This window comes from Limnothrix redekei LRLZ20PSL1 (genome assembly GCF_043235035.1).
In the GTDB taxonomy this organism is placed as follows: Bacteria; Cyanobacteriota; Cyanobacteriia; order CACIAM-69d; family CACIAM-69d; genus CACIAM-69d.
Map to the genome: position 1 here is coordinate 1 of NZ_JAZAQF010000029.1, position 57,671 is coordinate 57,671.

Here is a 57,671-nt window from a genome sequence, read left to right on the forward strand (position 1 = left end):
TCATCGATTTTGCAGAACAGAGCTTCTAGACTGAGCATGGCGGGGTTGGGCTGAGTGTTGTTTTGGTTAATGCCTCAGCTTAACCAGCCCCGTCTTTCCTTCGCTCCCCTTATCCCGAATTCACGTTTAGATAACAAAGCTTCCGTGGCAATTTTGCTGGATTTGGCAGAACGGCTATTGGCCCAGGAGGAGCCGCCGGCCATGGATCTATATCTGGTTGCTTCCGCCAAGGAAGAGGTGGGAGCCTTAGGGGCCATGTACTTTGCGCAACAACAGAAGCTGGCGGCCCTGATTGCGTTGGAAATTGCCCCGATCGCCCCGGAATACCCGATCGCCCCGGGGCCCGTGCCGGTGTTGCTGTCCCAGGATGCCTATGGGCTGTATGACGAAGACCTGAACCGGGCGCTACAGGCGGCGGCCGAGCGATTGCACTTACCCATTCAATACGCCGTGATCAGCGGATTTGGCAGCGATGGTTCGATCGCCATGAAATTTGGCCATGTGCCCCGGGCCGCCTGCTTGGGCTTCCCCACCCAAAACACCCACGGTTACGAGATTGCCCACCTCAAGGCGATCGCCCGCTGCACGGACATTCTGATGGAATTTGTGCAGCAACCTTTTCCACCGCCAGTCGAAAAGCCAGTCGAACAGGTGAACGCGCCCTAAGACCGATCACCAAATCGCCTGAAACCTTGATTCCACCGTTGCCAGATCGTTGTAACAAGGGGCTTAAGCCCCTTGTTACAACGATGAGGGTTAAGCAATGACAACCAACCTTAAACCTGCTCTAGGTAATCATTCAGGTCAGACATCAGGCGATCGAGCGCCGTTTCCAAACTGAGCCGAATGCGATCATCCCGCACGGTCAACAGCACCTTCGCCGCAAAGGGCGATGGCCAAATATTGGGGTTACAAAACACCTCTAAAAACACCTCTCCCGCATGTTGATAGTCCAAATTGGCTTGGGGCGTGGGGCGATCGCCGGGAGTCACCTGGGTGGCAGCCTTGATTCGATCGATCAACCCCTTCAATTCCGTTTGTAATTGCCGGGCCGCGGCGGGTGCATAACCAAAAGCAACGGAGCCAGTTTCTAAATTGAGGCGGCAGGTAGGCGTAGTCATCCACAAATTTCCTAAAAATAGCCACGTCGCTCCAAACGCAGAACAGCGGGGCCAAACCATGCCCAATGTCCAAAATTCATGGCAGCGAATGATTAAGCAAATGACTAAGCTACTCACTGCCCAATCTTGAACAAGGGGGTTAAACCTTTTGTTACCACGAATGTTCTAAGGTTTTTGTCAATTCTGGTGAACGAGAGTCAAGGTAAATTGCAACAAATCTAATCAAACTAACAAATCTATAGAATTCGCAAAATCCTCAGAAATTGGGGCGATCGGGCGATTGCTCTGCATTCAACGATTGATTCAATGCTTTGGCCCCCAGCCCTCAATCCAAAGAAGTCTGGTTAGGATGGCGATTGACCAAGGTTGAAGACCCCCTTACAGCCATGTTTTCGACTGTTTCAATCTCTCAAATTTCCCAACGCCTCCTTGGGGCAGCGCTGGGTTTGGTTTGCACGTTGTCGATCGGCCCCAATGCGGTGCAGGCGAACCCATCCCCCAAGGAGCGCTACAACGAGGCAATTCGGGATGCGGCGGTGGCAGAACCCGCCGAGCAGGTTTCGGAGCTGATTCCCCTCACGCCGGATAATCCGAATTTGGTTTGGCATCCCGATCGCCAGCGATTGTTGATGGTGACCTGGAAGAGTCAAAGCTCGTTCGATCGCTTCATCAAACCCGCCACCAACAGTTCTAGCAACGAAAACCAACTGATTTGGGTCACGGCGGCTCCCCAGGTGCAACAGCTTTGTCGGCAATATCGCCAACAGAATCCCAACGCTACCGAAGCGGATCTGAAACTGCGGCTCCAGCAATATTTGGGCTTGGATCCGGCCTGGAACTATGACGTGTTTGTGGAAATGTGGGTGGATGCGCGGGATTTGTTTCGCCCCTGTGCGGATCCGGAAGTGAGCGATCGCCAGTGCCAGGCGGATTTTCCCCAATCCCTGGCGGCGGACTTGCCGAAGGTGGCGGGCATCACCCCCCGATCGGGCATTGCCAACTATCAAACCTTCTTCAAGGGGCTGTATTACCGCAGCATTCGCACCAATCTGCAACCCTTCACCGGCTTGGGCTACACCTACGATTGGGGCAACCCCAACAGCGAAGTGGGAGCCAGCGAATTTATCCTTGTGCCCGGTGCGGCCTACACAATCGAGCGGGCCGTGCCCACGGGGGATTATTGCAAACCCGAATGACGCATTTCGGGACTTGCTAGAAGCTCACAAATCATGACTAATCCTGAATAGGATGGGATGATCACGGAACCGCCTGAGGTCTCAAACCCAAAAACGAACCGGTTTGGGATGGGGGTTAGGCGGTCACCTTGCGCGATCGCCCGTTTGGCACAAGGCTTAGGATTCACAACGCAGAAGCAGGACAAACTGAACAAGCAACCGGCCGAAAAGTTGCAACCAAAATGGGCCATGGGGGGTCTAAGCCTGGGGAATCGCCATCTCAGTCTTGGTCGGGTCTATTTTGTCGGGTCTGTCGGGTCTACGGAGCAGTCTCCTGATGACCACAGCATCCTCGGAAGGTTAGGGCAGGGCAGCTTTTTGGCGATCGACTCTGGTTTTTCTGAACAATAACGGTGAGTGACATGTTTCCATGGCCCCTAAGGATCGGCTCCTTGATCTTGATCGGCGCGGGGTTGACTTGGGTGGGTCTGAAGGGCCCGATCGGGCAATCGGCCCCTTCAGATTCCCCCGCTTTGGCCCAAGCGGCCGACTCGTCCACGCTCGCGCCGGCCGGCGGTGTCACCAGCATTCCGGCTCCGGAGCGCTCGATCGATGGTCACTTGGCCCAGAGAACGGCCACCGCCCTGTTGCGCCGCCCGATCGATTGCCAACTGGGCAAAGATTGCTTTGTGATGCTCTATCCCGACCACGACCCCAGCACGGGCGAGCGGGATTCCATGTGTCGGCACTTGACCTATGACGGTCACAACGGCACAGATTTTGCAATTCCCTTCTGGACTCCGCAAACGGCTGTGCCGGTGGTGGCCACGGCGGCGGGCACGGTGTCGGCCATGCGGGATGGTGTGCCCGATCGACGGCTCACTTCCCCGGAAGCGCGATCGACCGTGGCGGGCATTGAGTGCGGCAACGGCGTAATGCTAGACCATGGCAACGGCTGGCAAACCCAGTATTGCCACATGAAACAGGGCAGCGTGCGGGTCAAAATTGGCGATCGGGTGCAGGCTGGCAATCCCCTGGGTCTGGTGGGTCTATCGGGCATGACCACCTTTCCCCATGTGCATGTGACGGTGCGCAAGGATGGCAAGGAGGTGGATCCGCTGTTGGGGGGCGATCGGATTGCGGGCTGCGCGACGGGCAACAACACCAACACGGTTTGGAATGACGGGGCGCGCAACTATGTGGCCACGGGGCTAATTCGCAGCGGCTTTGCCCCCAAGCAACCGGTGGAGGATGAGCTGTGGCGCGGCGAGTTCCAAAGCAACCAAATTCCCGGCCAGGCGGAGGCGCTTACCTTTTGGGTTCATGCCTTTGGGGTGCAAAAGGGAGATGTGGAACATTTCAAGCTCTTGGCCCCCGATGGTTCGATCGTCACGGACTATCAACGGCCGATCGACCAAGATCACAAGCAGTGGATTACCTACGTGGGCAAAGGCACTCGGCGATCGCCCCTGATGCCAGGCACTTGGACCGCTTCCTATCGGTTGATGCGGGGTAACCAAACCTTGATTCAGCTCGATCGCCAGCAGGCGGTGGTGCGCTAGGCAGCCAGCCTTGGCCGGGACGAAGCCACCTAGCTCGGAAACTGGGGCAGCAGGTTTTGAATCGTGGTCACCAACTGACGCAGGCGCACCGGTTTCGTTAAATATTCATTGGCTCCGGCCGCCAAGCAGCGATCGCGATCGCCCTCCATGGCCAGCGCCGTGAGGGCCACGATCGGCAAGTTAGCGTATTGCGCATCTTGCCGCAGTAATTGCATCGCCTCCAGGCCGTCCATTCCCGGCATTTGCACATCCATCAACACCAAATCGGGTTGTGATTGTTGCACTTGGGCGATCGCCTCTGCACCATTTCTGGCCAGAATCATCCGATATCCTTTGGCCGTTAAATAACTCACGATCGTGTTGATGTTGGCCTCTTGGTCTTCCGCCAACAAAATGCAGGGCGATCGGCCCCCATCCGTTGATTCAATTACCAGCGATGAATCCAAATTGGCCGATGATTGATCATCGCCAGCCTCCGCGATCGTTCGACCAGGGTGATAGGGCAAATCGACCGTGAAGCAACTGCCACTTCCCACCTTGCTCGTGACCCCCACCCGACCACCGTGAAGTTCCACAATTCGCTTCACCAAAGCCAACCCCAGACCCGTTCCTTCGTATTGGCGATTAAGCGCACTATCAATTTGCACAAAGGGACGAAACAGCCGATCTAACTGATCCGCTGCAATCCCAATTCCCGTATCAATGACGGAAAACCGCAGCCAAGATTGAGACGACTGCGATTCTTGAACGGCGTAATTTTCCAGGGAAACCAACAGCGTCACATGCCCATTCTCCGGCGTGAACTTCACGGCATTATTCAGCAAATTAATCAGCACTTGCCGCATTCGCCGTTCATCTAACAATGCGTGGGGCAACTGACTGGGAATTTGAGTATCTACCTGAATATGTTTCTTCAGGGCCTGTTGCTTAATGAAGGTCAAACTGGACTGGCAAAGGGGCACAATCGCCGTGGGTGCTTGATCCAACTCCAATTGCCCCGATTCAATTTTGGCCACATCCAAAATGTCATTAATCAGGGAGAGCAAATGGGAGCCGGTACGTTCGATCGTCCCCAAGGCTTTGAGCTGACTATCATTAATGGGGCCAAAAACCTGCTCCTGTAGCCCTTCGGTCATGCCCAAAATGGCATTCAAGGGCGTGCGTAATTCATGGCTCATGTTGGCCAAAAATTCATCTTTCAGGCGAGTAGCCCGAATTAATTCATCATTGGTGCGCTGTAGTTGTTCTTCGGCTTGGCGGCGCTGGCGATCGACCCGATAGCCCTCAATCAGGGTGCTACAGGTGACCAAAAATGGCTCTAGATAACCCACCATGCTCGACTCATAACCGCCGGGTCGGTTGGCAATTCCAATCATCCCCACCAATTGATTACCTTGATAGAATGGAATGCCTAAAAATGCCTGCAAGGGGGGGTGGCCGGGTGGTGTGCCGCCACTGCGGGGGTCGGTGCTGGGACTGTTGGCAATCACGGGTTTACCGGTCATGATCACAGCGCCAAAGAGCGTGTTCATGTTGGTAAATTGCATTCCCGTTTCATAGTTATCTTCATAGAACTTTTGCGTATTTGCATCCCAAGCAATGTTGGTGACGCTGTGGGATTGCAGGAAGGGAACGCCTTTAATTTTGAGAAAGCCTTCTTCGATCACGGCACTGCCATCGCCTCGAAATAGCGCTTCTCCAATGAAGCCATATTCACTTTCGGTCAGTTCTAATAAGCCATTCAGAAGGCCTTCAAAGATTGTTAGTCGATTGGCAGCCGTAATAAATTCCGTTTGGGCTTGGCTGATGGTGGAAAGCAGGAAGTTGCTATTTTTGAGGTCAATTTCTGCTCGTTTGCGCGGGGTGATGTCAAAACGAACGGCTAAAAACCGAATCGGTTTCCCTGCGCGATCGAGAAACGGCACGATCGTGCTGTCCACCCAATAGAGCCGACCATCTTTCGTGCGGTTGCAAATTTCCCCGCGCCAAATTTGCCCCGCCAAAATGGTGTCCCACAAGTCCTTAAAGAAGGAGGCGGGATGGTGGCCAGACTTCACCAGTCGATGGGTTTTCCCAATCAATTCCTCGCGACTGTAGCCGGAAACCGCGATAAATCGATCGTTGACATAGGTCATGACCCCTTGGGCATCGGTAATCACCACAATCGCGGAGGCATCGAGTGCCAACTTAAAGGCGGTCAATTCCTGAAGCAGCCGTTCTCGCTCCAGTTCTGCTTGCTTGAGGGGGGTAATGTCTTCGGCAATGCCGGCAAGGCGATACACCTCTCCTTGGGTGTTGCAAATGGGAAACGCCCGATCGCGAATCCAACGCTGTTCCCCATCGGGCCGCAGGATCCGATATTCTTCGTCAAATTCGCCCGCTAACTGTTTGGGAAGGGCGGTTAAGACCCGATCGTGATCCAGGGGGTGAATGCTGGTGGCCCAACTGTCGGGGGTGATGTAGAGTTCTTCGCTGGGTTTGCCCCAAATCCGCTCGTAGGCGGGGCTGACATAGATTCGATTGGTGCGATTGAGATCCAAAATCCAAAATACCGAATCAACGGCTTCGGCCAATTGGCGGAATTTTTCTTCGCTCTCGCGCAGAGCTTCTTCGGAGCGTTTGCGATCGCTGATGTCCACCACCACGCAAACGCAGCTACCGGTTTCGGGCGCAATCATAGCCACGCCAATCAGCACCCACACCCAATGGCCATTCCGATGCACGTAGGCCTTTTCCCAAGGGGCGATCGCCTCGTGTTGCCGCAGGTGTTCAATGGCCGCGATGTCTTGCGCTCGATATTCGGACGGTGTGAGTTCGGCCCAGTTTAAGCGCCCGGCTTGCAGGTCCAGGCGATCGTAGCCCAGCATTTCCAAGAAGCAATCGTTGGCATCAACAATCAGCCCCTCAAAGTTGGTGAAGATGGTTCCCACCACGTTGGAGTCAAATACACGGCGGAATTTCTCTTCGCTTTGCCGCAGGGCCGCTTCGGCCTGTTTGCGATCGCTGATGTCATAGTTCACGCCGATCATGCTTTGGGGCTGGCCTTGGGCATCACAAAGCAGCTCGCCATAGGCCTTGATGTGGCGGACTGTGCCATCGGCAAGCATGACCCGAAACTCGGTGTCGTAACGGGCTTCACCGCGTGTGGCGGCATGGAGTAACTGTTCGGTGGCCGGTCGATCGTCCGGATGGACGGAACTGGCCCAAATGTCGTAGGGCAAGCGCTGATTTTGGCCAGGTTCCACGGGCGCAACCCCATACAGGCTGTACATCCGCTCATCCCAAACCAGGGTGTTGGCTCGAATATTCCATTGCCAACAGCCGATCGCGCCGGATTCCAGGGCAAGGGTGAGCCGTTGGGACAGGCCGGCCAATTGGCGTTCGGCATTTTTGCGATCGCGAATATCCCGAAAGATGCCTTGCACCAGTTGAGTTTGGCCCACTTGCACGATCGAGCCGGTAATTTCCACCGGAATCGCTTGTCCATCGGCCCGCTGAATTTGGCCATTGGTGAGCTGACAGGAACCATCCGTAATCACCGTTTGGAAGGCTTGCACCATCTCCTCCTGGCAATCGATCGGGTGCAACTGGGATTGGTGCATCTGGATCAGTTGGGCGCGGTCATAGCCAAACAGTTCCTCCGCCTTGCGATTCACTTCCAGGATTTTCCCTTGGAGGTTGGCCACCACGATCGCATCACTTGCCCCCGCCATCAGGCCACGATAGCGAGCTTCCCGTTCCTGAAGTTGGGCTTCGGCGGCCTTGCGCTCCGTCACATCCCGCACCATCACCAGGGCCGCATCCGCATCACTGCCCACAATCCGCAATTCCTCATCCAGAACCCGATCGCCCAGGATCCGCCGCTGTTCAATGACTTGCAGTTGGCCGGTTTCGATCGCCCGGTTCACCGCCTCTAAGACCGCCTCCAACTGATCAGCCGCCACCCAATCGGCCAACTGGGAGAGGGTTGGGGTTTCCGCTGCCTCCAACGGACTGCCAGTCGTCTCGGCGCGGGAACGGCCCCAGGGGTGTTGCGCCTGGGTGAGGGTGCTGTAGTCCAAACATTGGCCCCGAGGGGTCACCCGCAGCAGGCGATCGGGAATGGCCGCCACCATCGCCCGAATCTGGGCTTCGCGAATTTGCAGCGTGGTGGTTCGCTTGGCCACCTTTCGTTCCAAAGACTGATTCAAATCCCGCAGTTGCCATTCCACCTGTTTGCGATCGCTGATGTTGCGCACCAAAACCAACACCTCGTCATCGCGGTAGGGAACCACCCGCACTTCCTCAATCCGCAACACCTCATGGGTGGACAGATTTTGCTCATAAAACTGCACGGTTTTGGTGGCCAGGGCCCGCTGAATGGCTTTCATCCGCTTCTGGGCGGCCACCGGCGGCAGCAATTCCGACACATGCTTGCCGACCCAACTACTTAAATCGCCAACCCGATCGAACTCAGGGTTGGCGACAAATTCCAGAAAAATCCCTTCAGCATTCAGCCGCACTAACAAATCCGGCAGCGCACTGACTAGGGCCCGTTGGTGTGCTTCCGCTTCCCGCAAAGCGGCCTCGGCCCGGCGACGCTCTTCCAACTCCGAGGCCAAGGCAGCATGGGATGTGGCCTGCTTGAGGGCAATGCCCACCTGCACCCCCAGGGCTTGCAGCAAGTCAATTTCCACCGCCTGCCAAAGTCGCGGGCGATCGTGCTCACTGGCCACCATCAACCCCCACAGGCGATCGCCCACCAGCAAGGGCAAAATCAATTGGGCCCGCATCTGGAGACTGAGCAGCAAATCTCGATGGCAGTCCGATAACGGCGCAGTGGTGACATCCTCCAGCACCCGCACTTGGCCCCGCCGAAAGGGATCCAAAAAAGCCGACCCCAAACAGGCATCTTGAACCCGTCGCCCTAACAGAGATTGATCGCGATCGCTCGGATCCGCCAGAGCCTCCGCGATCGTTGCGCCGCTGCAATCGTCCTCAAATTGATAAACAACCACCCGCGCACAGTTCAGCAACCGTTGCACTTGCTGCACCGTCGTTTCCAAAATGGTGTGCAAATCCAGGGCATTGTGAATTTGCGTGGCCACCTCCCGCAACAGCGCTTCCCGTTCCGCCTGTTGCCGCAGTTGGGCGGTGCGCTCGGCCACCTCTCGCTCCAGTTCCTGCGCTCGGCTTTCCAGCAGCGCCAATCGTTCTTGCTCCAACTGCGACACCTGGGTTTCCAGCACCGTCGCCAAGTTGTAGATTTCCAGCGGATTCAAGGCCTGTAGCAGGCGCGTTTGGCTGAGGATGCCCAGCAATTGCCCCTGGTCATTGGTGATCACCAATCGCCGAATCCAGCGATCGGCCATCAACTGTTGCGCCTCCCACAGACTGGTGTGGGGACTGACACTAAACACCGGGCTGCTCATCACCAAATGGGCACTGGTTTGCTCCAAAGGCAACCCCAGGGCCTGAAATTGCACCATGTCTCGCTCCGTCACCAGGCCCACGGGCGGCCCACCCATCGGCTGTAGAGATGGCGCAGCGGCAAGATCGCCCTCAAGATCACCCTTAAGATCGTTCTCAAGATCGCTCTCTGATTTCGCCGCTGAATCATCGATCGCCCCGATCGCTGCTTGGGCCGGATCCACCAACACCACGCAACTCACCTGGTTCTCACTCATTAATTGCGCCAATTCCAACAGAGAGGCGTGAGAGCTGGCCACCACGACCGATCGGCTCATCACTTCCTGGACTTGGCGCAACCGCAACAGGTCGATCGGGCGGGCCAACTGGCGCAAACTTTCCTGGGTAATTAGCCCCAACAGGCGATCAGCCTCATCCACCACCGGCAAGTGCCGAATTCGATGTTTCGTCAACAGATGAATGGTGGAAAACAAATCCGTAAACTCACTCTCCCGCAGCGTCACCAGTTCCCGCGTCATCACGGCGGTCACCGGGCGATCGAGCGGGCACTGCTGCGCACTCAAGCGCACCAAATCTCGCTCCGTCAAAATGCCCACCACCCGATCGTCCACCCTCACCAGCACGCAACTGGGGCGAGACCCGATCGCCGCCTTCTGTGAATCCGCCTGGGCCGCCGGCAGCCCACTCATCAGGGAAACCACATCCCAGACCGTTGCTGCCGCATCAACCACCAATGGTTGGCGGATAATAGCCGCCCTCAGTTCAGAAACCGTCAGCATAGGAAACGGAATGGACATGACAGAACTTGCTTTTGAGCGAGAAAAACCAAGCAAATCAGACTAACGTAGGCCAAAGCAGCTAAACCTGTCCTCAATTAGCCTTGAAACTCCCCCAAAACACAGCAAAAGCCCATTATTCAGCGCAAGTATTGGCTCGGGCCTGGCCAAGCCTGCGCCAGACCATCTCCCCACTGGTTCTATCGATTTGTTCTCAGCCTAAGGGAGCGATCGGGATCACAGTCGCAAACAGCATCTCCTAACAGCTAAAGTACCCCGACCAAAAACCCAGGCGATCCCAGACCACCACGATAGGCTGTCGATCAATTGACCTCACCGGAAAGTTGTGCAAGATCAACACAAGCCGCCACAGTTTACTGTCTTAACCAAGCTAGAAATGCTTTTAGATACTCTGACAGCGATTTGTGACTAAGCCATGATAGCTATTGCTTTTCCTCTAAATTTGACGTAAAACGAGCATAGCACGTGATTCTCTTAACCAAGGGTCACATCTTTATTTTATTTTTAATTCTCTCAAAAAGTCAAAAATGATACCTTGCATTGTCAAGCAGTTCCTAGAATCCATCCCAGTTAAAAACCAACCCTAAAAAGCAAAATGGTGAAATTCGATCAACAAAATTCAACAAAATCGACTCACGCGCAAATCTATAGAGTAAGCATTAATCAGCGTCCTATAGCCTAAGTAGCAGCCATTCTCAAAACCACGATTATCCTTTTCCAAAGAGCAATTCAATTCATCAATATTTATCAATTGATGAATTTTGAAATTTATAGTTGAAAATTTGTTAGAGACTCAGAAGCATCAATATCTAAAAATTCTCGATAGATTTTAGCTTTATATTCACTGCCCACCTCGTTAACTGCTTCAATTAGTGCTTGGTAAGTTCCTGCACCACCTAATAAATTCCAAAATTCATCACCAATTAAAACAATGGGATCATTTTGCATGTCAAACCACCGTTGTGGAAATGACCAGGCATAATTTTGTTTTTGACCATAGGGATTATAGGGCAGTGCGAAATAGGCACGAGTGACTGGGCAGGGTTCCATCGCATAGAGCTTAAATAGCTTTTCTTTACTAACTTTAGTTTGATCACTATTGGGCAAGGGAGCTTTCAGCTCGGCAGCCATAATTTCACTACCATCCTTGGATCTAGCCCAGAAATCACAGGTCACTGAAACTGGAATTAATTCCCCTTTTCCTTTCAGAATATAGTTAAGCTCTTGCTGCCAATTTGGCTTTTGGCGCACTTTAGCAGGATGCTTATGATCTAAAGCATTCAAGGTTTCAGAAATCCTAGCTAATCGCCCTTTGGGAATGAGACCTTGAATAGATTGCTGTAAACTGACGTTCCCAAAAGCCTGCTGTGCAACAATTAGAGCCAGTCGTTCCCAAACCTTGCCAAATGGTGTAACAAATCGTCGCTCAAAGTGTGATCCTTTAAAGATTTCATCTGGCACAAGAGCAGCGTAGAGTGGTTTTGCGGATCGATGTTCTTCAACAATGAATGGGTTTTTGACGATCGCATTATCCAAAACACGATCCATCATTTGTTGGATTTCCTGTTGAATCGCAGCTTTGAGTAGCGAATTTTCCATAATCATTCCAGTGTTGCTAGTTTTCGGTCAGCGCAAAAAGCAAGATCAGAGACATTGCAAGATGGATTGCGCGATCGCAGCGATTACCGGCACAGAAACCGCATTGCCAAATTGTTTCTTGGCGATGCTGCTATTGGGATGCAGAATAAAGTTTTCTGGGAATCCCTGTAGCTTCGCGTAGTCCTGAGCCGTGAGCGATCGAAACTGGCCGGGGTAATAAATCTCTTCCAAAAATTGTTGCTTATAGGTATTCGGTTCACAGCCGCTGAGGGCCGCTGTTGCCACAAAGTCACGGGTTCCGCTGGCTGTTAGCGTCCCGATCGCTTCAGCGGTAGGCAAGAAAATTCGTGATACCCCCTGAATGCCAGTTGAGATTTTGGAGTTTTCAAAGTCAAAGCGATCGGCTGTGACTTCTCGCAGAATTTCTTTCTGTACCAATACCGTAATTTCAGTCTGATCTAAATCTGGAATCAAACCCTGAAAATCTTCTAAGGAAAGGGGATTACCATCCTTGGGGCCATATTTCTTTTTACGACGATTTCTCAGCAGGGTCATGCAGATGAATTTTTCCCGATCGCTCGTTGGAATCAAATCCCAAGAGTGAATGGTGCTGTGGCCATCGCGCACATCACTGAACAGGAAAAAATCATTGAGTTCGTCAATTTTCTGGAATCGCCCACGGGATGCGGGAATCTTATCGCCAAAGAGCGATCGCGGTGAAAACTTTAATTTGGGTTCCGAACAAGCGGGCAAATCATCTAAAACTTCATAGAGTTTGCGGGGGCGATCGCTGGCGGCAGGAAACTGAAATTGCCCCGCACGTTCCAGATCATTACGTAGACCGACTAAAAAGAGGCGATCGCGATCTTGCGGCAATCCAAAATCATAGCTACTTAAAACAGTCCAGTAGACGTAATAGCCGCTGTCGTGGAGCTGGTGAACAATAAAATCTAGGCTATTTCGATGGCGAGGTTCCGTTAGTCCTTTGACGTTTTCAAATAAAAATGCTTTGGGTTGCGCCTGACGCACTAGCCGACAAACATCAAACCACAGGCGACCGCGCGGATCATCAAATCCCAAGGTTTTGCCTGCGATCGACCAGGCCTGACAGGGAACACCACCCACCACCAGATCGAGATCGTTGGGTAGCTGACCAACCGCAGAAACATCACCCAAATTGGGTTCGTGATCAGAAGCATTACTCAAAAAATTTTGTTCATAGGTGGCGATCGCATCGCGATCAATTTCCGCATAGGCTACACAGCAACCACCTAATTGTTCTAACGGAATCCGAAACCCACCAATCCCTGCAAACAGATCAACAAATTTGAAGGTTGTTGTGATGGCTTGCTGGTGATTGACCACTAACAAATCAAATAGATTGGTTTGGACTCCTGTAGCAACCATATCTGATAATCTCTAGCAAGCATTCAGCTTGGAATAATCGCGAATTGGGGCATAAGCAGCCTTTTAACTAACAGGGGCGCGGCTGAGTTCGACCGCATCGCGGCCGTCGAATTCTTGGAGATAGACCTTCACCTTTTCGTCCTTGGCGGTGGGCAACACTTTGCCGGTGTAGTCCGGGTGAATGGGCAGTTGGCGATGACCCCGATCGACCAAGGACAGCAACCGAATCGACTCGGGCCGGCCGTAATCCAAGGTGGCGTTTAAGGCTCCGCGAATGGTGCGGCCAGTGAAGATTACGTCATCCACCAAAACGGTGATTTTGCCCGTGAGATCGACGGGAATATCGCTGCGTTCGGGGGTGCGGGGGCCGATTTTGTCGAGGTCGTCGCGATAGAAGGTGATGTCAAGCGCGCCGACGGGAACGGTTACGCCTTCGAGCATTTCAATTTGGCGGGCCAGCAGTTTGGCCAGGGGTACGCCCCGGGTGTAGATGCCCACGAGGACGACTTTGGAGAGGTCGCCCGATCGCTCAACCACTTCGGACGCAAGCCGGTTGACGGTGCGGCGCAACTCGTCGGCGGACAAAATTTCGATCGTGGCGGCAATTTCGGGGGACATATCCGGCGCGGGCGTTGATTTATTTGTGGATTATGCACGCGATCGACCGTTTCGCGGTGGGGGCGATCGCGCGATCGCCCCCAGATCATTACGCTTCCACCTTCACGCCGCGCCAGAAGGCCACATAACCGGCGATTTTCTTGGCAGCATCCTTGGGTTCGGGATAGTACCAGGCGGCATCGGGGTTGGTTTGGCCATCCACGGCGATTGTGTAGTAGCTGGCCACACCTTTCCAGCCACAGGTGGTGTGGGTGTTGCTGGGTTGGAAATAGTCCGCCTTAATCGTGTCGGGCGGGAAATAGTGGTTTCCTTCCACGACTTCGGTGCGATCGCTCTCAGCAATCACGGTTCCGTTCCAAATTGCTTTGGCCATGAGCTTCTTGACTTGTCCTTGCGGGGTAGTTGTGTGGTCTGTTTTTAAAGATAGCGGCCCAGACGAGCACCGACCCCTAAGCGATCGATCGTAGGGGCGTACCGCCGTACGCCCGACCCCAACGGTAGACCCACGCGGCAAAAACGTACGCCGTACGCCCGACCCCAACGGTAGACCCACGCAGTCATCAAGCCGTGCCTGGCAGCAGCAACCGACAAACCAACACCGAGGCGATCGCACTGACCGCATCAGCAAACAGACCCACCGGCAAGGCATAGCGCGTCCGAATAATCGCCACACTGCCGAAATAGACCGCCAGCGTATAGAACGTGGTGTCCGATGCGCCCTGCATGGTGGAAACCAAATCCGCCAGGAAGCTGTTGGGGTTGGCTTTCACAATTTCCGACATAAACCCAAACGCGCCGCTCCCGGACAGCGGCCGAATCAGGGCCATGGGCAGCGCTTCGGCGGGCATCCCAATCAAGGCGGTGACGGGAGTGAGCAGGTTGGTCAGCAGTTCCAACGCGCCGCTGGCTCGGAACATCCCGATCGCCACGAAAATCGCCACCATAAACGGAATCACCCGCACAGCAATTTCAAAGCCTTCCTTTGCACCCTCGGTCAGGGCTTCATAGACCCGCACGCCTCGGAAGTAGCCATAGATCAAGAAGCCGCTGATAAACATCGGCAGCACCCAGTTGGAAATGGTGGTGAAGCCATCAATGCTGAACACGAAGCCGAACCCGTGGCGGATTACCTTTTGAACGATCGCCCCGAGGAAGGCCAACACCAACCCACCAAAGACCAGTTGACCGACGCGGCTGGGGGGATGCAACACGGGCGGCGGGGCGGTGTCCACGGCCGGTTCGATTGCCTCTGAATCATCAGTCGAGTTCGAGATCGGCTCGGTTGGCTCAGTCACCGGAGCTGGATCGGGCGATCGACGGGCCGCAAACTTGGCGGCAAGCACCGCGGCCGTTGTCCCGATCGCCGTGGCAATCAAGGTGGTGAGGACGATCGAGGCCGGTTGGGTCGTGCCCGCGCTGGCCCGCACGGCGATCACCTCCAACGGAATCAGCGTCACCGATGCCGTGTTAATCGCCAAAAACAAACACATGGCGTTGGTGGCCGTGCCGGGGTTGGGATTCAGGCGATCGAGTTCCTTCATCGCCTTCAGGCCCAAGGGCGTGGCCGCGTTGCCCAAGCCCAGCGCGTTGGCCGCCAAGTTCATGATCATGGCGGACATGGCGGGATGCTCCGGCGGCACGGTGGGAAACAGCCGCACCATCACGGGCCGAATTGCCCGGGCGATCGCCTGCATCAACCCAGCTTCCTCCGCCACCCGCATAATCCCCAACCACAGGGCCATGGAACCCACCAGCCCGATCGCCAGTTCCACCGCGCTGCCCGCCCCTTTGAAGGAAGCCTCCGTCAGGGGTTTCATCTTGCCGCCATAGGCCGCCACCACCGTGGCAAAGGCAATTAGAAACAGCCAAATCGGGTTCAGGGGCGAAACGTTCGTTTTCATGGGCCGGGACAACTCCACAGAAATTCCCGAGAAATCCCTTGCAGAAATAGCACGATTTGACCCAGAACATTTCGGAATTTCGTTGCTATAACCGAGGCGTAATCTGGCAACCAATCCAAAGATTATGATCAAGCGCCCCTTAGGTGTGACCATTCTGGCGGGCTTGCAGTTTTTCTATAGTGGTTTTGGGTTCTTGCTCAGTTTGTCCGTGTTGGTGATTCCCCAATGGCGGCAATTTTTAGTGGATAGCACGATCGAGAGCCTCAAACTGCAACTCCAAACCGCCGGTTCCAATTCAGATCCACAAGCCCAGGCAATGATGCTGGGGATGGTTCCGACGTTGATTTTGGTGTTTGGGGGAATTGGGGTGTTGCTCTCGCTTGTGGGGGGATTGCTGGGATATGGCCTCTGGAAGTTGAAGCAATGGGCTTGGATTTTGACGTTAATTTGGCAGATTTTGCAGGTTTTAAGTTTGGGACAGTCGCTCGTGAGTTCGATCGCCCTAGGAGCGGCTTCAGTTCCGGCCTCAACCCTGTCGCAGTTAGGGTTTCAATTGGCGATTGCCCTTTTGATTTTGTTCTACCTGTTTCGGCCTAAAGTGCGTCAGGCCTTTAAATCGCCTCAATCGTCGGCCTGATGGTGGCTGTTGCCCAGGGGCGGCGGCGCGGAACAGTTGTTTTTTTTCCAACATTCCGCTAGACAACGTTCATTGAGGCTGGAGACTTTCGATGACCCGGACGCGATCGCCCTTGGCTGTCAATTCAACGCCCCCCATAGCGGCCCCCGATCGACCCAGGCAGCAACCCTGGCGGTGGGCCCTGGGAGGGTTGGGTTTTGTGCTGGCGATCGGGCTGGCGGTGCGCTGGCTGGGGGATGGCCTTTGGTTTGGCCAGTTGGGCTATGGCTCCCTTTGGTGGATGCGGCTGGCGGTGCAGGCGGCTCTGTTTGGGGTGGGGGCGATCGGGTCGTTGGCGGTGCTGTGGGGCAATCTGTGGCTGGCGGAACAGCTCAACCGCCGGGAGTCGGTGGCCCTGGGCCCTGATCCCGATCGACCCTGGTGGGTGATGCCTCGGGCGATCGAACCGCGCGGGGAACGGCTGGTGGGCGGCCGGCTAGATTTGCTGCCGCTGCTGCTGGTGTCGGGATTGTTGGCCCTGGGGTTGGCCCTGCTGGTGGTGCATTACGGGCAAATTGGCTGGGCGGCGGGGCGAGAAGCCTTACCCACGGCGGTTCCTCGCTTGCAACCGCTGCTGTTGTGGGAACTACTGGAGCCGTTGCGATCGGGGCAATGGTGGTGGTTGGCGCTGCCGGGATTTCTTTGGGCCCTGGGGGCGATCGCGCCGGGGTGGGGCTTGCGGGCCTTGGGGGCGATCGCCGCGTTGAACTTTGCCTGGATTGGCTCCCAACATTGGGCGACGATTTTGCTGGCCGCCCACCCCAGCCGATTTCAGCAGGTGGATCCGGTGTTTGGGTTGGATGTGGGTTGGTTTGTGTTTGGCTTGCCCCTGGTGGAACTGTTGGAATTTTGGGCGATCGGGCTGTTGCTTTGGTCAGCCCTGTTGGTGGGGCTATATTACCTGCTCAGTCAGAAATCCTTGGCTCGGGGGCGATTTCCTGGCTTCACGGTGGGGGAATGGCGGCATGGCTGCGGCCTACTGGGATCGGTGTTGTTGGCAGCGGGCATCAGCGCCGGGATTGCCTGTTTTGATTTGCTCAATTCCACCCGAGGCGCTGCCTATGGAGCCGGTTTTGCGGATATTCGCGTGCAGTTGCCAGCCAACATCGGCTTGGGGTTGGTGTCCTTGGGCAGTGGGGTTTGGCTGCTGGGCTATGCCTTGACGGGGTTGCAACCTCGGCGCTGGCTGGATGGCCGGGTGGCACAACCCACGGGCGATCGCCGGCCGGATTTGCCGCCCCGATTGGTGGCAATCGGGCTGTTGTGCTACGCGATCGGGGGCATCAGTCTGGGTTTTCTGTTGCCCGAGGCGGTGCAGGGGGCAATTGTGGAACCCAACGAGCTGGAACGGGAACGGCCCTACATTGAGCGCAACATTGCCTTTACCCGATCGGCATTTGGCCTCGATCGGGTGCAAGCGGAATCCTTTGACCCCCAAGCCACCCTCAGCGCGACGGATCTGCAAACCTATGGGCCGACCCTTGACAGTGTGCGACTTTGGGATACGAATCCGCTGCTAGATACCAATCGGCAGTTACAACAAATTCGCTCCTATTACCGCTTTGCCAATGCAGACCTCGATCGGTACCAATTGCCCGATCGACCCAATCCAACCAAGGCCGTAACGGCCCGATCGACCCTCCATCCCACCATCCTCTCCATGCGGGAGTTGGACACCACCGCCCTGTCAGCCCCAGCCCAAACTTGGCTGAACCGCCATTTGGTCTACACCCACGGCTATGGCTTCACCCTCAGTCCCGCCAACCAAGTGGGAGCCGGTGGCCTACCGCTCTATTGGGTTCGGGACATTGGTTCCGGCACTGATGACACGGGCGGTGGCATCCTGCGGGCCGCCAATGAACAGGTGAGCCAGGGCATTCCCCTCGATCGGCCCCGGATCTACTTTGGTGAGCTGACCAATACCTACATCCTGGCTCCGACCGCAGCCCAAGAGTTGGACTATCCCCGAGGCAATGACAACGCCTATAACCACTACGACGGTCAAGGCGGGGTGCTACTGGGCGATCACTGGTGGAAGCGGTGGCTGTTGGCGGCCTATCTGCGCGATTGGCAATTACTGCTGACCAATAACCTCACGCCGGACACGCGCTTGCTCTGGCGGCGGAATGTGCGGGAACGGGTGCGGACGATCGCCCCCTTCTTGCAGTTCGATCGCGATCCCTACGCCGTGGCCGTGAACCTGCAATCGGCGGCGGATTCCGATGGGTTCGATCGCCGCAGCCACCTGTTTTGGATTGTGGATGGCTACACCACCAGCCGCCGTTATCCCTATTCCGAACCCAGCCGCGCCGGTTTTAATTACATTCGCAATTCCGTAAAAGCGGTGATTGATGCCTATAACGGCACGGTGCGGTTTTATGTGGCCGATGGGGATGATCCACTGATTCGCAGTTGGCAAGCGGTGTTCCCGGAACTCTTTCACCCGATCGACCAATGCCCGCCGGCCATTCGATCGCACTTCCGCTACCCGATCGATCTGTTTGCCGTGCAATCGGAAAAGCTGCTGACCTATCACATGAGCAATCCCCAGGAGTTCTATAACCGGGAGGATTTGTGGCAAATTCCCAACGAAATTTACGGCAACCAGCCCCAACCGATTCAGCCCTACTTTGCCCTGATGCAACTGCCCGGCACCAGCCAACCGGAGTTTGTGCAGTTGTTGCCCTTCAGCCCCGCCAGGCGCAGCAACCTGATTGGCTGGTTGGCGGCCCGCTCCGATGGCGATCGCTACGGCCGACTCTTGCTCTATCAATTCCCCAAGGATCGGCTGGTGTTTGGGATTGAGCAGGTGGAAGCCCGCATTAATCAGGATCCGGACATTGCACGCCAAATTAGCCTTTGGAATCGCCAGGGTTCCAAGGTGATTCAAGGGAACTTGGTCGCCATCCCGATCGGGCGGTCCATTCTCTATGTGGAGCCGCTGTATCTCGCGGCCGATGCGGGCGGCCTGCCGACCCTGATTCGGCTGGTGGTGGCCCATGGCGATCGAATTGTGATGCAACCCACCCTCGACGCGGCAATCACGGCCATGTTTGGCCAACGATCACCAGCCCCTCAGGCCGCTCCCCAATCAACCTCCTAGGAATTCAAAATCTAGGAATCAGGAATCCAAAATGCCGGACAACGAGAGTGAAAAACCTGGTAGGCAACTATCACCGCTCAAGGTGGTGGGGGATTTCAGGGTTTCCACCGGGCGATCGGGTCGGTAGATCTGGGCGATCGCCTCCGCCGGATCCAGCAACCACCCCAAACGCAACCCATTGTTGAGATATTCCTGCATCTTCGCTTGCACTTGGCCCAAGTCATCACTGGGCGACTTTAGCTCCACCACAAAATCAGGACAAAGGGGCGGATAGCTATCCTGTTCCTTGGCGCTGAGGGCTAACCAGCGATCGCGACTGACCCAAGCAACATCGGGCGATCGAATGGCTCCGTTCGGCAGTTTAAACCCCGTGGAAGAGTCAAACACCTCGCCCAAGCCCGTCTCTTCATTCCACAACACCAACCGCGCCGTGAGGCGTGAGTTGCGCTGTCCCGTTCTGCCTCCCGTGAGGGCCACGATCACTAATTCTCCTGCGGCGGTTCGTTCAAATTTGCAGTGGGGATTTTGGCGACAGATGCGGGCAAAGGTGGCATCGTCCAAGGCCAAGTCCGGCTGAAGATCGATCGCGATCGCGCTCATGGCAAGGGGCCCACCGGGGCCAACAAAGGAACGATCGGCCGCCGGGCCCCCAGGGCAACCCCAAGACAACCCGCGGCCGAAACAGACACAGCAACAAACCCTAAACCGCCAAGCCCACGGGACAGCTCACCCCCGTGCCGCCCAGGCCACAATAGCCGCCGGGATTTTTAGCCAAATATTGCTGGTGATAGTCTTCCGCGTAGTAAAACTCCGGCGCATCCAGAATTTCCGTGGTGATGTCTCCATGGCCCGCTTGGGTCAGGGCCCCTTGGTACTGTTCCTTGGAGCCGATCGCCGCCGCCTTTTGGGCTTCGTTGTAGGTATAGATGCCCGATCGATATTGGGTTCCCACATCGTTGCCCTGGCGCATCCCTTGGGTGGGGTTGTGGCTTTCCCAAAAGACCTTCAACAGTTGCTCGTAGCTCACCTGTTGCGGGTCATAGACCACCAGCACCACTTCGTTGTGGCCCGTCAGGCCCGTGCAAACTTCGTGGTAAGTGGGGTTGGGCGTGTGCCCGGCCGCATAGCCCACGGCCGTGGAAAATACGCCGGGGGTTTGCCAAAACTTGCGCTCGGCTCCCCAAAAACAACCCAACCCAAACAGGGCCGTTTCCAGACCGGCCGGGAAGGGCCCCTCGATCGGGTTGCCATTCACAAAATGCTGATTCTTGATGGGCATTTTGGTCGATCGCCCCGGTAACGCTTCTTTGGCGGTGGGCATCGTGGACTTTTGCTTTAAACCAAAAAACATGGCGAGGAGTTCCTGAACATTCATGGGCAATTTGATCGGGGTTCGATCAATCTCAAAGCAAGGCGCAATCCAATTTCAATGCAATTTCAATGCGATCGGTTCCGATTTGGGGGTGTGATCCCTGGGCCGCAACTGCTCGATCTTAAAAGGTTTTCCTAGGGCTGGGGAGGCACAGACGATTCCCGATCGCCCGCTGATGGGGCCGCGTCCCTTGATGGGTGCTTGGGCGATCGCCACGTGATCGGGCGGCGGGTTCCCATTTCCGTTGCCGCCGAAGCCAGCAAATACAACACCAACAGCCCCATCCCACCCGCCAGCCACCGCCAATCGCTGTCCGTGGTTGGGAGCGCCACCAGGACAAGCTCGATCGAGCAGCCAGCCCCGCAATTCATCCCCCAATTCATCCCAAAATCCATCCTGTCATCCATCCCCACAACAGCTCCCATACCCAGTTAAGCACCCGGTTCGGCCCCCGCTGAATTTCCGGCTGTCATCGGACGAATTATCGGTTTTCAAGCCCGCTTAAGTACGGTTTTCATCCTTGCAACTGTCTTAATTTGATTGCAATATCACTGCGCCTTTTTAGCATTTTTATTTCTTCGATTAAGCCTCAGCAGTCAGCAGCAAAAGCGATTAGGCAGTTTGGTCAGCAGTTTGGTCAGTATTTTGGCTTTCAACACAATGCCTCAGCCATTGGCTTCTAAAAATTCAGGTGTGGGAACTGCCCTTAAATGGGTCGTGCAAACCGAATCAAGCTTCTGTTTGAGCAAGTTATCTTGAGATTGTGCAGAGCAAAACGCTCCACGCAAAATTGAACCAATTCGAGCAAGATTGAACTCGATTCTTGAGATTGAAACTCAAGCAAACCCTTCTCCCAAATTGTTGATTTCAGGAGTTCGCGAGGTGGCTAAAATGACTTTGATTCGTTGGGAACCCTATCGAGAAATTGAGTCGCTCCGTCGTCGTTTTGATCGACTCTTGGATGGCGCACTGATGACTCCTTTGGCGATCGATCCGGAATTGCACCACGCACCGGCTGCGGAATTGGAAGAAACCGCTGATGCGCTATTGTTGAGACTGGAACTACCGGGCATTGATCCGAAAACCGTTGATGTGGAAGTGACAGCGGAGTCGGTTTCGATCGCTGGTGAGCGACGCTTCGAAAAAACCGTCCAAGAAAACAGCGCTTTCCGCACCGAATTTCGTTACGGCAAGTTTCAACGAGTGATTCCGTTGCCTACCCGCGTGCAAAATGCCCAAGCCACTGCCAACTACCAAAATGGCATTTTGGAACTGCGGTTGCCCAAGGTGGAAGAAGAAAAGAACAAGGTTGTGAAGCTGTCGATCGGCTAGGGTAACTGGCCCATGGTTGAAAGCGTTGTACTGCGGTTTTTCGCTTTAGCTTTGAACTTTGATCTTGAGCGATGATGTTGCACTCCCGTTTCAGTGCAATTGCTGACCTAGAAGGATGAATGAATGCAGATTCGGGGGAATCCTGCGCGGGTTCTCCCGGTTTTTTAATTCAAGCTCAAATCAAGTTCAATTTAAGTGCAATCGAAACTGAATCCAAACTCAACCAAAGCTCAATCCAAACCAAGCCTAAGTTGCAGCACGGTCAAACCAAGGTCAAATTCAAGCGAATTAAAGCACAATCAAGATCAAATCAAGATCAAATCAAGCATGAATGCCGATTAACTGTCCCTCAATCACAAACAGAGGGCAACCTTAGAATTGGCTTTAAACCTTGGCTTAAAACCTTCGTTTTAAACCGTTGCTTTCACAATCAACTTTTAACATTGGTTTAAACTCTCAAAATAATAGGGATTGATAATCCCTCGCTTTGGAAATCATGACGGGTAGGGGCCACACAATCCAGAGTGGCGCGTCTACAATCGAGGAAGCTTCTCACACAGGTCGGCGGTCTTAATTCGGGTATGGAAACAGGCGATCGAATGCGGTTATTGGCGCTCTTGGGGTTGAGCGTGGTGGCATTTTGCACGGTGGTGGGCGTGGGTAGTTTGGTTAGCCACGGATCCACCCTGGGGCTGGCCAGCGTGGAGGTGACAGACTCCGCCTGGGGCCAAGGGGCCCTGTGGCAAAATGCGGCCCAAGCCTTGGGGGGACTGACGATCGGGGTGGTGTCCATGCGGGTGCTTGATCGCTGGCGCTATCAACAACGGTTGGAGCGGTTGCAGCGAGATTTGGATCACGAAAGCCACGAACGCCAAACCCTGGAAACCAGCCAGCGAGCGCTACAACTGCAACTGGAAACCCTGGAAGAGCAGGCCACCAACCACCAACGGACGATCGAGGCGCTGAAAACCCAACTCCAAGAGCGCGATCGGCTGCTGCAAAAGGAGCGGACTGACCTGGAAGCCATTCGCACCGATGTGGAACAAACCTGGGATGAGCAAGCCGCTCTCCAAGGGGAGCTATCCCATTTACGGGATTACGTGGCGGAATTGGAAGCGGAGCTAAACACAAGCCAAAGCAACTTGGCCAGCCTGTTGCAATATCAACCCAAACCGACCGAGACGGGAGAGAACGACTCGGAAACGGACGAGTTAGTCAGTGCAGGGGCCTTTGAAACGGTGTTGGCGGCGGTGGAAACAGCGGAACAGCAATTTGGGGATGTGTTGGAAATTTGGGATTCTGCCCGATCGGCTGCGGCTGAGTCCCAGTTTGGTCGCCCCAGCGAGGTTTATCAAGCTTTACGGGCGATCGCGGAAATTGGCCGCGCCTCCCTGCTAGCGAAACGGGAAGGGCGATCGATGGGCGGTTGGCGGGAGGGTTTCCGCGCCTATGGTTTGGACTTTAAGCCCACGGAACACCAAGTCACCGGTTCTCGATACGGGAGCGATCGGGACTTTCGGCATGGGGGCCGCAAACAGCGGATGTTTAAACATCTCACCTTGGGCAAAAACAACGCAGTCCACAACTTGCAAATTTATTTTGAGCTGGACTTTGAAACCGAAAAAGTGGCGATCGGCTACTGTGGCAAACATCTCCGCAGCTACGGTTGGGCTAGCTAACTATTCGGTTTCTATCAGTCTGGGCAGTTGCTCGCGACCAGCGATACTGGCACAGGGTTGAAATCAGCACTGTTGAAGGTAGCGAGCGATCGCCCATTCGCAAAAGTGTCAAGTGTAGTACAGTTTAAGACAGCATCAAGAAAGTAAATCTCTGGATATAAGAAGTCATCTAGAGAGCTTTAAATGCATGAAGATAAGTAATTAGGTAGGACTCAAATGTCAGATTTAACAAGCACCGAAAAGAAGATACTGGAAGCATTGCTCGGTATGAGTAGTGGCTATGTATTAGATTTTTCAAACAGAAGCTTTAAAGATTTTATTTTAGATGCATTAAAAATAGATATATATGATGAGAAATATGATCACCTTAGCGGCTCAAAAGCAAATCGATTAAGGTATTTTTGGAAAACAGAGTCTAACTCTACCGTAGGAACACTAATAGAGAGTCTTTTGGAATATTGGAAGGCAAAAAAACTAATAGCCAAGCAAGTTCCTACTATTGAAGAAGAAAGCTTGTTCAGGGAATGTCAGAAAATTGTCAACAGGTTAAAAGCAGATAAATCAAAAGAATCTCATCAAAGTTCTCCTAGCTCGGAGAAATTCTTTTTATCTCAGTCTCAGCTTCTATCAGAATTTGATACATTAGCAGGATTACAGTCTACTGAAGATAGGCAGCAGCGAGGACGATTACTTGAGAATTTACTAAAGCGTGTTTTCGACCTCTATCAAATCTCAACTAGAAAAGGCTTTGTTAGGAATGAGGGAGGGGAGCAGATAGATGGTGCATTCGAGCTTAACGGCTGGTTCTATCTGGTCGAATGCAAATGGACTGAAAAGCTAACAGATATAAGGCAGCTCGATAGCCTTTATGGCAAAGTTGACCGTTCCGGTAAGCAGACCCTAGGACTATTTCTATCGATCCACGGATGGTCAGGACATGTATGTCCTCTGCTCAAGCAAAATTGTGGTAAGTCCATCATTTTGATGGATGGTTATGATTTGCGATCTGTCCTTATTGAATATAACAATTTAGATCTCAAGAAATTACTTTTGAAAAAGCTAGAGCATTTAAATTTCGAAGGAGAGCCGTTTCTTAGTGCAGCCAAGATTTTGGAGGATTCCACAAAAGAATCTGCCAAGTAGTTCTTTAGAAAAAATTGCAGGCTATATCAAGCAATAGTTATAGCCAAATTTTACTGAATAGCTGACTGCGGATACTGAATCGAGTGATACATAGCTTTTTCAGTAAAACTAGCTTGTTGTATATGATTCAGACAGTTGAATTTCGCAAACGCCGATCGCCCTAATCAAATTGCTATAAGCTATTCATCTTGGTTCCTGCAAGTTTGGGCGATCGCTGAGGTAAGCCATGTCGAATTTACAGCCGGTGTATGTGATTGGCGGTGGGCTGGCCGGCACTGAAGCGGCCTGGCAGGTGGCGCGATCGGGCGTGCCGGTGGTGTTCTATGAAATGCGGCCCGAGCGTCTCAGCCCCGCCCACCACACGGAACATTTGGCGGAATTGGTTTGTAGCAACTCCTTTGGGGCGATGTCCGCCGATCGCGCGGCCGGCTTGCTGCACGAGGAATTGCGGCGGCTCGGGTCGATCGTGATTGGCAAGGCCGATCACCATGCCGTGCCGGCCGGGGGTGCGTTGGCAGTCGATCGCGCCGAGTTTAGCCGCGACCTGACCGAAACTCTGGCGCAACATCCGCTGGTGGACTTCCGGCGCGAGGAAGTGCGGCAAATTCCCACCGATGGCGTGGTGGTGTTGGCCACGGGGCCCCTGACCAGCCCGGACTTGACCGAGGATCTGCGACAGTTCACCGGCCGGGACTACATGAGCTTTTTCGATGCGGCTAGCCCGATCGTGGTGGGCGAGTCGATCGATCGCGACGTGGCCTTCATGGCTTCCCGCTACGACAAGGGCGAGGCGGCCTATTTGAATTGCCCCATGAACCGGGAGCAATATTTGCAGTTCTATCAAGCCCTCTGTGCGGCGGAACAAGCGCCCCTGAAGGATTTCGATCGCGAAAGTGCCAAATTCTTTGAAGGCTGCCTGCCGATCGAAGAACTCGCCCAGCGCGGTGAAGACACCATGCGCTACGGCCCCCTGAAACCCGTGGGCCTGTTCGATTCCCGGCTGGGCGACGGGCGCGACCCCGCCAACCGCGACAAACGCCCCTACGCCGTGGTGCAACTGCGCCAAGAGGACAAGGCGGGGCAACTGTGGAACATGGTCGGCTTCCAAACCAACCTGCGCTGGGGCGAGCAACAGCGCGTGTTTCGGATGATTCCCGGCTTGGAAAATGCCGAATTTGTGCGGATGGGCGTGATGCACCGCAACACCTTCATCAACGCGCCAGAATTGTTGAGCGCCACTTTGCAGTTTAAGGGCCGCGCCACCCTGCTGGCGGCGGGCCAACTGATCGGCACGGAGGGCTACACGGCGGCCACGGCCGGCGGCTGGCTGGCTGGAACCAACGCAGCCCGGATTGCCCGCGGCCTGGAGCCGATCGCCCTGCCCCCCGTGACCATGAGCGGCGCACTGTTCGAGTTCATCAGTTCCGCCTCACCGAAGCATTTCCAGCCGATGCCGCCGAACTTTGGCATCCTGCCGGAGCTGCCGACCAAGATCCGCAACAAACAGGAACGCTACGGCCAATACCGCGATCGCGCCCTGGATGAACTCGATCGCTGGAAAGTGGAATCCTTGGGTGATCGACCTGCGGCTTTGGTGGGTGCAACGGTTTAAGCGATCAACATCATGCAAAAAAAGATTGGGTTCAGCAATCGCCAAACCCAATCTCAACAGTACCAACTTGTGCAATTCAGTTGTGCAGTCCACAGGATCGCAGTCAAGGGCAGCTCGGGCTATCTTTTCAGTCCCCCAGCCTCATCCCTAAATTGGCTAGGGTTCGATCGACTGGCGATCTAGTTCCGAGCTGCCATTGACAGGCCTTGCAACCTAGTTCCGGGGTGCAGCAGCCCGCAGACGACGCTGAACCATTGCCCCACCAGCCACCAAACCAAGACCCAACAGCGCGGTAGGTTCTGGCACTGAAGTGGATTCTTTTTCATATTCGTAATCAACCCGCAGCGCACCTTTAGCCAGGGTCAGCACACCGGCATTCAAGTTACCCGGGCCAAAGACACTGAACAGAGCCGAAGCGGAGAAGGTGTAGTCGATCGAACCAGCACCGATGAAGCCAGCCAAAGCTGCGGCATCAGTGATGGTTTTGGCTTGTTGATATTGACCGTTCAAAGAAGTGGAAAACTTCTGGCCCGAAGTGCCAGCAAAGTCAAAGCCCCCATCAAACGAAGGCACTGTGAAATCATGGGCACCCGTGAGGGGAATGTCAAAAATCGACGAACCACCGCTCGATTTCAGGCTCAAGTTAGCCGAAAAATCGAAGGCTACGGGCGCACCAGATGGGGCTGCGATGCCAAAGTGCTCATAGTAGGCCTTTTGCCAAAGCCCCGTATCAAAGGTCAACTTGGCCGATTTCAGGGTTCCGAGGCTAGGATCGAATTTCTGAATCGATAAGACTTGGTTGATATCTGTGAGACCGTAAAGGCCATTTCGGGCTTCTGCGTCCGTGAGGCCACCCGTAAAGCCATCAATCGCATTCAGGGTTGTAACCGTACTGGCGCTTGGCACGTAGGCATCGGAGTAGCTGATGCTGAGGGCAAGTGCGGGAGCCGCGATGGAACTCAGCGAAATGGTTGCAAGTGCAACACTGGGGGCAAACCAAGATTTCATATCTTCCACAGGAGGATGGGTATTGAGAGCAAAGTTCGACCGCGTAGCATTCCGCGTCGCTTTTATGACCCCTTATAGAATCTAACTTAGCTTTAAGATTTGGCGGAATCAAGGGGGATTTTTAAAGATTCAGCAAAGATTGATTGATGATTACTTAAATTAAAGAGTGGATGAAGAAAAAACATGCAATCGGTCTCCCAAATTGAACGATCAAGAGTTGCGTTTTTCCTGCATCCCGATGCTTAGGTTTTGGTTCAAGCTGCTGGCGCAAGAAATGATGTTGCGATCAAGTGCGGACTAAACCAGTGCTGAATCATTCCAGGGTGAGTGCAATAGGACAGCCAAGATAGGAAGTTTAGAGAAAATTGGGTATCGATCGAGTCAAACAATCACAACATTGAATATCGGGATCGAATAAATTTAATTTGATTTAATTTGATTTAATTTGATTGATTAAATATTCTCGATTGGATTTTATTGCAGTTTGATACTATTTTTTGATGTAATATTTGATGTAATATCTGATGTTATAAGTTTATAGAATTTATGAATTAATTGCGGTTTTAAACAGAGGTTTGTCATGAGTAGTTGCCAGGAGCCAAACTGCACAGAACTTTCAGCGGTGGCATTACCGGATGGATTCCCCGATCGCTTGCCCAGTCTCACGATCGAGCTGCTGTGGGACATTTTAGACGATCGACTAGAGGATGACCGGGTGAATCAACTGCTGTGGCATGGGTTGGGTTACCAATGGGATCCAAGCACCCAAGCTTGGTTGGCTCCGGCTGACTGGCAAGAGGATTATCCAGAACCACCGAACTTTATTGAAAGCCGCCCAGCCACGGTGAAGCTGACTCGATCGATTCCCGCCGAGAATAAGCAATTGCTGAAGGAATATTTGGGCTTCAAGGGCTACAAGGTGGGGGAATTAGTGCCCCGCAAAACCCGACGAGCAACGGCGGTTAATTGGCTATTGGGCTATCTGAAAGCACAGAACTTGTTGCCAGTGCAACCGCCCGATCGCCCTTCTGCTCAGGATTCAGCACGGTCGGCCAATGGCGAAGACGCATGATTCAGCCTTGAGGCGCTTCCTAGGCTTTAGGCGGCTGAGGTGGCTGGTGAGAATCGGTGTCGATCGGGCTTGCGGGCGTGTCGATCGCGGGGGAATCTTCATCCCACAGGTCGATCGGATCATCATCATCATCCGTCGCAGCATTCTCTGGGGCGGCGGGCAAATTTCCAGCGGGGCGATCGCGCTGGGGTGACTGACTTTCCTGGGTCAGGCGATCGGCGCGATCGCGCATGGTTTCTGTCAGCTCCGTGGCGCGGGTGCGGGCCGTGTCCGCCAAAGACTTGGCCCGATCGCGGGCTTCCCGGGCCAAATCCGCAAACCGACTGCGGGCCGTTTCGGCGATCGGCTTCGTCTTTTCCTGCACTTGGCGCAGGGTGGTTTGCACCGACGTTTGCACCGAATCCAAAGCCTGATCCCAAGCGGCCGTCAAAGGAACCGCCTCGGCCGCTTCGGCCGCCTGGGTCACCACCAACAGTCGCCTGGGCCCGCCGCTGATGGCCGCTCCGGCCGGCAAGCTATAGGCCACATCCGCCACACCTTCACGCCGGAAGAGGTAGCGATCGACCCGGCCCACGGCTGGATCCAACTCCAGATCCGCCACCGTGCCAATTCGATTGCCTCCGTCCGTCCAAACCTCGTGACCCACGAGGTCAAAGGCTCCCTCCGGCTGTTGCAGGCTCTCCCCTTGGGGCCCCATATCCACCAACACGCTATCCGCCCCGATCGCCACCACCTGACCCCAAGCACAGGCTCGCAACGGGCCACCCAGCGGCAACTTCAAGGACAAATTCAGCGGCAACGGCCCCGATCGAATCACAATCCCCAACACCCGGGCTGCTCGCGGGTCAACCCACAGGGCCGCCACATGGCCCAGGGTTTCCGTAGTGGCGCGATCGAGCACCAAGCGGCCTAGCAGTTGGCTTTGGCGAATAAACGATGCTGTCGCAGACATGGGAGTTATCCAAACGGCCTGAAAGTTGCGTCGATCCTAGCTGATGATCCTCGTCAATTTCTGATCAAAAATTCCTAATCAACACTGTATCAACACTGTTGCGCTTGCACCCAAGACCCTTGCATCCAAACCAGTCGCCTTGATGGCCCAGGTTTCCAAGCGTTAGTTCTAAGGCCAAGCTACAGCCATAACCCTTGGGAAATCAGAATTGCTTTGGGTTCCCTAATTGAGGTCACTGAATTTACTTAAATTTGCGATGTGATTGAGTGCTTTTTTTAATTTTTTCGATATTTTTCGATACTTCCTACCTAACTAATGTAGATGGAAAAGATTAGAAAATAAGTTAGCTTTATTCAGGGCGATTTTTTATCTTGATTTGCAAGATGAATTGGAGTTTAATTTAAATTCCAGATCACTGATTCTTTATTGCAATCAAAAAATCACATTATCATCCATCATGCAATACTTGAGTTGATACAGTTAGGATCACTTGCTACTATTTCCAGTAAGCTAAAATTCTTCTACTGAAACAGTACAGTCACTTGAAGCTATCTTTTAGTCATTAGCTGAATAAATTTGGCTGGTACTGAATTTGAATCACCAAGGGCAATTTTTTCCTGGCTCAGCACACTTACAAAACTTATAAAATCTCAGTTCCATAAGTTGATATCAATAGAATTATCAATATGAGTTCAAGCGATCGGGCAACGAACGCTGTGATATTTTTAACGCTTCAGTGGATCTACTCGATTAGTAGGTAGATAGCGTTACAGATCATCAGTCGCTGATAGTGTTAATACCAGTTGTAAGCGATTGGTTAGGCAACGGCGCGATCAAAGTTCGATCGCGCCCTGATTGTGATCGCAGTCGAAGATTGCAAACCGGTCGATCGCACAATTGCAGTCAGGTCATCCACCGTTGAGCGACTGGGATGCCACTACCCGTCCATGCCCCCAATCAAACCGACCATTCCCGGCCCAAACCGCTTCCTCAATTCCCTCAATCATTTCCCAAACCGCTAGGACAAGGGCCCCTGAACGCGCCTGAATCGCCCCGTCAGTCCCGCATGAGCCTATGAATCTTCAACAGCAACGCTGGCGAAAAATGCGGCTTCCCCGTCGGATCCAAGGCCTCTGGCAACGGATTGCGCTGCTGCGGTATGGCCCCAATCAGCCCGATCGATCCCCGACCATTAGTCTGTTTTGGGTGCTGACGGTTCCCTTTGTGGTGCAGGTGGTGGGGGCGGTGGGATTGGTGGGCTATTTGTCCTACCGCAGCGGCCAAACCTCCGTAGAAAATTTAGCCAATCGCCTGCTGGATGCTGTGGATCATCGGGTTCACGACCATGTGGATAGTCTGCTCAGTAAGCAACAACAGGCCCTGGCAGCCAACGGCCGAGCAATCCAAGGGGGCAAGCTGCCGTTGGATGACCCCACTCCTTGGCGCGAGTACCTGTGGCAACAGATGGCCACGGATCCCGGTCTGGTGGTGGCCATGTTTGCCAACGATCGGGGATTACTGGTGGGTTATGTGCGATCGGTCAACCTGGAATTGCGCCAACAAATTGAGCAGTTGACGGGCAAATCCTATCCCGTGGGTACACAGTTCCTGGCGGAAGCCAGCCCCAACCTTCCTAGCCAGCGTCTCTATTCGCGTGTCAACGACCAAGGACAACCCTTGGAACCCGCCTATCAAATCACCGATGATGTGCGGCAAACGGCCTGGTTTCAAAGGGCCCAAAGTAGTCGCCAGCCCACTTGGTCACCGGTTTACACCCATCGTGTGATTCCAATGCTGGGCATTGATGCATTGTTGCCAATTTATGATGGCGATCGCAATTTTCGGGGCGTTTTAAGCCGCACAGTTTTATTGTCGGGGTTGAATACCTTCCTCAATCAGTTACAGATTTCGCCCCGAGGTCAGGCGTTTATTGTGGATCGATCGGGCCATTTGGTGGCTACCTCAACCCTGGAATTGCCCTACATCCAGCAACCCAACCAACCCTATCCCACAAGATTATCGCTGGCCCAAAGTCGTAATTCAGAAACCAGAGCCATTGCCCAGCAACTTCAACAAAAAAATCCCCATTGGCAAACCATTCAAACGGAACAACGGTGGCGATTAACCTTTCAAAATGGCACGTTGTTTACGAAGATCACTCCCTACCAAGATGCCTATGGGTTGAATTGGCTCGTGGTCACTGCGGTTCCAGAAGCAGATTTCATTGGCGAGATTGAGGCTAATCATCGCCAAAATTTTTGGCTTTGCTTGTTGGCCTTGGCGGGATCCTTGGGAACGGGCACTTGGACGGCCAAACGCTTGAGCCGATCGCTGCGAAACCTGACAGAGGCAACCCGGGCGATCGCCGCCGGACAACATGCCAACCCCCTGCCCAAAACATGCGTTGCGGAGGTGAATCGCTTAACCCAAGCCTTTCAGCAAATGGTGGGAGCTTTGCAAGCGGCCGACCAACTCCGCCACACCTATGCCCGTGACCTGGAGCAACAGGTGGCGCAGAAAACGGCTGCCCTCACGGAAGCCCAACGGATTGCTCAGGTGGGAAGTTGGGAATTTGATGTGGCGACGGGCACAAGCACTTGGTCAGCAGAACAGTTTCGCATTTTGGGATTGGAACCCGATGCCCAGGAACCAAGCCGCCCTGACCTTTTTGATTTGCTCCCCGAGGCCGATCGCCCGCGATTTGTGGCCACGGTCACGGAGGCGATCGAGCAAGGAATTCCCTACACGATCGAACATGGCATCCAACGCCGCGACGGGTCAACCATCTATCTGATCAGTCGAGGTGAACCGATTTTTGATCAACAGGGTCAAGTGGTGAAACTGGTGGGCACCATCACCAACATCACCGATCAGAAACGGATGGAACTGGCCCTGCGCCAATCAGAATTAAAATTTGCCACCATCTTTCAAGCCGGCCCAGAAGCCGCCTGGATTGCCCAAATTAATGATGGTTATTGCCTCAATATTAATGATAATTTCACAAGAATTTTGGGCTATTCTCACATAGAAATAGTTGGCAAAAGTTGCACTGAAATAAAGCTCTGGAAAGATCCCCATGACTTAACGGAGTTTCGAAAAATTCTGAAGGAGCAAGGTTGGGTTCGCGAATTTGAAACAGAATTTCGCACCAAATCTGGCGAAATTAAAACGGTTCTGCTCTCAGCCACCATTAGTTATTTGGAAGGTCAAGATTGCCTCATTGGCATCCTTAGCGACATCAGCGATCGAAAACAAGTGGAACGGGAGTTACATCAAGCCAAAGAGGCCGCAGAAGTGGCTAACCGCGCGAAAAGTACCTTCCTGGCCAAAATGAGTCATGAACTCCGAACCCCTCTCAATATTATTCTTGGATTTACCAACATCTTGCAGCGAGAAGCAGTTTTATTGCCCACCCAGCGGGACGACTTGCAGCGAATTTATCGCAGTGGTGAACATCTTTTAAAACTCATCAACGAAATTTTAGATTTGTCCAAAATTGAAGCCGGTAAATTAACCCTCGCGCCTCAGATCATTAACCTGCGAGACTTGATGCAAAGCGTAGCCGATCTATTTTTGTTGCAAGCCCAACACAAGGGGCTGCAACTGGATTTACAACTGGCCGAACTATTGCCCACCCATGCTCTGGTTGATGGCCGAAAGCTAGAGCAAGTTTTAATTAATTTGATTAGCAATGCCCTTAAATTTACACAAACGGGCTTTATTCGAGTGCGGCTGAGTTCCCACAACAGCAGCCCAGCCCAGTTACCCTCTGTTACGGAAATTTCACCCCCAAATATTCCTGATTTTGAGGCAATTTCCTCAGAGACAACACCTATTGCTAATTCGGCTGCAGCGAATGGCTCACCAACGGCGCGATCGCCCTCCACAACCACCCAAACCACCTTACTGTTTGAGGTTCAAGATAGTGGAATTGGCATTGCCCCTGAACATTTGGAAACCATTTTTGATGATTTTGTCCAGGCAACGGATCACCAAGATACCCATAGTGGAACTGGCTTGGGCTTAGCCATTAGTCGCCAACTGGTGGAGTTAATGGGTGGAGAAATTACCGTTGAAAGTCAACTGGGCAAAGGCAGCCTGTTTCGCTTTTATATCCCCGTTTTGGTGACCCATCAGCCGATGGCTCAAACCAATACACCGATTCCCCAAATTGTGGGATTAGCGAGCGATCGCACGGACTATCGAATTCTGGTGGTGGATGATCAAACGGAAAATCGCCAGCTTTTGGTGCGGCTATTATCCTGTTTGGGTTTGCAGATTCGTGAAGCAAGAAACGGTCTGGAAGCGATCGCCCAATGGCAAGATTGGCAGCCCCATCTGATTTGGATGGATTTGCGAATGCCAGAATTGGACGGCTATGCCACAACGCGAAAAATTCGCACGCTTGAGCAACGGCGTTGGGAGAGTGAGCATCAAGCACCTTTTTCCTTAACCACCATCATTGCCATCACAGCCCAGGGGTCTGCCGATGATCCTTCATTGGCGATCACGGCCGGTTGTAATGACTATATGAGCAAGCCTTTTGCCCTCGATGAACCCTTTCAGATGATGGCGAAATATTTGCCCTTAAAATACCGTTATGCAGAACTCAGAACCGATGCGCCCGATCGCTCCGTTAGCTCCCTAGGCGCGATCAACCAGTCACCCGCCGTGGATTTATCGGTGATGCCCCAGGCTTGGGTTGCCGCTTTACACCATGCGGCCCTTACCTGTTCTGATCAAACCATTACTCAACTCTTACAACAGATTCCTAGCCCTTATTACGACCTCTGCCAAACCCTGACCCACTTAACGGAAAACTTTGCTTTTCCGGAAATTGTGCAACTGACTCAATCAGTTTTGGATAGTCGATCGAGTGGTGCAACGGGCGATCGAGAACCTTCCTCCTCTTCAATCTCATCACTAGGTTAGGGGCTAGGAGATGTCGTCGTGTTCACGGCAGGACTCGGCACAGCAGAAGGGAGAGCAGCCGGCGTAGATGGGGCTGCATTTGGTGCTTGTAACTTGTTCCGTTCCGCAGCATCATCCAGGCAAAGGGGTAATTTTTGAATGATTTCTCGAGTAGTGCCGCGCATTACTGCACTCGTGTCAATGCAGGTGGCCACTCGCCCCTGGCCAACCTGGAAGAACCACTCATATTCTGAAAGGGTTTCCGGGCGAGATTTTTGAATGCAAATAGAATATTCTTGCTCGGCTTCTGAGTCCCGTTGCTTTTCACGATACATTTGTGCCAATAGGCAATGGGAAAGACCTGTTCCTAGCTGTTGTTCAGGAAAGGATTCATCCTCTTTAATGGCACGTTTGAGAATAACTTCTGCACCAGTGTAATCCCGTTGCCACCACCGCAGCCATCCTAAGTTGCGATAGATTTGATAGCGCTGGTTGGCAGATTCCGTGGTTGATAAACCTCGCTTTTCAATGCGGTGTAGCGCCAGTTTTAAAAGGGCTTCCACTTCAGAAGTGGGTTGATTTCGAAGTAACTTGTCCGGTCGATTGGTTTTCAGCAACAAAGAAAATTGCACCCGTGCCAGACGACTGAGGGCGATCGGGTCGCCCTGATCAGCCACTTGCCGATAGGAATCTCCAGCTTCTTTGAGTTGCCCCAGGGATTCATAGACCAATCCCAACCCCAATGAGGCTTCATCATTGTTGGGCATCAGGGAAAGCGTTTTTTGATAATTCACACGGGCCTCGTCTAGCTCGCCCTGTTGATAGTGTTGATTGGCCGCGTAGTTAAACCACCGGGGCAAACCATCTTGGGCGGCCCACATGGATAAAGCCCCAAGGGTGATGGAAAAGGCGGCGATCGCCTCGCTATACCACTTACCGGGAATCGAAAACTTCGCGCAAAACTGTTTTAGGGCCTTGGTTCCTTCGGGGGTGAGCACGCCGCGCCCCAATACGGCCAGCCCGGTCACTTGGCCAGCGCTGGCGAGGGCTTCTCCTAAGCCAAATCCCCCGATCGAAAAAACCGGCAGGATGGTACTTGCGGCACTGGCAGTGGCCAAGAGGGACACAACGGACACCCCCCGCCAGAAAATTTCCCGTCGTCGGGTTGCAATTTGGGGTTTGGAGCCTTCGGCTTCGGGAAACCACCACCAGGCGTTAGGGCCGGGATCGAAGGTATCTCGCCAACGGGGCAAGGCTGCAATGGCCAGAAATTTTGAGTCTAGGGTTGCCAGGCGACGATCGAGCGCGTCGATTTCTGAAACGGTGGCGGCTTCCAGTTGCTGATGCTTTGCCAAGTCCTTGAGGATGGCTTGCAAGGTATCTCGATCGCACAGAATGTCGAGTGCTAATTCATCACGAACCGTTGGATCAAGGTCTTTTTGAGCAAATCGCTCAAGCTGTTCGGTCAGATGCGCAACTCGCTCCTGAAACGTCGGAGCATCCGAAACTGAAGCAAAGCTCAACTCACTTCTCCCCAAAACGATGACAACCCCTGAGCAACGCTGTTAAGTCTGACTTCCTGGTTGATTCCCGATCGCGAGGAGCCAGATCAAAACCAGCTAGTTTTGCCCATATTTTGCACATTGCAGCAATGTGCAAAATATGGGCATTGGCGCAAGTTAATTTAACTGAATTGGCTCGGTTAAGATGCGCCGATTCAAATGAACTGATACAGCCAATACAGCCAATACAGCCGATACAAATGAATTGTGCTGGAGACAGCGATTCGAGGAAACCGCACAATGACGCTGGCACAACAAGTCTGAAAGGGCAAATTGATCACCAACAAGCACCAACTGATCAGTTAGCTCTAGTGCAAATTGATCAGATCAGTAAGTTAGGCCTTGAATTAGGCTTTGGATTAGTCCTTAAATTTGAAATTCGGCACTAAATTGGCCATGCCTAATAAGTTGCCGTCACGAGTTGGTCTTGTTTACTCATAACGCTAGCTCATAATATTACTAATCAATCCTTAGATTAATCAATAGTTTTACGGAGTTGATCGGTCACTGGGCCACCAGTAATGACTGATCGATCGCCCATCGCGGTAAACCTCAGGGGCTTCCAGGGGGCCCAGCAGAATCGATCGCTGCACCACATCGGGTTTGCGCCGTGCCAGGCGATCGGGCACGCCCCACCCATAGACCATGTGGCCACGACCCAAAATGGTCACCACCCGATCGCCCGGCCGTTGCAGCAAACGAGCAATGCCCGCCGCCATGGTTTCGTCCCAAGCGGCCTGAGCGGCCAAAAATCGGTTAAAGCGTTCCGCGCGATCGGCACTCGCAGAACTTTGGGCGCTACTTTGGGCGCTGGCTCCGTGCTGTTGATGAATTTCGTCATAAATTTCTCGCAGCCAGGCCCGGTAACCCGCAGACCCCAGTTGCAATTCATTGGGCGGGGGCAACCATTGCCAAGCCTCAGCGGGGAGCGCATCCCAGCCCTGGCGACCAATTTGGCGAGTCACTTCCACGGGCAGGTTCAAGGCCACGACGGCCACACCCCGATCGCGCGCCCACCGCAAAATCGGTGCAATAATTTCCCAGTCGAATCCCCAGCGTTGGTCAAATTCCGTGCGATCGCGCAGGGTGGCTTCGTCAATCCGCCCCGCCAAGTAATCATCCAAGGGCGACTGGAACGGCTGTTGAAACATTTCCAGCGCAATGACCAACCGGCCGGGCTGACCCTGGCGCGAAAAGTTTTCCACCTGTTGAAAAGTCCTGTGGATAACCTCCAATTTGATCGGCACATCGGCGGATCGGTCGTGAACTTCCCCCAGATAAATCACTTGCGATCCAGCTAGGTCGGCCCAGAACCGATCAAAAACCCCCGGATCACCCGGATTGGTGATGAGGTCTTGTGCCAGTTGTGGGTTAGGCGTGGCAGGAATGGCGATCGGGGCGCTGACCGGAGCACTCGCCAAAGCGCTGGTGTCAGTCACGGACGGCGACACTACCATCGGGGCTGACATCGGGGTTGACAGCGGGGCTGATTCTGCCCAAACAGGAGCGGCCCAGCAGCAGGCGATCGCCCCAACAATCCCCAGCCATTGACCCAACTGAGGCAAAAACTGCCACCAAAGCCGCTGATTTTGGAAATTTGAGCTATCCCTTGTCAGTTGCATTTCACTGGGCTTCCTGGGACTGCTAGCAACCGCAACGGGCATGATCTTCAATATTCAGCCCACGCTAGGAAATTCCAAAGCAAGGATAAATTTCAAAGCAAGGGTAAAAGAAAGGGCAACTGAACTAGCGATTAACTAACACCAACAACACCAAGCGATTAACGCCTGCGGCCAACCTGAACCTAGCTCCGCACCTGCACCGGCATCACCAAATGGGTTGCCTTTGCGCCACCCAAGGGCGTGATCACCACCGGGCTGGTGGGCGTGTTCATTTGAAGCTGAATCTCTGTCGTGGTCAGGTTTTTCAGCGATTCCATCAAGTACTTGACGTTGAAGGCGATGTCGATGTCCTCGCCGGAAATTTGGGCCGATTCGATCGTTTCGCGACCGCTGCCCGCATCTTGCGCATCGGCTGAAATGCCTAGGCTTTGGTTCGTTGCGTCGATCGAGAACTTGACGATGTGGTTGCTCTTTTGGTCAGCAATCACCGAGATTCGATCGAGCGCCCCCAGCAACAGCTTCCGCTCCACGGTCACCTGGCGATCGAACTGACGGGGAATGAGCTGGTTATAAGCCGGGTACTGCCCTTCCAAGGTGCGGCTGGTGAGGTAATAATCTCCCCACTGCAAGGCCAACTGCCCCCGATCACAGTACAGGGCCACCGGTTCGCTCGACTGCTGCGCCGCCAAAATCCGCTCCAGCTCCCGCAGCGTCCGGCCCGGAACCGTCACCGCAAAGGGTTCCACCGTGCCCGTTTCCGTCTCCTCGTCCTCCACCATTGCCGCTCGCACCACCGCTAGCCGGTGGCCATCGGTCGCCGCAAACTCCAGGGAATCAGTCTCCACCGACAGGTGAACCCCGGTCAAAATCTGCTTCGTTTCGTCGTTGCTGGCGGCGAACAGGGAACCGCGCATCCCCTCCAACAGCGCCGCCACCGGCAGGTAAACCGCTTCGCCCGTTTCCACCACCGGCAGGGTTGTAAATTCCTCAGCGCTCATGCCCTGAATCTGGTAGCGGCTGGACTGAGCGGAAATCGCCGCTGAGCAGTCCTCATTCGCATCCAGCGACACCGTGCCGGTGGGCAGCTTGCCCACAATGTCCGCGAAAAGCTTGGCCGGCAACGTGATTTCCCCAGAATCCTCCACTTCCGCCGGGAAGCTGGTCTGGATGCCCAAGCTGAGGTCAAAGGCGGTCAAACTCACGCGCTGAGTGCCCGCATCACAGGTCAGCAGCACATTGCCCAAAACCGGGTGCGTCGGCCGTGACGGGACGGCACGGCTGACCAGGGACAGGTTGGCACTCAGGTCGCTTTGGGCGCAAAGCAGCTTCATGGCTTCTGGGGCTTGGGTTTCGGGGCTGTTCTGTGGAAAACGGCGACCGCCGCCGGGGGAAATTTGGCCCCGATGAGCAGCCCTGAGTTTAACCCAAAATCGCCGTTTTGGCCATCGGGAGCAACCCGTGACTTTGCGGCCCGATCGCCCGCTGGAAAGTCGAAGCGCGATCGCAACAATCAAAGCCTGGCTTGGGTTTTAGCCGTTTTCAAAGGGTTCGATCGCCCTCAAGCTTGCCGATCGGCTCGGCCCCAAGCGCAGCGAACTTTGAACGCTCAGATCCTGATTCTGTCTGGGTTTTAGCCGTTTTCGGATCCGTCAACCGCTGGGTTTCAAACTCAGCCCAGCTCGAACCCTGTCGTCTCCAGCCCCTAGCGGCCACTGCCTCACCGGTCGGTTGCGATTCCGGCTCGATCGACTAGGCTAAAAACTGGATCCTGAGTTCGAGAGAAACAGACCGTCTCCCCGAAGAATTTTGGCCGTTTCCAAGAAAATTTTTGGGCTGGACTATCTATTTCTTCTTCTCCTTCTTATTTTTTAAATAGATAGTAGTAGTAGGGCCCTGTGGAAATGTGGAAAACTCAAAAAAATCCTTATTCCATAAACCTTTCAGCGATCACACCCTGTGGAAAACCCTGTGGAAAAAGGGGGGGTGTTTTTCCACAGGGTATTTATACCTAGTCAAGTTTTCCACAGACACTTTTTTTTTTCCACAGAAAGAGGGGTATTTTTCCACAGGTTTTCCACAGAATAGGGGTACTTTTCCACAGGTTTTCCACAGGTTTTGCCCCGATCGGGCAGTTTTCCACAAGGGGGTCAGGTAATCACCCCTTACCTGATAAAGCACAATTTGTTATATAGTTGAAGGTTTTGAATTTTGCAATTTGCCCACAATTGATGGGCAGCTTAAATTTGGTTTTGAATAGTTGATCCAAAATCTATCAGAGCATATTTTGAATATAGTACATTAATTAACTGCGAAAGTTGCCCGATCGGGAAATGGGTCGATCGGGAAATGGGTCGAATCGAAATTCATCAAAAAATCTTGGAGGCGATCACGGTTGGGGTGATCGATTCGTGATCAATCCGTTCATTAACCCGCTGACCAACTGGTCAACCCAATACACCTGGAATGCACCTGGATCGACCCCGACAACACCGCCCATCCCATCAAGACACTGTGACAGTTGCCCAGCGCGATCGCCCTCGGCCCCAAGGGATTTAAGTGATTTAAGCGTGATCCTGAGGTCGTGCTTCTGTTAATGAGCCGTGGGCGGCTCTGAAGCGCTGGGAGCCGTGCTGGGTTTGGAAACCAGGATTTTATCAACCCGGTTGCCATCCATATCCACCACCTCAAACCGGAAGCCATTCCAGTGAAATGTGTCCGTGGCCTTGGGAATGTGGCCCAACGAAGCAATCACGAAGCCCGCCACGGTTTGGTAGCGTCCTTCCCGCTCACCAGGCAGTTCAGCCATATCCAATTCATCGCGCATCCGCTCGATCGCCAACATCCCATCCACCAGCCAGGAACCATCCTCCCGCTGCACCACCTTGGGCGTGTCTTCCTCATCCACATCGGTTAGGTCGCCCACGATCGCTTCGAGCATGTCGTTGATCGTCACCAGCCCTTGCACCACGCCGTACTCATCCACCACCAAGGCAATATGCAGACCCGTTTCGCGGAACATCTCCAAAATTCGCAACGTGCCCGTGGTTTCTGGCACAATCAACGGCTGACGCAGGCAATCCGTTAAATTCAGGGTCTGATTCATCAGGGTTTGGGCCAACAGGTCGTTCACCTGAATGAACCCAACGACCTCATCCAAACTGTCGCGACAAACGGGGAAGCGTTGGTGGTGGCTGTTGATGATTTGCTCGATCGTCTCGTGCAAAGGCGCATCCAAATCCAGCCACACCACCTCTCGGCGGGAAGTCATCACGGAGCTGACGGGGCGATCGCCCAGAGACAACACCCGCTCTACAATTTCCTGCTCGGCTTCTTCGACCGTGCCCGCTTCCGTGCCCTGTTGCAACAGCAGCTTAATTTCTTCTTCCGTCACCTGCGGCTCGCTGGAAACCGTGGTTCCGAGCGATCGCACAATTAGATCCGTGGAATGGCTCAACAAATAGACCACCGGAGCCGTAATCCGCGACAGCCACCGCATCGGTAGCGCCACATTGGCCGCAATCTGTTCCGGATTGCCCAGGGCCAGCCGCTTGGGAACCAGCTCGCCCACCACCAACGAAAGATAAGTAATGCCCGCCACGGTGATCACCACCGACAGGGCCCCGCTCATGGGAGCGAGGGGTGGCACGGCTTCCAGGATTGGCCGCAACTCCGCCGACAAAGAAGCACCCCCAAAAGTCCCCGTGAGGATGCCGATCAGGGTGATGCCAATCTGGATGGTGGATAAAAACTGGTTGGGCGATTCTGCCAGGGCCAGGGCTGCGCGAGCCGCTCGATCGCCCCGTTCCGCTCGGTTTTGCAGGCGCGTCTTGCGGGACGAGACGATCGCCATTTCCGACATTGAAAAAATCCCGTTCGCAACCGTCAAGGCCGCAACGATCGCCAGTTCGGTAAGGGCAGAACTCATACGGGACGAGACAACAACATCGGTGATGGCTTGCCGGCCGGGCAAGAAGCGGGCGATCGCCCAGAGGGGGCAAATTTACACCGTAATCCTACTACTTCTTATCCCGTCTTGCCCCGATGTGGCTTCGGCGTTGCCGCCGGCCTGGGGGCGATCGCGGCGGCTCGGGCTTGCATGGGTTCAGTTGCGATCAACCCAACTCGAACCTAGGCGATCGGTTATTGATCCGATTCTTCATCAAAAACCGGTGGCCATAGCTCGGCGATCGGGAGTTCCCAACCGGGCAACAGGTCTGGCAATTGCATCACGTCCCCATTGCCCAAAACTTGGCTGAAACCATCGGGCCGATAGAGTTCCACGATTTCCCGATCAGGGTCCACCAGCAGGGCCACCTCAGCGCCCTGCTCTAAATACATGGTGAGTTTTTCGCGCAACTTCACCACCCGATCGCTATGGGATTTAATTTCCACCACCAAGTTGGGCACAACCTCCGCAAAATATCGAACACTGCGGGGCATTCTGACCCGAGAAACATAGGACACATCTGGAGCGGTCAGGTCACTATTCGGCAAAATAAAGCCACCGCTAGAGTCAAATACCATTCCGAGCCGACGCGGATTAATCCAAACTTGCAGGAAATAGCAGAATCGTGCCCCAATCAGGCTAGAAACGATATCTGAAGGGCCCATGACAAGCACTGCTCCGTCTCGTAATTCCACCTGACAGGCTTGGCCGCGATCGACCATATAAGCCTGGATCGATTGCAAATCCGCGATCGTCATGGCCATGGGCACAGTCTCCGGGAAAACGCTTGAGGCTCGGGGCTTGATTTGATTGTAAGCATTCGATCACGGGGCGATCGCCCCTCGCCGATCGCTCAAACGAGCGATAACCGACGATTGAGCACGGCCCAACCGATCGGGGGTTGTCGTTGCTTCGCGATGGGTGGCGGTAAATCGACAAACCGTAGGGTGAGTGGGAGAACGCTTTCGGGGTGATGATTTGGCTGGTTTGTCTCCCACGCACCGGTCGATCGCCTCTCGGGATCACGAGTCGGTTTTCTTGCGGCAATGGCAGCGGTGCGTAGGGCACAAACCCTGACTGGCCGGGCGATCGTAGCGATCGATTGCCGGTTGCCGCCGGCCCATCAACCGATTTGGCAGGTCAGTTTCAGTCCCGATCGGGACTATGCGATCGCCTCAGCGGTGTTGCTCTGTTGGCCGGCCAATCCCGGTTGATGATGCCCACAAAACCCGCCGAAAATCCCACCAACTCCCGTAGGGGCGCATCGCCATGCGCCCTCCGATACGCCAGATCTGCAAGCGCAAACCGATTGGGAATTGGTGGCGATCGGTCAACCCTGGCGGAGGGCGTACGGCGGTACGCCCCTACGAAAAACCCGTTAATTGTCGGGGGCGGTAGGGTGTGTGGGAGAACGTTTTCGGGGTGATGATTTGGCTGGTTTGACTCCCACGCACCGTCGATCGCCTCTCGGGATCACGAGGTCGTTTTTCTGCGTCAATGGCAGCGGTGCGTAGGGCACAAACCCAATGATGGGTATCCGCGAACCGTTGCCCTACAGACCTGTGACGATGCGATCACTCAGAAATTTACAAGCCCGGTATTGCTATCACATCACCATGCGTTGCAACAACCGAGAATTTCGACTGACTCGATCGACCTGCCGAGAATTGTTGCTGTATGCGATTCGTCGCTGTCAGAGCATTTTTGGCTTCAAGCTCTATGCCCTCTGCATCATGAGCAACCACATTCATTACCTGATTGAACCCAAAGCACCCACAGACTTGCCGAAGATTATGCACTGGCTGAATTGGTACACCGCCATGTGCTTTAACCGGTTGCTGAAGCGTACCGGCCACTTTTGGGAAAAGCGCTACCACAGCACCGGATTTCCTGTGGCCGATCGCCGTCGTGCTCTCAACACCCTGCGATACATCCACGCCAACCCCAAGGCGGCGGGCATCCAAGCGGGCTTTTTCTATGACTTCAGCAACTACGGCATTTATGACCGACTGGGCCATGACGGCCTTAGCCAGTGGCATCCGGCTTTTTTGAGCTTGGGGGCTACCCTCGAACTCTGTGCTGCTGCCTATCGCAAATTTTGTAAACACTATCGCCCTAAGGCCAAACCCGAAAGCCGCAACCATTGGGGTTCCAAGCTGCTGGCGAACTTGCGGGCCCGAGGCAAGCCTAACCCCAAGCACAGCCCCGGTCAGCGATCGCTGTGGCAGGACTGGGACTGTCCGAGTGATGAAATTCGTGACGTTGCACAACGATTTGTGTTGGCCAATTGCTACGACCCAGCGACGACCCAACTGCAATGGGGCCTCGACTCAGAGCCGCCCGATCCCGAAACGTAGGGCAGCGATCGTCACAAACCAGACAGCAAAGGAGGTTCAAACGGTGCCAGGTAACGGATCGCTGAAAGGCAGGAAAATCATGGATAATTAACGCCTTTACAAATCGCAAAAAATCCCTAGGACTGTGGCCTGCTACAGTTCACAAGTCTCGATGCGAGAGAAGAGAACCACCCATCCTCCCAAAGCCCCCGGGGAAACCGCCAATACCGGGGAAATTCTCCTTTAGGTGAGAGACGGGGATTCATCTTTAGTTCGTTGCGGCTCTTCCAGTCGTCATTCTCTCGCCATCTCACTCGCGTGCCAAAGTCCTCCCAAATCTTATCACCCGGATACTTGCCATCCAGCTTGGCTCCACAGGCGACGTAGATCTCCTTTTGCACCGAAAAGCCAAATTGGCCCTGGCTGTGTTTCACCCACAAGCGATCAATGGCCAACAACTCCTCGCAGGGAAAGTTCAATAGCTCCTCACTCGTGAACCAATCCCCTTCTTCCTTGCCCACCGTCGTGATCATCAGCCGATAGGTTTCGTCGTCGGCCCCTTTCCAGTTACCCGCAATCATCAGGGCTTCTAGTTTGGCGTAGCGGGCATGGGTAGCGGCTGGTTTCAACCGCTCCAAGGTTTCCAGCTCCGCAGCAGATAAGCGTTGACGATCGATCAGCGGCCAGCTTTCAGCAAACAATTGCGGGGCCTGTTGCGCCGTCAGCTCCATAAAGCTGAGGGGATGCTTCAGCAGTTCGACATAGAGCAACAGAGTCGGTTTCCAGGTTTCCAACCCAAGGCGATCAGTAATTAAGCTTTCGTCGCGTCGCCGCACCAGTTCCGAAGCAGTTAGGAATTCCTGGAAGCCCAAATGGGCAAATTCATAGACCTCATCATGCTTCACCAGCAGCTCGCTAACATCCACCATTTGCGCCAAGAAATCCGCTGCATTCACATCAAAATTACGCTCAGTGAAAGCAGCTTGCATGATGCCCAATAAGTCGTCTTTTTCAATTTGTTTGTGAGCCGATTCTCGGGCATCCGCCGTGGCCCGTAGCATCATCTCCAGCGCCACTCGCTGCAACACTTCGCGCCGCTGATCGATCGAATCCAACAACAACTCAATATTGCGGGCTTGGGGTCGCCAACCAAGCTGAATTTCACAAATTTCTCGATAGAGTTGCGATCTCCGACTGGGCAGATCGGCACTTTGCTTGATGCTATGAAAGCGACAAATCATGTTCAGCATCAACGGATTACGCGGCAAGCGGCCCAAGTCCTCGGGACGCGCGGTGATTGCCTGCCATAGGCGATCGGCATCTCGCTCTGCAAACAATCGCTGATCGCGGGTGGGGCGATCGCCCTGACAAGCTCGACTGAGATACCACTGATGAATAAAGAGTTGTTGTTGGTGGAGTTCAAATTCTTCAACAACATAGGTTTCGGGTTTGTCGCGAAAATCTTCGGTGTAGGCCCGGGGACGCGAGGTGATGATGAACACCGCATCGGGATACTGCCGCATTTGGTCGCTTAACCATTGGCTGACCACGGGGCGATCGCCTGCTGGCACTTCATCAAACCCATCAAACATCACCAATGCTGTACCTTGGTTCAGCAAATTGGCGGCCCAACTGGGGGGCGGATTGAGTGCTTTGCCGCCGGGCAATCCTGGCAAGTGGTAATGGGTCAGCAAGTCTGGCAAGTTGGGCGGATTTTCTTTGGTTAATTCCCGCCGACAATCCTTCAGAAACAACAAAAATGGGATGAGTTTAGGCGCACCTTTTTGGCGATAGGTTCCCTTGCCATAAACATAGGCCACATGTTTGAGCAAGGTAGTTTTGCCCGAGCCGCCCAAGGCCCGCAGCGCTAAGTGGCGGTTCGCCGCGCCGCGATCGACCCGCTTGAGCAAATCCCAAATTTCGCCTTTACCCGGTGAGCGATCGTTTGCGTTCTGTGACCATCGCTCGGGGCGATCGCCCGTCACCATGTAAACCGGTGTGAGATTCAGCGGCACAAAGACCTTTTCCAGTTCCGGGCGAAACAGCATTGATCGCTCACCCCGATCCAAGCCCACGGGAATATCTTGTTGGCAATCTTGGGCTTGCCGCTTCAGATATTGGGCCTCAAAGTCGGACAGTTGCCATTTCAGGGTTTCATTGAGCGCATCGAGCCACGCCACCAATGCGCTGGCATCCTTTTTGGCGCGATCGGCGTAGATTTCCGATAGTTGCTCAATGAAGTTTTTGCTATAGATACCCCACACGGCCGTGACCAGTGTTACCCCAGCAGTCACTACCGCCTGTGTCCATTCCTGCTTCAGCAAAAACCCCCCAAACAGCCAGCCGCTCCCACCCAGCGGCATCCACTGAATCAAGGGCTGCACGATTTGCCGCTGCACAAAGCGCCGTTCTGAGGTGGGGCGGCCCTTCGCTTCCGGTGTGGCCGACTTCGATTCTTGGGCTTTTTCGTCCTGCTTGGGTTCCGGCTGAGGCGCAGCAGATTCGTTCGGCATCACGAGTGAGAGAGGCGAGACTTAAGCCAATTATGCCGAATCACGGATTTTGATGAGAGACAGGCGATCGGGAAGGCTTGTGAGCGGCGAAGTGGCTGCGGTGTGCAGAAAGTTGCCCTACTGCCCGGATTCGTGGCGTTCGTAGGCGGTGACGATCCGTTGAACCAGCGGATGGCGCACCACATCGGCGCGGGTCAGTTCACAAAAGGCGATCCCTTCAACATTTTTGAGAATCCGTTGGGCGATCGCCATGCCCGAGGTTTGGTGCTCCGGCAAGTCGGTTTGGGTAATGTCGCCAGTCACGACCATGCGCGATCGAAACCCCAGCCGCGTCAACACCATCTTCATTTGGGCCGGCGTGGTGTTTTGGGCCTCATCCAAAATCACAAAGGCATTGTTCAGGGTGCGACCGCGCATATAAGCCAACGGAGCCACTTCCACAATGCCCCGCTCCATCAGGTTGGCCACCTTTTCCGGGTCGATCAGTTCGTATAGCGCGTCGTAGAGCGGGCGCAGATACGGATCAATTTTTTGTTGCAGGTCGCCGGGCAGGAACCCCAGCCGCTCGCCCGCTTCCACGGCGGGACGGGTGAGGATCAGGCGCTCAAATTCGCCGGCCAGCAACGCTTGCACAGCAATCAGGGCAGCGAGGAAGGTTTTGCCCGTGCCCGCCGGGCCGGTGCAGAAGATCAGGTCGTGATTGCGGATGGCTTTGATGTAGCGCTGTTGGCGAAAGGTTTTGGCGCGGATGTTGTCGCCGCGTCGGGTGCGGGCGATCGAGTCCTGGTGCAAGTCCGCCAGCTCACCGAGCCGATCGGTTTCGATCGCCCGTTTCGCCGTCAGCACATCCGCTTCATCAATCCGCTGCCCGGCGCTCCAATAGATTTCTAAGGCCTTGACGACTTGTTGGCACAGGGCGATCGCCTTGTCGGGCCCAGTGATCACCAACTCTTGGCCGCGCATCACCAGGGTTGTGCCCGTGTGCTTGGCCAGGGCCTTGAGGGTTTCCTCGCGATGGCCCGCCAGGGTGACGGCGCTGGTGCTGCTGCCCAGGTCGATCGACAGGGGAGACACCGCTACCGCCCTCGGTTGGGTCGATCGGGTCGCGATCGCCGTCGGTCACCCCCGCGATCGCCCCGGCCCCGGCCGTTGCCGTCCTCTGAGGGGCCCTCGCCCAAGCTGTAGCCGCCATACACGTCCAAAAAGGCCGCGCGACCTTCATGGTGGGCCGCCAAGTCCAAAACCGTGCGGATTGATTGGATGGTTTTGCCGCTGCGCCCAAACACCCGTCCCCGATCGGCCGGGTCAAAGGCCACCCGCAGCCAAACGTTGTTGCCCGTATGCTCGCAGTCAATCCGCAAAGCATCGGGCACTTCCAGCAACGGTTCAATCAGGTATTGCACAAGCCCCTCGTAGTCGATCGAGGGGCTTGGATTCGTCGAAGTTGTCAAGCGGAACTCCGGCTACTCGAAAATGATTAGGGGCAAAGCCACCGGGGCGATGAACGCGATTCAGTGGGGCGATCGCCCGAGCCTTGCCAAACAACAGGGGCAGGCTGCCGGCCAGTCGGGAAGGGAGAGGAATCTCGACAGACCAGAAAACTGCACCTCCAACCCACTAGGCGTTAGCGGCCTTCAGTTGCTCAAAAATGTTGGCCTTTTCAAAGATGCTGCGCACGGTGTCGGTGGGTTGAGCACCAGACTTCAGACGCTCGATGATCCGAGGCACTTCCAAGCGCGTTTCGTTCGTGCGGGGATTATAGAAACCCAGTTCTTCCAGGGCGCGACCATCGCGGCGCGAGGTACTTTGCATCACCACGATGCGATAGCTGACTTCGCGTTTTTTGCCGAGGCGCTTGAGGCGAATCTTAACCATGGGGGCTGTTGCAACCGAATCGAGTGTAACGACTGTCGTTTTTGGGAGCAAACGACAAAAGACAAAACTTGATTCTACGCGCTGAAGCCAGATCGAGGCTAGGGGGTGGCCAGGATTTTTTCGGCGATCGCGGCTGCGGGTCTCTCTATAATCAAATGCGGCAATGAATTTTGCGGCAATTAATGCGGCATTAAATTTTGCTCATTTGCGGCCATTTGCGGCAATGAATTCGGTGCAGCAGTCACGCAATGCAGCGGTCAATGATGGCGATCCACAGCAGTCGCCATTCGGCCATAGTTGCCTTGCCCATCAGCGCCCATGGGTGACCACCCGTGCCACTGGTGACGATCCACGCCGACCCACGGCCAGGCCCTGGCGACCATCCTGGCCCTTAGCATCCAACTTTTGAGATCACTCTACCCAAGATTTACGCAATTCCCTATGAGCAGCGCCACCAGCAACAAGGGCAACGACAAGGCCATCGTCAAGGACTATTTCAACACCACTGGTTTCGATCGCTGGCGGCGCATCTATGGCGACGGCGACGTGAACAAGGTGCAACGCGACATCCGCGAAGGGCATCAACGCACGGTGGACACGGTGGTCTATTGGCTGAAGCAAGGGAGCAAACTGGCGGGCCAAACCATCTGTGATGCGGGTTGCGGCGTGGGTTCCCTGAGTGTGCCGTTGGCGGAGTTAGGGGCGATCGTTTCGGGTAGTGATATTTCCGAGGCGATGATCGGTGAGGCCAAGGAGCGCGCGGCCAAGCTGAACTTGGGCGATCGCCTGAGTTTTGAAGTGAAGGATCTTGAGGCGATCGAGGGTTCCTACGACACCGTGATTTGTTTGGATGTGTTGATTCACTATCCCGACCAAGACATTGAAAAAATGATTGGGCATTTGGCCAGCCTTGCCCAGTCGAAGCTAATCCTCAGCTTTGCGCCCAAGAGTCCGGTTTATGTGCTGTTGAAAAAAATTGGCGAGCTGTTCCCCGGCCCCAGCAAAACCACGCGCGCCTATTTGCACCCGGTGCGGGATGTGGTGCGGATTTTGCGGGCCAATGGGTTTGAGGTTAATCGGCGGGAGTTCATTGGCTCCCAGTTCTATTTCTCGCAAATTCTGGAGGCGGTCCGCCCACAGGAATAGGCGCGAGCAATCCGTGGGGCAACAAAATTCAGCGCGGCTCGATCGGGATGTAATTCACCAGTTACATCCCACCCAGTGGTGTTCCAGCCGCTCAACCCCACCAACTACAACCCAGCAACCCGATCGCAAATCGGAGTGGGGCAAGGGGCTGAGGGCTTGTTGTCATTTCCATCACCGTAGGGGTTGGATCTCCCAACCCTAGCCCGGGCGATCGCCACAACCCTGTCCACCTCTGGGAACACCCAAGGATCACGGGAACTGGGCGGGGAGACCCCGCCCCTACGACTAATTGGTTTGAAGAACGAGGTCAGCGGGTTTCAGGCGATTTGACGACAGGCCCTAAGCCCCTTGTTACGACGACCGTGGGTGACGACTGCGGGCATGGAAAATTAACCATCTCTCACTGATTCCAAATTGCAAACTTTTTGCTAAAAACTGATCGCTCACCCACAAAATGCTTCACGGCCCTTTTAGGTGGAAATTCCCTAGAAAAGCTTAAGAAAACCAAAACTTTTAACAGAGATAAACAGAATTGAAGTTTCATCAAAAGTAGGTAAAACAATATTAAGTAGAACACCAATCCCAATTTTGATCAGATCCCAACATTGCATTGACCCAGATCACAGATTTTTAGCTTCACCTTTGTCATGACGACCCGATCGAGTCAGTCATAGTTTCCGTCTGAACAGTTGCAGGCCGCCGCTTCTCTTGAGAGAAGAGTTTGCCGAAATGCCGGCTGAGTTTTGAGTGGGACTCACTTGGTATCAGAGGTAACCAATTAGGGATCGCGTCATTCGGAGGAACCGATGTCTTTAAATTGAAAGGAATTGTTGCTAAATTCCCCCGATCCCCGATCGGCTATTCCATAATGCTAATAACGAGAATGAATTAACCCCTCGATTCCATGATTGGTTTTGATCACCCTTATCTCCTGCTCTCAAAACCAGTTGCATCGCCTCTGAAATTGCTTTTTAAGGCATTCTTCCGCTGAGGTTTGTGGTCGGTTGGCCGCCGGCCATTCACTGAATTTGTTGAAGTTATTGACAGTTCTATCTGCGAGGTCGTGAGGAGTCGAAAACGACGGAAATGCTCGAGAACAGCCCTTTCAGCCCTCTACCGCTTGAACTGGGCTAATTGAATTGGGCTAATGGATATCGCGCTCAAATGGATTCCGTCGTTTTTTGAGTTTTCTTGGTCAACAGGATGACTCGGCTCATATCTGTGTTGTTTTTCGTTGTTTTTCGTTTCCAATCGCGTTTTTTTATCACTGGATGTGAAGGATCGATCGCCCGGCTTCGGTGCTCCCGCCGCAAATCTTCCTTGCCTTGGGGGGGCGATCGCGCCTTCAGCCCATCCGCCGTTTAGACAAGCCCGTCGATGCCTCGGTTTAGTTCCTCAAATTTTTGCCAGATGGTGACCACAATGCTGACCGTAGAAACGATTTACTGCCCCAACTGTGGTTCGCGTGCAGAGCGTCATCGAATTCGCACGAGCAACGTGATTCGCACCCAGTGCCATGCCTGTGACTATTTGATGGTGACTTGCTCGCTCACGGCTCGGGTGTTGGAAGCCTACGCGCCGGGCATTGCGATCGCCCAACGATCGGCTTGAGTTTTTGCCCAATTCATCATTCGCCCAATTCATTCAGCCCAGAACTGGGTGGATTGGGCTGGTGAATCGGGATGGTTCATCCAGTGCCTTAATTCAGCGCCTTAATTCAGCTCATTAATCCAGTCGGCGGGTGTTGCCGCTGCGAACCCAGCCCTCGGGGCCGCTTTCGCCCAGGCGCACCCGCTGCCAACGCCGATCGGGACTGTCTCCCAAGACAATGACCCGATCGTTGTAGTCCACACTGCCCAGCCTTGCGCCCGATCGATTGGGAGCTGATCGCAACACCAGCCCGATCGGTTGGGTCACCCGGGCCCGATAAGCACCGGGCGGCAAGGGCGGCGGCGGCGGCAAGGACGGGGCCGGGGCAACCACGCTGCTAGGCGGTGGGGGCGGGGTCACCGCTGCGCCGGGTTTGGGATCGTTGGCAAAGCTGGGGCGGGGCGGGGCCGTGGCAATTTGGGTGACGATGTAGCGAACGGCAATCACCCCTCCGGCAGCCAAAAAGGCGATCGCGATCGCGATGCCACTAATGAGGCTGACCAGCCCGCGCAATAGTTTCCACAGCCAACGCACGATCGTTTGCGACTCCCGATGAGGATCAACCACCAACCTGTCCAAAATATTTCGCTAACCGATCTAGCCCAGAGACTTCGCCAAGAGATCTAGCCAGCCGATCTAGCCAGCCGATCTAGCCCAGAGATTTCGCCAAGAGATCTAGCCAGCCGATCTAGCCAGATATTTAGCCAGGATATCCTGCGATTCAGCCCGTATTTTCCCCTAGAACCCGTTCTGTTCAGGGCGAAAATTCAGCCAATTCGGCTAATTCAGTACGTTCAGCCCATCCAGACCGCTCGATCGATCCAGAATTAGCCCGAGAAGGAAGACAAGCCGCCTAAGGTGGTCGATCGGGATGCTAACCGCGCTTTGCCCGCAGCCGCCCATTGCTGAAGCGCTTCGATCTGCTCGCGGGCCGTGCGAGCCAGGGGCACAATTTGGCTAACGGCGGCCACGATGTCATCGGTGGTGAAATCGCGGTTTTCGCTGAAGCCAATGTGCATTGCTTCCACGATCGACTGTTCAATTTCGGCTCCGGAAAAGTCCGGCGTTTCATAGGCCAGGCGATCGAGGTCGTAGGTCTTGAGATTGTGGGGGCGCAGTCGGCTTAAATGCACCTCAAAAATTTCGCGGCGCTCCGGCTGGCTGGGCAATCCCACAAAAAAGATTTCGTCAAATCGCCCTTTTCGCAACAGTTCTGGCGGCAAGGACTGGATATCGTTCGCCGTCGCCACCACAAAAACCGGCGATTGCTTTTCCGCCATCCAGGTGACAAACGTGCCAAAAACCCGCGAGGCTGTGCCGCCGTCGCCCTTGCTGCCCAATCCGGCAAAGGCCTTGTCAATTTCATCGATCCACAGAATGCAGGGGGCCAAGGCTTCCGCGAGCTGAATGGTTTGGCGAGTGCGGGATTCAGACTCACCCACCAAGCCGCCAAACAAACGTCCCACATCCAACCGCAGCAAGGGCAAGTGCCAATGGTGGGCGATCGCCTTGGCCGTTAAGGATTTGCCAGTGCCTTGAATCCCCACCAACAACAGACCCCGGGGATGGGGCAGGCCATATTGGCGGGCCCGCTCCGAAAATGCGCCCCCACGCCGCAGCAGCCAGGCTTTCAGGTTGTCTAGCCCGCCAATGTCGGACATTTGTTCCGTGGCGGGGCAAAAGTCCAAAATTTGGGTTTGGCGGATCGATTGGCGCTTTTCTTCCAGGATCAGATCCATGGTTTCGGGGGGGAGGTTGCCGTTTTGGGCGATCGCCCGGCCCAACACCCGCCGCACCCGATCGAGCGAGAGGCCTTGGCTCGATCGCACCAAGTCTTCTAAGTCTCGCCCTTCCAAGGTTTGGCCCGTGGCGGTCGCTATCCGTTGCACCTCCTGGCGCAGTTCATCGGCGGCGGGCAGGGGAAATTCCAACACCGTCAGCACTTCGCTGAGGTCTTCGGGAATTTGTACCTGCGGGGAAAGGAGCACAATATTTTTGGGTTGGGCCTTGAGCGATCGCGCCAAGTTACGCAATTTGCGGGCGATCGCAATATCATCCAAAAATCGATGAAAATCTCGCAAAATAAAGACCCCCGCCGCTGAATCGGGGAATTTCTCTAAAAATTCCAGCGCTTGCAGCGGATTGCGCTTAGCTGCTCCTAAATCGTTGGGACTGCCGCTGTAGCCTTCCACAAAATCCCAAACATAAACCCCGCGATTGCCTTGGCTTTGGGCACATTGGGCGATCGCCTTTTCCACCCGCTCCTCTTCGGCGGTGGGGATATAAATCAGCGGATAACGGGCCCGCAGCAGCAGCGAAAATTCCTGAAAAAAATTCATATGAATGACCGAATCACCAGCGGCCGAGTCCGAAATACTGAAACTGGCTCTAGTAGCGCGGCTGCCTTAATTCATTGGGTCGAAGTTGCGGAGTCAATCACAGTAACAAAGGGCTTAAGCCCCTTGTTGCCTCACGATCAGGTAACGGTAACAGTCGAGTTGACCGATCAGAATAAGCCTGTCGCGCTACTAGGGCTTAGAAACGGCTTCTCTGCCCGCAATTCAGCATACCGCCTCTATTGTTGAAGCTTGTGTTGTGTTGAAGCTTGTGTTGTGGCCTTGACAGGAGGCCCAATCCTGAGGCTGGTTTTGACATCCTCCCCAGCCTGAAGGCGTGGGGATTCTGCCCCTAATCGACGTTAGCGGATTGTGGGGGACAAGGAACCTCAGCCCCTTGTTACGACGACCGGGGCATAGAAAATCAACCGTTTTCGCATGATTCCAGGAAATGACAACAGACCCTATGGTAATGGGGATGGGGATTGCCCCAACTGTTGTTCTAATTCGGCAATGCGATCGCGCAGGGGAGCCAACATAGATTCCACTTCTGCTTCGGAATAGCGGATCGGAATATGTTGCGGGCAGTTCTCGCTATGGGCTTCTACGTGAAACAAAATTGCCCGCTCAATTTTGGCAGGATAGCCAGGAATTTGGAGCTGTTCAATCCAAGGCGAATCTCCCTCGACAAACTCCGCTTGCCCCCAAATTTTTACCCGTTTTCGATGGCGATAATCCATTAAAAACAGGAAGGCTTTAGCATTGCTGCTGAGGTTGCCCACGGTGATGTATTGCACATTGCCCGCAAAGTCTGCGAACCCGAGGGTTTTCTCGTCTAATACTTTGAGAAAACCCGGTGGCCCGCCTCGAAATTGGATGTAGGGATAGCCATTGGAGCCAACGGTTCCTAAATAGAATCCCTCAAGGCTGGCGATGAAGTTAGCCAATTGGGGGGCGATCGAATCGTTATCGGGCCCGTTGGCAATGTAGCGTTCGTAGGTTTCCCGGGAGCCGCGATCGGTCTGGGCTGCTTGGACTTCCGGCGTGAAGGCGATTTCACCAAATTTGCGAGGCATAGACCGATCTCCTAATGGGCGATCGAGGGGGTGATTTTAGGCGTGGGCCAAGGCTTCAATGCTACGCATGCCCACAAAGCCGGGCAATTGCTTGACCCGATCGATCCAAGCCAGCACGTGGGGATAGGGGGCGAGGTCAATCTGGCCATCGGGAGCCAATGCCACATAGGGAAACACGGCCACATCGGCGATCGTGGGGCGATCGAACTCCAACCACTGGCGATCGCTCAGGTGGCGATCGAGTTGGCTCAGGATGAATTCAGCTTTTTGGTTGGCGCGATCGAGGTCGATCGTTTTGGCATTAAACAAATGGTAGAGCCGCGCTGACTCGGGCCCTTGGCGCACCTCGCCCGCTGTGGTAGACAGCCAACGCACCACCTGCGCCAGGGCCACCGGCTCCAGCGGCAACCAGCGATCGCCCCCATACTGCCGCGCCAAATAGGTCAAAATCGCCTGGGCATCGGACAAAACCGTTGCGCCATCGACCAAGGTCGGCACTTGCCCAAAGGGATTCAGCGCCAAAAACGGCGGCTGTTTGTGCTCGCCTTGGAGCAAATCGACCTTAATCCACTCGAATTTCAACCCCAACAGGGACAGCAACAGTTTGACCTTATAGCTGTTGCCAGACAGTTCGTGACCATATAGCTGAATCATGGATTTTGGCTCCGTTGGAGATGGGATGGCGTTGGATGAAGCGTTTGGAGGATCAGTGGCTGAAGCGATCGGGGACTGAGGGCAATTGATCGTGCTAGGCAAGCCGTTGCGATCGCGTGGGTCTTGACGGCAGAAAAAAACTGTACCGGTCGTTCGGTCTAAATTAACTGTACCGAGCGTTCGGTATGATGTCAATCGGCTTAACAAAATCGCCCCCTTCCATCACCAGCCACGTTCCCAGCACCATCCCTGTCATGCCCAAGGAAACCTATATCCCCTGCCTGTTTCAGCTCTTTCGGCAATATGGCTACGATGGCGCAACCCTGGCCAAAATCTCGGAAGCCACGGGACTCGGCAAGGCCAGCCTCTATCACCATTTCCCCGGCGGTAAGGAGGAAATGGTGGAAACCGTGCTGAAATCGATCGAATCCTGGTTCGATCGCCATGTATTGCAACTGCTGGCGGGCCCGGGCGATGCGCTCAGTCGGTTGCAGGCCATGGGCGATCGCCTCAGCGAAATGTACGGGGGCGGTCAACAGCCATGCCTGTTTGCGATTTTGCTGTTGGGTTCGGCACGCGATTTGTTTCACGATCGCGTGCGCGGATTATTGCAAATGTGGATCGATGCGATCGCCCGCGTTTTGGTCGATGAGGGGATGGAAACGGTGATCGCCCGGCAGCGGGGTGAAGATGTAGTGATTGCGATTCAAGGAGCGCTGATTTTGTCGCAGGGGTTGGGCGATCTCAGCTCGTTTCAACGCACCATTCAACAGTTGCCCCACATTGCCCTACGAACGGATTAATCGGGTTGTAATTATTTCCATGCGAAGAGGGTCAATCCGATTTGGCAACCGTTGAATTTACTCAAACTGGCTATCACCTAGTCCACGATTAGTCCGTCTCGAATTTGAATTTTGCGCTGGGTGCGATCGGCGATCGCTAAATCGTGGGTAATCAGCACAATAGCAATTTGTTGCTGATGTAATTGGTCAAATAAATTCATCACCTCTTGGGTGGTTTGGCTGTCCAGGGCACCGGTTGGCTCGTCGGCTAACAGTAGAGATGGCTGATTGATCAACGCTCGGGCGATCGCCACCCGTTGTTGTTGCCCCCCCGACAGTTGATTGGGCCGATTATGGAGTCGATCGCCCAGCCCCACACTCACCAAGGCGGCTTCGGCACGGGCCCGGCGATCGGCTTTGGGAAGGCCAGCATAGACGGCCGGCAGCATCACATTTTCCAGGGCTGTGGCACGGGGCAACAAATTAAATTGCTGAAAAACAAAGCCAATGCGTTGATTGCGAATGTAGGCTAATTCTGTCGAATTCAGCGCAGTTAAGTTGCGATTTTCGAAGGTGTAGGTTCCTTCAGTGGGGCGATCGAGGCAACCAATAATATTCATCAGGGTTGATTTACCCGAACCCGAACTCCCCACGATCGCTAAGTAGTCATTGGCGGGAATATCCAAATCAATGCCCTTCAAAATAGGCACGTTGGTTTCACCCAGTTGATAGGTTTTGGTGATGTTTTGAAGAGTAATCATGTGGTTTGACCTCACTCGCTGCGGAGGGCGGTAATTGGGTCGAGGCGGGCCGCATTACGAGCAGGAATCACCCCCGCAGCCAAGCCCACCAGCGTGGACAGCCCAAACCCGATCACCACAGCACCCCCCGAAATCACCAAGGCAAATTGAAAAGCCGTAGCCGCCACCACGGTGACACCAATGCCCAACACAATGCCGATCGTGCCGCCTAGGACAGAAATGGTGACGGATTCGACTAAAAACTGACTGAGAATGGCGCGATCGGTTGCCCCAATCGCTTTGCGAACGCCAATTTCGCGGGTTCGTTCTACTACTGAAACCAACATAATATTGGCGATGCCGATGCCACCTACCACCAAAGAAATCGCCGCAACGGCCACAATGGTGGTGGTGAGTAATCCCAAAATGGTGGTCAAGGTTTTGAGGATATCGGCCTGGTTGGTGACGCGAAAATCATCATCGGCGGGCGACATGATTTTGTGGCGCAATCGCAAAATATTGGTGACTTGAAATCTCAGGGTTTCTAACTGCGATTCATGCTGACTTTTAATAAAAATGCCATTCACAGAAATGCCTGTGAGCGCATTCTTCCCGATCGTGCGGGCTGACATGGTGGTCAGAGGAATATAAACCGCATCATCGCGATCCTGTGGTCCCTGGGAACCCTTAGCTTCCATCACACCGATCACTTTATATAGTTCACCGCGAATGCGAATTTTTTGGCCAATGGGATCGATATCCGCTGGAAACAAACTCCGCTGCACCGTGGGGCCAATCACTACCACCGAGGCTGTTTCATCGAGTTCCGATTGACGGAAAAAACGTCCCACTTGCGGATAGGTATTGCGCGCATCCGGAAAGCTCAAATCCGCGCCATAGGCCGTGGTGGAGGTGTTGGTCTGGTTGTAAACCACCTGCACGGGCCGTTGTAAATAGGCTGCAACGACGGTGGCTGAGGGCGCT

45 protein-coding genes and 1 pseudogene (1 of these 46 running past the window's edge) are annotated in these 57,671 nt (G+C 54.2%); 19 read left to right on the forward strand and 27 right to left on the reverse strand.

The window, feature by feature from the left end; all coding sequences use genetic code 11:
- Positions 1-111: 111 nt before the first annotated feature.
- Positions 112-666: pseudogene (locus tag VPK24_RS05715) on the forward strand (M20/M25/M40 family metallo-hydrolase); the annotation flags it as partial.
- Between the two features lie 110 nt (positions 667-776).
- On the opposite strand, the gene VPK24_RS05720 reads toward VPK24_RS05715, so the two are convergent.
- Positions 777-1,121, reverse strand: coding sequence for a hypothetical protein (locus VPK24_RS05720; protein WP_099534925.1), 345 nt, complete (start codon positions 1,119-1,121; stop codon positions 777-779).
- Positions 1,122-1,507: 386 nt separating this feature from the next.
- Between VPK24_RS05720 and VPK24_RS05725 the strand changes: the two genes are divergently transcribed.
- Together VPK24_RS05725 and VPK24_RS05730 are read left to right on the forward strand one after the other, a co-directional pair.
- Positions 1,508-2,317, forward strand: coding sequence for a hypothetical protein (locus tag VPK24_RS05725; protein ID WP_393011214.1), 810 nt, complete (start codon positions 1,508-1,510; stop codon positions 2,315-2,317).
- 401 nt (positions 2,318-2,718) lie between these two features.
- Positions 2,719-3,858, forward strand: a complete 1,140-nt coding sequence (locus VPK24_RS05730) for a M23 family metallopeptidase (protein WP_393011377.1) — start codon at positions 2,719-2,721, stop codon at positions 3,856-3,858.
- Between the two features lie 29 nt (positions 3,859-3,887).
- Here the strand turns inward: VPK24_RS05730 and VPK24_RS05735 are convergent, their stop codons facing one another.
- The 6 genes from VPK24_RS05735 to VPK24_RS05760 form a co-directional block, all read right to left on the reverse strand.
- Positions 3,888-10,046 carry a PAS domain S-box protein gene (locus tag VPK24_RS05735; protein WP_393011216.1) on the reverse strand — a complete coding sequence of 2,053 codons (6,159 nt, stop codon included), beginning with the start codon at positions 10,044-10,046 and terminating at the stop codon, positions 3,888-3,890.
- A 786-nt stretch (positions 10,047-10,832) separates the two neighbouring features.
- The gene (locus tag VPK24_RS05740) at positions 10,833-11,663 is read right to left on the reverse strand and encodes a TdeIII family type II restriction endonuclease (protein WP_393011218.1); all 831 of its coding nucleotides are present in this window, start codon (positions 11,661-11,663) and stop codon (positions 10,833-10,835) included.
- A 45-nt stretch (positions 11,664-11,708) separates the two neighbouring features.
- Entirely contained in the window at positions 11,709-13,070 is a 1,362-nt protein-coding gene (locus tag VPK24_RS05745) for a DNA cytosine methyltransferase (protein WP_393011220.1), read from the reverse strand.
- Between the two features lie 63 nt (positions 13,071-13,133).
- The gene (pyrR, locus tag VPK24_RS05750) at positions 13,134-13,688 is read right to left on the reverse strand and encodes a bifunctional pyr operon transcriptional regulator/uracil phosphoribosyltransferase PyrR (RefSeq protein WP_393011222.1); all 555 of its coding nucleotides are present in this window, start codon (positions 13,686-13,688) and stop codon (positions 13,134-13,136) included.
- 88 nt (positions 13,689-13,776) lie between these two features.
- Positions 13,777-14,061: a DUF427 domain-containing protein gene (locus VPK24_RS05755; RefSeq protein ID WP_393011224.1), complete on the reverse strand. Its 285-nt coding sequence runs from the start codon at positions 14,059-14,061 to the stop codon at positions 13,777-13,779.
- Positions 14,062-14,248: 187 nt separating this feature from the next.
- Positions 14,249-15,589, reverse strand: coding sequence for a nucleoside recognition domain-containing protein (locus tag VPK24_RS05760; RefSeq protein WP_393011226.1), 1,341 nt, complete (start codon positions 15,587-15,589; stop codon positions 14,249-14,251).
- A 145-nt stretch (positions 15,590-15,734) separates the two neighbouring features.
- On the opposite strand from VPK24_RS05760, the gene VPK24_RS05765 reads away from it, so the two are divergent.
- Positions 15,735-16,226 carry a hypothetical protein gene (locus VPK24_RS05765; protein WP_393011228.1) on the forward strand — a complete coding sequence of 164 codons (492 nt, stop codon included), beginning with the start codon at positions 15,735-15,737 and terminating at the stop codon, positions 16,224-16,226.
- 91 nt (positions 16,227-16,317) lie between these two features.
- Positions 16,318-19,368: a UPF0182 family protein gene (locus VPK24_RS05770; protein ID WP_393011230.1), complete on the forward strand. Its 3,051-nt coding sequence runs from the start codon at positions 16,318-16,320 to the stop codon at positions 19,366-19,368.
- A gap of 18 nt (positions 19,369-19,386) precedes the next feature.
- Here the strand turns inward: VPK24_RS05770 and VPK24_RS05775 are convergent, their stop codons facing one another.
- The 3 genes from VPK24_RS05775 to VPK24_RS05785 form a co-directional block, all read right to left on the reverse strand.
- On the reverse strand, positions 19,387-19,968 hold the full coding sequence (locus VPK24_RS05775; RefSeq protein WP_393011232.1) for a Uma2 family endonuclease: 582 nt from the start codon (positions 19,966-19,968) through the stop codon (positions 19,387-19,389).
- A gap of 100 nt (positions 19,969-20,068) precedes the next feature.
- Positions 20,069-20,719 carry a peptide-methionine (S)-S-oxide reductase MsrA gene (gene msrA / locus VPK24_RS05780; RefSeq protein WP_099534929.1) on the reverse strand — a complete coding sequence of 217 codons (651 nt, stop codon included), beginning with the start codon at positions 20,717-20,719 and terminating at the stop codon, positions 20,069-20,071.
- A 155-nt stretch (positions 20,720-20,874) separates the two neighbouring features.
- A complete protein-coding gene (locus VPK24_RS05785; protein WP_393011234.1) occupies positions 20,875-21,147 on the reverse strand; it encodes a hypothetical protein in 273 nt (90 codons plus the stop codon).
- Positions 21,148-21,631: 484 nt separating this feature from the next.
- Between VPK24_RS05785 and VPK24_RS05790 the strand changes: the two genes are divergently transcribed.
- From VPK24_RS05790 to trmFO, 5 genes are all read left to right on the forward strand, one after another.
- Positions 21,632-22,072 (forward strand): Hsp20/alpha crystallin family protein, encoded by a 441-nt coding sequence (locus VPK24_RS05790; protein ID WP_393011379.1) that lies wholly within the window; start codon positions 21,632-21,634, stop codon positions 22,070-22,072.
- Between the two features lie 119 nt (positions 22,073-22,191).
- Entirely contained in the window at positions 22,192-22,524 is a 333-nt protein-coding gene (locus tag VPK24_RS05795; protein ID WP_393011236.1) for a hypothetical protein, read from the forward strand.
- A gap of 129 nt (positions 22,525-22,653) precedes the next feature.
- Positions 22,654-23,751, forward strand: a complete 1,098-nt coding sequence (locus VPK24_RS05800) for a hypothetical protein (RefSeq protein WP_393011238.1) — start codon at positions 22,654-22,656, stop codon at positions 23,749-23,751.
- Between the two features lie 216 nt (positions 23,752-23,967).
- On the forward strand, positions 23,968-24,894 hold the full coding sequence (locus VPK24_RS05805) for a hypothetical protein (RefSeq protein WP_393011240.1): 927 nt from the start codon (positions 23,968-23,970) through the stop codon (positions 24,892-24,894).
- A 226-nt stretch (positions 24,895-25,120) separates the two neighbouring features.
- Entirely contained in the window at positions 25,121-26,506 is a 1,386-nt protein-coding gene (trmFO, locus tag VPK24_RS05810) for an FADH(2)-oxidizing methylenetetrahydrofolate--tRNA-(uracil(54)-C(5))-methyltransferase TrmFO (RefSeq protein ID WP_393011242.1), read from the forward strand.
- Positions 26,507-26,719: 213 nt separating this feature from the next.
- Here trmFO and VPK24_RS05815 read toward each other — a convergent pair whose 3' ends face one another.
- On the reverse strand, positions 26,720-27,514 hold the full coding sequence (locus VPK24_RS05815; protein WP_393011381.1) for a choice-of-anchor E domain-containing protein: 795 nt from the start codon (positions 27,512-27,514) through the stop codon (positions 26,720-26,722).
- Positions 27,515-28,166: 652 nt separating this feature from the next.
- On the opposite strand from VPK24_RS05815, the gene VPK24_RS05820 reads away from it, so the two are divergent.
- Positions 28,167-28,586 carry a DUF1823 family protein gene (locus VPK24_RS05820; RefSeq protein ID WP_393011383.1) on the forward strand — a complete coding sequence of 140 codons (420 nt, stop codon included), beginning with the start codon at positions 28,167-28,169 and terminating at the stop codon, positions 28,584-28,586.
- A 19-nt stretch (positions 28,587-28,605) separates the two neighbouring features.
- Here VPK24_RS05820 and VPK24_RS05825 read toward each other — a convergent pair whose 3' ends face one another.
- Positions 28,606-29,538: a hypothetical protein gene (locus tag VPK24_RS05825; protein WP_393011244.1), complete on the reverse strand. Its 933-nt coding sequence runs from the start codon at positions 29,536-29,538 to the stop codon at positions 28,606-28,608.
- Positions 29,539-30,612: 1,074 nt separating this feature from the next.
- On the opposite strand from VPK24_RS05825, the gene VPK24_RS05830 reads away from it, so the two are divergent.
- Complete coding sequence (locus tag VPK24_RS05830) at positions 30,613-34,470, forward strand: ATP-binding protein (RefSeq protein ID WP_393011246.1); 3,858 nt, start codon at positions 30,613-30,615, stop codon at positions 34,468-34,470.
- Here VPK24_RS05830 and VPK24_RS05835 read toward each other — a convergent pair.
- The 3 genes from VPK24_RS05835 to dnaN all read right to left on the reverse strand — a co-directional run bounded on the left by VPK24_RS05835 (position 34,467) and on the right by dnaN (position 38,964).
- Positions 34,467-35,972, reverse strand: coding sequence for a tetratricopeptide repeat protein (locus VPK24_RS05835; protein ID WP_393011248.1), 1,506 nt, complete (start codon positions 35,970-35,972; stop codon positions 34,467-34,469). The genes VPK24_RS05830 and VPK24_RS05835 overlap by 4 nt on opposite strands.
- A 527-nt stretch (positions 35,973-36,499) precedes the next feature.
- Complete coding sequence (locus tag VPK24_RS05840) at positions 36,500-37,633, reverse strand: ChaN family lipoprotein (RefSeq protein WP_393011250.1); 1,134 nt, start codon at positions 37,631-37,633, stop codon at positions 36,500-36,502.
- A 182-nt stretch (positions 37,634-37,815) separates the two neighbouring features.
- Positions 37,816-38,964, reverse strand: a complete 1,149-nt coding sequence (dnaN, locus tag VPK24_RS05845; RefSeq protein ID WP_393011252.1) for a DNA polymerase III subunit beta — start codon at positions 38,962-38,964, stop codon at positions 37,816-37,818.
- Between the two features lie 12 nt (positions 38,965-38,976).
- Here dnaN and VPK24_RS05850 point away from each other — a divergent pair, with 12 nt between their 5' ends.
- Entirely contained in the window at positions 38,977-39,267 is a 291-nt protein-coding gene (locus tag VPK24_RS05850) for a hypothetical protein (protein ID WP_393011254.1), read from the forward strand.
- Positions 39,268-40,223: 956 nt separating this feature from the next.
- Here VPK24_RS05850 and VPK24_RS05855 read toward each other — a convergent pair.
- Positions 40,224-41,558 carry a hemolysin family protein gene (locus tag VPK24_RS05855; RefSeq protein ID WP_393011256.1) on the reverse strand — a complete coding sequence of 445 codons (1,335 nt, stop codon included), beginning with the start codon at positions 41,556-41,558 and terminating at the stop codon, positions 40,224-40,226.
- 30 nt (positions 41,559-41,588) lie between these two features.
- Here VPK24_RS05855 and VPK24_RS05860 point away from each other — a divergent pair, with 30 nt between their 5' ends.
- Complete coding sequence (locus VPK24_RS05860) at positions 41,589-41,765, forward strand: hypothetical protein (protein WP_393011257.1); 177 nt, start codon at positions 41,589-41,591, stop codon at positions 41,763-41,765.
- An 8-nt stretch (positions 41,766-41,773) separates the two neighbouring features.
- On the opposite strand, the gene VPK24_RS05865 is transcribed toward VPK24_RS05860, so the two are convergent.
- Entirely contained in the window at positions 41,774-42,343 is a 570-nt protein-coding gene (locus tag VPK24_RS05865) for a Uma2 family endonuclease (protein ID WP_393011259.1), read from the reverse strand.
- A 282-nt stretch (positions 42,344-42,625) separates the two neighbouring features.
- Here VPK24_RS05865 and VPK24_RS05870 point away from each other — a divergent pair, with 282 nt between their 5' ends.
- Positions 42,626-42,793, forward strand: coding sequence for a hypothetical protein (locus tag VPK24_RS05870; protein WP_393011261.1), 168 nt, complete (start codon positions 42,626-42,628; stop codon positions 42,791-42,793).
- A 354-nt stretch (positions 42,794-43,147) separates the two neighbouring features.
- Positions 43,148-43,936 carry a transposase gene (locus VPK24_RS05875; RefSeq protein WP_393011385.1) on the forward strand — a complete coding sequence of 263 codons (789 nt, stop codon included), beginning with the start codon at positions 43,148-43,150 and terminating at the stop codon, positions 43,934-43,936.
- A 116-nt stretch (positions 43,937-44,052) separates the two neighbouring features.
- Here the strand turns inward: VPK24_RS05875 and VPK24_RS05880 are convergent, their stop codons facing one another.
- The 4 genes from VPK24_RS05880 to rpsP all read right to left on the reverse strand — a co-directional run bounded on the left by VPK24_RS05880 (position 44,053) and on the right by rpsP (position 48,303).
- A complete protein-coding gene (locus VPK24_RS05880) occupies positions 44,053-46,428 on the reverse strand; it encodes an NACHT domain-containing protein (protein ID WP_393011263.1) in 2,376 nt (791 codons plus the stop codon).
- Positions 46,429-46,545: 117 nt separating this feature from the next.
- Complete coding sequence (locus VPK24_RS05885; protein WP_393011265.1) at positions 46,546-47,502, reverse strand: PhoH family protein; 957 nt, start codon at positions 47,500-47,502, stop codon at positions 46,546-46,548.
- Between the two features lie 2 nt (positions 47,503-47,504).
- On the reverse strand, positions 47,505-47,879 hold the full coding sequence (locus VPK24_RS05890; RefSeq protein WP_099533797.1) for a KH domain-containing protein: 375 nt from the start codon (positions 47,877-47,879) through the stop codon (positions 47,505-47,507).
- Positions 47,880-48,045: 166 nt separating this feature from the next.
- Positions 48,046-48,303, reverse strand: a complete 258-nt coding sequence (gene rpsP, locus VPK24_RS05895; RefSeq protein WP_099533799.1) for a 30S ribosomal protein S16 — start codon at positions 48,301-48,303, stop codon at positions 48,046-48,048.
- 441 nt (positions 48,304-48,744) lie between these two features.
- On the opposite strand from rpsP, the gene bchM reads away from it, so the two are divergent.
- On the forward strand, positions 48,745-49,449 hold the full coding sequence (gene bchM, locus VPK24_RS05900; RefSeq protein ID WP_393011268.1) for a magnesium protoporphyrin IX methyltransferase: 705 nt from the start codon (positions 48,745-48,747) through the stop codon (positions 49,447-49,449).
- Between the two features lie 1,410 nt (positions 49,450-50,859).
- Positions 50,860-51,060, forward strand: coding sequence for a replication restart DNA helicase PriA (locus VPK24_RS05905; RefSeq protein ID WP_234406970.1), 201 nt, complete (start codon positions 50,860-50,862; stop codon positions 51,058-51,060).
- Positions 51,061-51,174: 114 nt separating this feature from the next.
- On the opposite strand, the gene VPK24_RS05910 is transcribed toward VPK24_RS05905, so the two are convergent.
- The 4 genes from VPK24_RS05910 to VPK24_RS05925 all read right to left on the reverse strand — a co-directional run bounded on the left by VPK24_RS05910 (position 51,175) and on the right by VPK24_RS05925 (position 55,165).
- Positions 51,175-51,666, reverse strand: coding sequence for an SH3 domain-containing protein (locus VPK24_RS05910; RefSeq protein WP_393011270.1), 492 nt, complete (start codon positions 51,664-51,666; stop codon positions 51,175-51,177).
- A gap of 260 nt (positions 51,667-51,926) precedes the next feature.
- Positions 51,927-53,438, reverse strand: a complete 1,512-nt coding sequence (locus tag VPK24_RS05915; RefSeq protein ID WP_393011272.1) for an AAA family ATPase — start codon at positions 53,436-53,438, stop codon at positions 51,927-51,929.
- Between the two features lie 461 nt (positions 53,439-53,899).
- Entirely contained in the window at positions 53,900-54,511 is a 612-nt protein-coding gene (locus VPK24_RS05920; RefSeq protein ID WP_393011274.1) for a pyridoxamine 5'-phosphate oxidase family protein, read from the reverse strand.
- Positions 54,512-54,547: 36 nt separating this feature from the next.
- Positions 54,548-55,165, reverse strand: a complete 618-nt coding sequence (locus VPK24_RS05925; RefSeq protein WP_393011276.1) for a glutathione S-transferase family protein — start codon at positions 55,163-55,165, stop codon at positions 54,548-54,550.
- A 254-nt stretch (positions 55,166-55,419) separates the two neighbouring features.
- Here VPK24_RS05925 and VPK24_RS05930 point away from each other — a divergent pair, with 254 nt between their 5' ends.
- A complete protein-coding gene (locus tag VPK24_RS05930) occupies positions 55,420-55,968 on the forward strand; it encodes a TetR/AcrR family transcriptional regulator (protein ID WP_393011387.1) in 549 nt (182 codons plus the stop codon).
- Between the two features lie 77 nt (positions 55,969-56,045).
- Here the strand turns inward: VPK24_RS05930 and VPK24_RS05935 are convergent, their stop codons facing one another.
- Both VPK24_RS05935 and VPK24_RS05940 read right to left on the reverse strand, forming a co-directional pair.
- Entirely contained in the window at positions 56,046-56,708 is a 663-nt protein-coding gene (locus tag VPK24_RS05935; RefSeq protein WP_393011278.1) for an ABC transporter ATP-binding protein, read from the reverse strand.
- An 11-nt stretch (positions 56,709-56,719) separates the two neighbouring features.
- Positions 56,720-57,671, reverse strand: partial view of an ABC transporter permease gene (locus VPK24_RS05940; RefSeq protein ID WP_393011280.1) — the 3' portion only. Its footprint extends 311 nt past the window's final position; 952 of the gene's 1,263 nt are visible here — the last part of the coding sequence; the start codon falls outside the window, past its right edge; the stop codon is at positions 56,720-56,722.

Coding starts and splice junctions, on each gene's coding strand:
- VPK24_RS05720 (WP_099534925.1), bottom strand. CDS start 1,121: ATGACTACGCCTACCTGCCGCCTCAATTTAGAAACTGGCTCCGTTGCT.
- VPK24_RS05725 (WP_393011214.1), top strand. CDS start 1,508: ATGTTTTCGACTGTTTCAATCTCTCAAATTTCCCAACGCCTCCTTGGG.
- VPK24_RS05730 (WP_393011377.1), top strand. CDS start 2,719: ATGTTTCCATGGCCCCTAAGGATCGGCTCCTTGATCTTGATCGGCGCG.
- VPK24_RS05735 (WP_393011216.1), bottom strand. CDS start 10,046: ATGCTGACGGTTTCTGAACTGAGGGCGGCTATTATCCGCCAACCATTG.
- VPK24_RS05740 (WP_393011218.1), bottom strand. CDS start 11,663: ATGGAAAATTCGCTACTCAAAGCTGCGATTCAACAGGAAATCCAACAA.
- VPK24_RS05745 (WP_393011220.1), bottom strand. CDS start 13,070: ATGGTTGCTACAGGAGTCCAAACCAATCTATTTGATTTGTTAGTGGTC.
- pyrR (WP_393011222.1), bottom strand. CDS start 13,688: ATGTCCCCCGAAATTGCCGCCACGATCGAAATTTTGTCCGCCGACGAG.
- VPK24_RS05755 (WP_393011224.1), bottom strand. CDS start 14,061: ATGGCCAAAGCAATTTGGAACGGAACCGTGATTGCTGAGAGCGATCGC.
- VPK24_RS05760 (WP_393011226.1), bottom strand. CDS start 15,589: ATGAAAACGAACGTTTCGCCCCTGAACCCGATTTGGCTGTTTCTAATT.
- VPK24_RS05770 (WP_393011230.1), top strand. CDS start 16,318: ATGACCCGGACGCGATCGCCCTTGGCTGTCAATTCAACGCCCCCCATA.
- VPK24_RS05775 (WP_393011232.1), bottom strand. CDS start 19,968: ATGAGCGCGATCGCGATCGATCTTCAGCCGGACTTGGCCTTGGACGAT.
- msrA (WP_099534929.1), bottom strand. CDS start 20,719: ATGTTTTTTGGTTTAAAGCAAAAGTCCACGATGCCCACCGCCAAAGAA.
- VPK24_RS05785 (WP_393011234.1), bottom strand. CDS start 21,147: ATGGATGACAGGATGGATTTTGGGATGAATTGGGGGATGAATTGCGGG.
- VPK24_RS05790 (WP_393011379.1), top strand. CDS start 21,632: ATGACTTTGATTCGTTGGGAACCCTATCGAGAAATTGAGTCGCTCCGT.
- VPK24_RS05795 (WP_393011236.1), top strand. CDS start 22,192: ATGAATGCAGATTCGGGGGAATCCTGCGCGGGTTCTCCCGGTTTTTTA.
- VPK24_RS05800 (WP_393011238.1), top strand. CDS start 22,654: ATGGAAACAGGCGATCGAATGCGGTTATTGGCGCTCTTGGGGTTGAGC.
- VPK24_RS05805 (WP_393011240.1), top strand. CDS start 23,968: ATGTCAGATTTAACAAGCACCGAAAAGAAGATACTGGAAGCATTGCTC.
- trmFO (WP_393011242.1), top strand. CDS start 25,121: ATGTCGAATTTACAGCCGGTGTATGTGATTGGCGGTGGGCTGGCCGGC.
- VPK24_RS05815 (WP_393011381.1), bottom strand. CDS start 27,514: ATGAAATCTTGGTTTGCCCCCAGTGTTGCACTTGCAACCATTTCGCTG.
- VPK24_RS05825 (WP_393011244.1), bottom strand. CDS start 29,538: ATGTCTGCGACAGCATCGTTTATTCGCCAAAGCCAACTGCTAGGCCGC.
- VPK24_RS05830 (WP_393011246.1), top strand. CDS start 30,613: ATGAATCTTCAACAGCAACGCTGGCGAAAAATGCGGCTTCCCCGTCGG.
- VPK24_RS05840 (WP_393011250.1), bottom strand. CDS start 37,633: ATGCAACTGACAAGGGATAGCTCAAATTTCCAAAATCAGCGGCTTTGG.
- dnaN (WP_393011252.1), bottom strand. CDS start 38,964: ATGAAGCTGCTTTGCGCCCAAAGCGACCTGAGTGCCAACCTGTCCCTG.
- VPK24_RS05855 (WP_393011256.1), bottom strand. CDS start 41,558: ATGAGTTCTGCCCTTACCGAACTGGCGATCGTTGCGGCCTTGACGGTT.
- VPK24_RS05865 (WP_393011259.1), bottom strand. CDS start 42,343: ATGGCCATGACGATCGCGGATTTGCAATCGATCCAGGCTTATATGGTC.
- VPK24_RS05870 (WP_393011261.1), top strand. CDS start 42,626: ATGGCAGCGGTGCGTAGGGCACAAACCCTGACTGGCCGGGCGATCGTA.
- VPK24_RS05875 (WP_393011385.1), top strand. CDS start 43,148: ATGCGATCACTCAGAAATTTACAAGCCCGGTATTGCTATCACATCACC.
- VPK24_RS05880 (WP_393011263.1), bottom strand. CDS start 46,428: ATGCCGAACGAATCTGCTGCGCCTCAGCCGGAACCCAAGCAGGACGAA.
- rpsP (WP_099533799.1), bottom strand. CDS start 48,303: ATGGTTAAGATTCGCCTCAAGCGCCTCGGCAAAAAACGCGAAGTCAGC.
- bchM (WP_393011268.1), top strand. CDS start 48,745: ATGAGCAGCGCCACCAGCAACAAGGGCAACGACAAGGCCATCGTCAAG.
- VPK24_RS05905 (WP_234406970.1), top strand. CDS start 50,860: ATGGTGACCACAATGCTGACCGTAGAAACGATTTACTGCCCCAACTGT.
- VPK24_RS05915 (WP_393011272.1), bottom strand. CDS start 53,438: ATGAATTTTTTTCAGGAATTTTCGCTGCTGCTGCGGGCCCGTTATCCG.
- VPK24_RS05920 (WP_393011274.1), bottom strand. CDS start 54,511: ATGCCTCGCAAATTTGGTGAAATCGCCTTCACGCCGGAAGTCCAAGCA.
- VPK24_RS05925 (WP_393011276.1), bottom strand. CDS start 55,165: ATGATTCAGCTATATGGTCACGAACTGTCTGGCAACAGCTATAAGGTC.
- VPK24_RS05930 (WP_393011387.1), top strand. CDS start 55,420: ATGCCCAAGGAAACCTATATCCCCTGCCTGTTTCAGCTCTTTCGGCAA.
- VPK24_RS05935 (WP_393011278.1), bottom strand. CDS start 56,708: ATGATTACTCTTCAAAACATCACCAAAACCTATCAACTGGGTGAAACC.